The sequence below is a fragment of the Streptomyces sp. NPDC048481 genome (assembly GCF_043200075.1).
In the GTDB taxonomy this organism is placed as follows: domain Bacteria; phylum Actinomycetota; class Actinomycetes; order Streptomycetales; family Streptomycetaceae; genus Streptomyces.
In genome coordinates, this window is sequence record NZ_JBICXC010000012.1 from 113,727 (window position 1) to 170,215 (window position 56,489).

Annotated in this window: 51 protein-coding genes, 3 pseudogenes and 1 riboswitch (1 of these 55 only partly in view); of the genes and pseudogenes, 24 read left to right on the forward strand and 30 right to left on the reverse strand. The window is 70.5% G+C overall.

Annotated features, from left to right (window positions below):
* Positions 1–54, reverse strand: the beginning of a protein-coding gene (locus ACGFSH_RS29330) for an N-6 DNA methylase (RefSeq protein WP_393353723.1). 1,932 nt of this gene lie to the left of the window's left edge; only the first 54 of its 1,986 coding nucleotides appear in the window; it begins with the start codon at positions 52–54; the stop codon falls past the left edge of the window.
* Between the two features lie 301 nt (positions 55–355).
* Between ACGFSH_RS29330 and ACGFSH_RS29335 the strand changes: the two genes are divergently transcribed.
* From ACGFSH_RS29335 to ACGFSH_RS29345, 3 genes are all read left to right on the forward strand, one after another.
* A complete protein-coding gene (locus ACGFSH_RS29335) occupies positions 356–2,650 on the forward strand; it encodes a CCA tRNA nucleotidyltransferase (RefSeq protein ID WP_393353724.1) in 2,295 nt (764 codons plus the stop codon).
* An 83-nt stretch (positions 2,651–2,733) separates the two neighbouring features.
* A complete protein-coding gene (locus ACGFSH_RS29340) occupies positions 2,734–2,973 on the forward strand; it encodes a hypothetical protein (RefSeq protein ID WP_393353725.1) in 240 nt (79 codons plus the stop codon).
* A gap of 61 nt (positions 2,974–3,034) precedes the next feature.
* Positions 3,035–3,382: a deoxyxylulose-5-phosphate synthase gene (locus tag ACGFSH_RS29345; RefSeq protein WP_393353726.1), complete on the forward strand. Its 348-nt coding sequence runs from the start codon at positions 3,035–3,037 to the stop codon at positions 3,380–3,382.
* Between the two features lie 10 nt (positions 3,383–3,392).
* Here the strand turns inward: ACGFSH_RS29345 and ACGFSH_RS29350 are convergent.
* From ACGFSH_RS29350 to ACGFSH_RS29365, 4 genes and pseudogenes are all read right to left on the reverse strand, one after another.
* Positions 3,393–3,636 (reverse strand): annotated as a pseudogene (locus ACGFSH_RS29350) (MerR family DNA-binding transcriptional regulator); the annotation flags it as partial.
* A gap of 135 nt (positions 3,637–3,771) precedes the next feature.
* Positions 3,772–5,010, reverse strand: coding sequence for a glycoside hydrolase family 5 protein (locus ACGFSH_RS29355; protein ID WP_393353728.1), 1,239 nt, complete (start codon positions 5,008–5,010; stop codon positions 3,772–3,774).
* Positions 5,011–5,111: 101 nt separating this feature from the next.
* The gene (locus ACGFSH_RS29360; RefSeq protein ID WP_393353730.1) at positions 5,112–5,996 is read right to left on the reverse strand and encodes an alpha/beta hydrolase family protein; all 885 of its coding nucleotides are present in this window, start codon (positions 5,994–5,996) and stop codon (positions 5,112–5,114) included.
* Positions 5,997–6,476: 480 nt separating this feature from the next.
* Entirely contained in the window at positions 6,477–7,325 is an 849-nt protein-coding gene (locus ACGFSH_RS29365) for an alpha/beta fold hydrolase (RefSeq protein ID WP_393353731.1), read from the reverse strand.
* Positions 7,326–7,516: 191 nt separating this feature from the next.
* On the opposite strand from ACGFSH_RS29365, the gene ACGFSH_RS29370 reads away from it, so the two are divergent.
* Positions 7,517–7,960: a MarR family transcriptional regulator gene (locus tag ACGFSH_RS29370; protein ID WP_393353903.1), complete on the forward strand. Its 444-nt coding sequence runs from the start codon at positions 7,517–7,519 to the stop codon at positions 7,958–7,960.
* 4 nt (positions 7,961–7,964) lie between these two features.
* Here the strand turns inward: ACGFSH_RS29370 and ACGFSH_RS29375 are convergent, their stop codons facing one another.
* Positions 7,965–8,897 carry a helix-turn-helix transcriptional regulator gene (locus ACGFSH_RS29375; RefSeq protein WP_393353733.1) on the reverse strand — a complete coding sequence of 311 codons (933 nt, stop codon included), beginning with the start codon at positions 8,895–8,897 and terminating at the stop codon, positions 7,965–7,967.
* A 102-nt stretch (positions 8,898–8,999) separates the two neighbouring features.
* Between ACGFSH_RS29375 and ACGFSH_RS29380 the strand changes: the two genes are divergently transcribed.
* Entirely contained in the window at positions 9,000–9,695 is a 696-nt protein-coding gene (locus ACGFSH_RS29380; protein ID WP_393353735.1) for an SDR family NAD(P)-dependent oxidoreductase, read from the forward strand.
* Positions 9,696–9,784: 89 nt separating this feature from the next.
* Here ACGFSH_RS29380 and ACGFSH_RS29385 read toward each other — a convergent pair.
* From ACGFSH_RS29385 to araB, 9 genes and pseudogenes are all read right to left on the reverse strand, one after another.
* A pseudogene (locus ACGFSH_RS29385) lies at positions 9,785–10,557 on the reverse strand (amidohydrolase family protein); the annotation flags it as partial.
* Positions 10,554–10,778 carry an L-rhamnose mutarotase gene (locus ACGFSH_RS29390; protein WP_393353737.1) on the reverse strand — a complete coding sequence of 75 codons (225 nt, stop codon included), beginning with the start codon at positions 10,776–10,778 and terminating at the stop codon, positions 10,554–10,556. The gene ACGFSH_RS29390 and the pseudogene ACGFSH_RS29385, both read right to left, overlap by 4 nt.
* Positions 10,775–11,785 (reverse strand): aldo/keto reductase, encoded by a 1,011-nt coding sequence (locus ACGFSH_RS29395; RefSeq protein ID WP_393353739.1) that lies wholly within the window; start codon positions 11,783–11,785, stop codon positions 10,775–10,777. The genes ACGFSH_RS29390 and ACGFSH_RS29395 overlap by 4 nt, the downstream gene beginning before the upstream one ends.
* The gene (locus ACGFSH_RS29400) at positions 11,782–12,540 is read right to left on the reverse strand and encodes an SDR family NAD(P)-dependent oxidoreductase (RefSeq protein ID WP_393353741.1); all 759 of its coding nucleotides are present in this window, start codon (positions 12,538–12,540) and stop codon (positions 11,782–11,784) included. The genes ACGFSH_RS29395 and ACGFSH_RS29400 overlap by 4 nt, the downstream gene beginning before the upstream one ends.
* Positions 12,537–13,874, reverse strand: a complete 1,338-nt coding sequence (locus ACGFSH_RS29405) for an enolase C-terminal domain-like protein (protein ID WP_393353743.1) — start codon at positions 13,872–13,874, stop codon at positions 12,537–12,539. The genes ACGFSH_RS29400 and ACGFSH_RS29405 overlap by 4 nt, the downstream gene beginning before the upstream one ends.
* Before the next feature lie 11 nt (positions 13,875–13,885).
* Positions 13,886–14,038: a hypothetical protein gene (locus tag ACGFSH_RS29410; RefSeq protein WP_393353745.1), complete on the reverse strand. Its 153-nt coding sequence runs from the start codon at positions 14,036–14,038 to the stop codon at positions 13,886–13,888.
* Between the two features lie 460 nt (positions 14,039–14,498).
* Positions 14,499–15,221 (reverse strand): L-ribulose-5-phosphate 4-epimerase AraD, encoded by a 723-nt coding sequence (gene araD / locus ACGFSH_RS29415; protein ID WP_393353747.1) that lies wholly within the window; start codon positions 15,219–15,221, stop codon positions 14,499–14,501.
* 23 nt (positions 15,222–15,244) lie between these two features.
* Positions 15,245–16,762, reverse strand: a complete 1,518-nt coding sequence (gene araA, locus ACGFSH_RS29420) for an L-arabinose isomerase (RefSeq protein WP_393353749.1) — start codon at positions 16,760–16,762, stop codon at positions 15,245–15,247.
* Between the two features lie 43 nt (positions 16,763–16,805).
* Positions 16,806–18,491, reverse strand: coding sequence for a ribulokinase (gene araB / locus ACGFSH_RS29425; protein WP_393353750.1), 1,686 nt, complete (start codon positions 18,489–18,491; stop codon positions 16,806–16,808).
* 499 nt (positions 18,492–18,990) lie between these two features.
* On the opposite strand from araB, the gene ACGFSH_RS29430 reads away from it, so the two are divergent.
* Positions 18,991–21,255 (forward strand): alpha-galactosidase, encoded by a 2,265-nt coding sequence (locus tag ACGFSH_RS29430; protein ID WP_393353752.1) that lies wholly within the window; start codon positions 18,991–18,993, stop codon positions 21,253–21,255.
* Positions 21,256–21,339: 84 nt separating this feature from the next.
* On the opposite strand, the gene ACGFSH_RS29435 is transcribed toward ACGFSH_RS29430, so the two are convergent.
* Positions 21,340–22,083 carry an SDR family oxidoreductase gene (locus ACGFSH_RS29435; RefSeq protein ID WP_393353753.1) on the reverse strand — a complete coding sequence of 248 codons (744 nt, stop codon included), beginning with the start codon at positions 22,081–22,083 and terminating at the stop codon, positions 21,340–21,342.
* Between the two features lie 104 nt (positions 22,084–22,187).
* On the opposite strand from ACGFSH_RS29435, the gene ACGFSH_RS29440 reads away from it, so the two are divergent.
* Entirely contained in the window at positions 22,188–23,036 is an 849-nt protein-coding gene (locus ACGFSH_RS29440) for a LysR family transcriptional regulator (protein WP_393353754.1), read from the forward strand.
* Between the two features lie 91 nt (positions 23,037–23,127).
* On the opposite strand, the gene ACGFSH_RS29445 is transcribed toward ACGFSH_RS29440, so the two are convergent.
* The gene (locus tag ACGFSH_RS29445) at positions 23,128–23,544 is read right to left on the reverse strand and encodes an FKBP-type peptidyl-prolyl cis-trans isomerase (protein ID WP_393353755.1); all 417 of its coding nucleotides are present in this window, start codon (positions 23,542–23,544) and stop codon (positions 23,128–23,130) included.
* A gap of 254 nt (positions 23,545–23,798) precedes the next feature.
* On the opposite strand from ACGFSH_RS29445, the gene ACGFSH_RS29450 reads away from it, so the two are divergent.
* The 5 genes from ACGFSH_RS29450 (at position 23,799) to ACGFSH_RS29470 (ending at position 28,076) form a co-directional block, all read left to right on the forward strand.
* Positions 23,799–24,440, forward strand: a complete 642-nt coding sequence (locus ACGFSH_RS29450; RefSeq protein WP_393353756.1) for a superoxide dismutase — start codon at positions 23,799–23,801, stop codon at positions 24,438–24,440.
* Between the two features lie 154 nt (positions 24,441–24,594).
* Positions 24,595–24,771: riboswitch (cobalamin riboswitch) on the forward strand.
* A 53-nt stretch (positions 24,772–24,824) separates the two neighbouring features.
* Positions 24,825–25,874 carry an ABC transporter substrate-binding protein gene (locus tag ACGFSH_RS29455; RefSeq protein WP_393353905.1) on the forward strand — a complete coding sequence of 350 codons (1,050 nt, stop codon included), beginning with the start codon at positions 24,825–24,827 and terminating at the stop codon, positions 25,872–25,874.
* On the forward strand, positions 25,871–26,884 hold the full coding sequence (locus ACGFSH_RS29460) for a FecCD family ABC transporter permease (RefSeq protein ID WP_393353757.1): 1,014 nt from the start codon (positions 25,871–25,873) through the stop codon (positions 26,882–26,884). Before ACGFSH_RS29455 ends, ACGFSH_RS29460 begins: the two co-directional genes overlap by 4 nt.
* On the forward strand, positions 26,881–27,687 hold the full coding sequence (locus tag ACGFSH_RS29465; RefSeq protein WP_393353759.1) for an ABC transporter ATP-binding protein: 807 nt from the start codon (positions 26,881–26,883) through the stop codon (positions 27,685–27,687). Before ACGFSH_RS29460 ends, ACGFSH_RS29465 begins: the two co-directional genes overlap by 4 nt.
* On the forward strand, positions 27,684–28,076 hold the full coding sequence (locus ACGFSH_RS29470) for a (2Fe-2S) ferredoxin domain-containing protein (RefSeq protein ID WP_393353760.1): 393 nt from the start codon (positions 27,684–27,686) through the stop codon (positions 28,074–28,076). The genes ACGFSH_RS29465 and ACGFSH_RS29470 overlap by 4 nt, the downstream gene beginning before the upstream one ends.
* 401 nt (positions 28,077–28,477) lie before the next feature.
* On the opposite strand, the gene ACGFSH_RS29475 is transcribed toward ACGFSH_RS29470, so the two are convergent.
* Both ACGFSH_RS29475 and ACGFSH_RS29480 read right to left on the reverse strand, forming a co-directional pair.
* Positions 28,478–28,702: a hypothetical protein gene (locus tag ACGFSH_RS29475; RefSeq protein ID WP_393353761.1), complete on the reverse strand. Its 225-nt coding sequence runs from the start codon at positions 28,700–28,702 to the stop codon at positions 28,478–28,480.
* A gap of 12 nt (positions 28,703–28,714) precedes the next feature.
* Entirely contained in the window at positions 28,715–29,275 is a 561-nt protein-coding gene (locus tag ACGFSH_RS29480; RefSeq protein WP_393353762.1) for a DUF5994 family protein, read from the reverse strand.
* A gap of 274 nt (positions 29,276–29,549) precedes the next feature.
* On the opposite strand from ACGFSH_RS29480, the gene ACGFSH_RS29485 reads away from it, so the two are divergent.
* Together ACGFSH_RS29485 and ACGFSH_RS29490 are read left to right on the forward strand one after the other, a co-directional pair.
* Complete coding sequence (locus ACGFSH_RS29485; RefSeq protein WP_393353764.1) at positions 29,550–30,080, forward strand: DUF5994 family protein; 531 nt, start codon at positions 29,550–29,552, stop codon at positions 30,078–30,080.
* 137 nt (positions 30,081–30,217) lie between these two features.
* On the forward strand, positions 30,218–31,192 hold the full coding sequence (locus ACGFSH_RS29490; RefSeq protein WP_393353765.1) for a magnesium transporter CorA family protein: 975 nt from the start codon (positions 30,218–30,220) through the stop codon (positions 31,190–31,192).
* A gap of 140 nt (positions 31,193–31,332) precedes the next feature.
* On the opposite strand, the gene ACGFSH_RS29495 is transcribed toward ACGFSH_RS29490, so the two are convergent.
* Positions 31,333–31,920, reverse strand: a complete 588-nt coding sequence (locus ACGFSH_RS29495) for a DUF5994 family protein (protein WP_393353766.1) — start codon at positions 31,918–31,920, stop codon at positions 31,333–31,335.
* A 457-nt stretch (positions 31,921–32,377) separates the two neighbouring features.
* Between ACGFSH_RS29495 and ACGFSH_RS29500 the strand changes: the two genes are divergently transcribed.
* From ACGFSH_RS29500 to ACGFSH_RS29510, 3 genes are all read left to right on the forward strand, one after another.
* Positions 32,378–32,674: a hypothetical protein gene (locus tag ACGFSH_RS29500; protein WP_393353767.1), complete on the forward strand. Its 297-nt coding sequence runs from the start codon at positions 32,378–32,380 to the stop codon at positions 32,672–32,674.
* A gap of 844 nt (positions 32,675–33,518) precedes the next feature.
* Entirely contained in the window at positions 33,519–33,956 is a 438-nt protein-coding gene (locus ACGFSH_RS29505; protein WP_393353768.1) for a DUF5994 family protein, read from the forward strand.
* A gap of 685 nt (positions 33,957–34,641) precedes the next feature.
* Positions 34,642–35,622, forward strand: coding sequence for a slipin family protein (locus ACGFSH_RS29510; RefSeq protein ID WP_393353769.1), 981 nt, complete (start codon positions 34,642–34,644; stop codon positions 35,620–35,622).
* Positions 35,623–35,697: 75 nt separating this feature from the next.
* On the opposite strand, the gene mgtA is transcribed toward ACGFSH_RS29510, so the two are convergent.
* The 6 genes and pseudogenes from mgtA to ACGFSH_RS29540 form a co-directional block, all read right to left on the reverse strand.
* Positions 35,698–37,698: a magnesium-translocating P-type ATPase gene (mgtA, locus tag ACGFSH_RS29515; RefSeq protein ID WP_393353770.1), complete on the reverse strand. Its 2,001-nt coding sequence runs from the start codon at positions 37,696–37,698 to the stop codon at positions 35,698–35,700.
* A gap of 14 nt (positions 37,699–37,712) precedes the next feature.
* A complete protein-coding gene (locus tag ACGFSH_RS29520) occupies positions 37,713–38,198 on the reverse strand; it encodes a hypothetical protein (RefSeq protein ID WP_393353772.1) in 486 nt (161 codons plus the stop codon).
* Between the two features lie 108 nt (positions 38,199–38,306).
* On the reverse strand, positions 38,307–40,715 hold the full coding sequence (locus ACGFSH_RS29525; protein WP_393353774.1) for a phosphoketolase: 2,409 nt from the start codon (positions 40,713–40,715) through the stop codon (positions 38,307–38,309).
* A 25-nt stretch (positions 40,716–40,740) separates the two neighbouring features.
* Positions 40,741–41,472, reverse strand: a complete 732-nt coding sequence (locus ACGFSH_RS29530) for a GAF and ANTAR domain-containing protein (RefSeq protein WP_393353776.1) — start codon at positions 41,470–41,472, stop codon at positions 40,741–40,743.
* A 99-nt stretch (positions 41,473–41,571) separates the two neighbouring features.
* Positions 41,572–42,315: a GAF and ANTAR domain-containing protein gene (locus ACGFSH_RS29535; protein ID WP_393353778.1), complete on the reverse strand. Its 744-nt coding sequence runs from the start codon at positions 42,313–42,315 to the stop codon at positions 41,572–41,574.
* A 1,226-nt stretch (positions 42,316–43,541) separates the two neighbouring features.
* Positions 43,542–43,803, reverse strand: a pseudogene (locus tag ACGFSH_RS29540) (transposase); the annotation flags it as partial.
* Positions 43,804–44,136: 333 nt separating this feature from the next.
* Here ACGFSH_RS29540 and ACGFSH_RS29545 point away from each other — a divergent pair.
* Positions 44,137–45,375 (forward strand): PP2C family protein-serine/threonine phosphatase, encoded by a 1,239-nt coding sequence (locus ACGFSH_RS29545; protein WP_393353780.1) that lies wholly within the window; start codon positions 44,137–44,139, stop codon positions 45,373–45,375.
* Between the two features lie 259 nt (positions 45,376–45,634).
* On the opposite strand, the gene ACGFSH_RS29550 is transcribed toward ACGFSH_RS29545, so the two are convergent.
* Both ACGFSH_RS29550 and ACGFSH_RS29555 read right to left on the reverse strand, forming a co-directional pair.
* On the reverse strand, positions 45,635–47,182 hold the full coding sequence (locus ACGFSH_RS29550; RefSeq protein ID WP_393353781.1) for a glycosyltransferase: 1,548 nt from the start codon (positions 47,180–47,182) through the stop codon (positions 45,635–45,637).
* Between the two features lie 269 nt (positions 47,183–47,451).
* Positions 47,452–48,870, reverse strand: coding sequence for a glycosyl hydrolase family 28-related protein (locus ACGFSH_RS29555; RefSeq protein WP_393353782.1), 1,419 nt, complete (start codon positions 48,868–48,870; stop codon positions 47,452–47,454).
* Between the two features lie 1,259 nt (positions 48,871–50,129).
* On the opposite strand from ACGFSH_RS29555, the gene ACGFSH_RS29560 reads away from it, so the two are divergent.
* Together ACGFSH_RS29560 and ACGFSH_RS29565 are read left to right on the forward strand one after the other, a co-directional pair.
* On the forward strand, positions 50,130–50,309 hold the full coding sequence (locus ACGFSH_RS29560; protein WP_393353784.1) for a hypothetical protein: 180 nt from the start codon (positions 50,130–50,132) through the stop codon (positions 50,307–50,309).
* Positions 50,310–50,493: 184 nt separating this feature from the next.
* Complete coding sequence (locus ACGFSH_RS29565; protein ID WP_393353785.1) at positions 50,494–50,964, forward strand: ATP-binding protein; 471 nt, start codon at positions 50,494–50,496, stop codon at positions 50,962–50,964.
* 200 nt (positions 50,965–51,164) lie between these two features.
* Here ACGFSH_RS29565 and ACGFSH_RS29570 read toward each other — a convergent pair whose 3' ends face one another.
* Together ACGFSH_RS29570 and ACGFSH_RS29575 are read right to left on the reverse strand one after the other, a co-directional pair.
* Positions 51,165–52,745: a SpoIIE family protein phosphatase gene (locus ACGFSH_RS29570; protein WP_393353786.1), complete on the reverse strand. Its 1,581-nt coding sequence runs from the start codon at positions 52,743–52,745 to the stop codon at positions 51,165–51,167.
* Positions 52,742–53,296: a methanogen output domain 1-containing protein gene (locus tag ACGFSH_RS29575; protein ID WP_393353788.1), complete on the reverse strand. Its 555-nt coding sequence runs from the start codon at positions 53,294–53,296 to the stop codon at positions 52,742–52,744. The genes ACGFSH_RS29570 and ACGFSH_RS29575 overlap by 4 nt, the downstream gene beginning before the upstream one ends.
* Before the next feature lie 257 nt (positions 53,297–53,553).
* Here ACGFSH_RS29575 and ACGFSH_RS29580 point away from each other — a divergent pair, with 257 nt between their 5' ends.
* From ACGFSH_RS29580 to ACGFSH_RS29595, 4 genes are all read left to right on the forward strand, one after another.
* Positions 53,554–53,916, forward strand: a complete 363-nt coding sequence (locus ACGFSH_RS29580; RefSeq protein WP_393353790.1) for an STAS domain-containing protein — start codon at positions 53,554–53,556, stop codon at positions 53,914–53,916.
* Complete coding sequence (locus tag ACGFSH_RS29585; protein ID WP_393353792.1) at positions 53,913–54,842, forward strand: anti-sigma factor RsbA family regulatory protein; 930 nt, start codon at positions 53,913–53,915, stop codon at positions 54,840–54,842. The genes ACGFSH_RS29580 and ACGFSH_RS29585 overlap by 4 nt, the downstream gene beginning before the upstream one ends.
* A gap of 590 nt (positions 54,843–55,432) precedes the next feature.
* Positions 55,433–55,852, forward strand: a complete 420-nt coding sequence (gene panD / locus ACGFSH_RS29590) for an aspartate 1-decarboxylase (protein ID WP_393353794.1) — start codon at positions 55,433–55,435, stop codon at positions 55,850–55,852.
* Between the two features lie 56 nt (positions 55,853–55,908).
* Positions 55,909–56,256, forward strand: coding sequence for a GNAT family N-acetyltransferase (locus tag ACGFSH_RS29595; RefSeq protein WP_393353796.1), 348 nt, complete (start codon positions 55,909–55,911; stop codon positions 56,254–56,256).
* Positions 56,257–56,489: the final 233 nt, after the last annotated feature.

Below are 56,489 nucleotides of genomic sequence, written 5' to 3' on the forward strand. Positions count from 1 at the left end.
GGCGATCCGGGCGATCTCGGCCAGGCTGACGGGGACGGCTTCGTGGGCACTCATGGTTCAGGCTCCGAGGTCCTGGGCGGCCGGGCCGGTCGGCGTTCCCAGCGGCCGTTCATGCGGGAAGGCTACTACCCCTATTGACTCTGTTCACAGCGTGGAGGTTCCGACACTCCTGACTGAGCGCCACCGCAGGACCGGGACGCCCGCATTCACGCATCCCCTCTGCGGAACTCTTGTGAACTAAGTGCATGGAGCAGATACTGATGGCGTCCGGGATCCGGAGCCGGGAGCGGCATCGGTCCGACGAGGGCGAGGGGCGACGGACGCACTTTCGCGGGAGACGTGAGGGTGCGTGACGATGGCCTCGGCCGTGACCGAAGAGGACAACCGCAAGGTACAGACCGCCGTCCTGGGCGGATCCCAAGGCCATCGGCCCGTCTTCCTCCCCTACGAGAAGGAAGCCGCGCAACACCTGCGCAACCTGCGCGGCGCAGACGCGTTCAGCTGCGGCGTCCTCCTCGGAGGCTGCGGACAGGTGCTGACCCTGCGCGCCTGCGGCGACAGGAAATCCCACTTCGCCCACCGCCCGCCCGTGCGGTGCCGCCGCACAGCCGTCGGGGAGAGCAGCGCGGACCACCTGTACATCGGCGAGGCCCTCCTCGACTGGCTGCGCGGGCAGGGCCGTCCGAACGTCACGGTCGCCTACGTCCAGCAGACCCACGCCCGCAGCGACTCGCTCGAGATCCGCTTCGGCGCGAAAGGACGGCGCCGCCTCCTGCACGTACAGATGGTCCGCCGTTCGTTCTCCCAGTGGAAGGACGACGGAAGGAGGCTCGAAGCAGCGCCCGGCAAGAGCCGGATGATCCGCGCCTACGGGCCGGAGAGCGAACTCGCCCCCTACGAGGTGCAGGCCACCGGCCACGCGCTGCGCTTCCGCTGCGAGACGCGCGACGGCACACGAGTGGTGTCGATCGGTACGCAGTCGCCCGATCACGACGTTCGGTGGACGACCCTCGACCGGTGCCGCCTCAGCGACCTCGGACTGGTGACGCCGTTCCTCGAACCGGCCCCGGCCGGCGACGCCCTGCGTCTCAAGAGCACGCCGGGAGCCGCGGCGCCGGCGCCGCGGCCTCCCCGGCAGGCGACCGCACGGAACGCGGGACGAGGCCGGCGGCAGCAGCCGGCCGATGCGCCCTCGCCGACAGGACCGCCCGGGTCCGCGCAGGAAGGTCCCGTCGATCCCCGGGCGACGGCCGCACGGGCGGCGCTCCCGCCGCTCGTCGACGACCTCCTGCACCGCTTCACCTCCGCCGGGCTCACGCTCAGCCTGGTCGGGGAGTCCGTGCGCCAGGCCCTGGTGGGCGCCGTCGGAAGGGAACTCGACTTCGTCACGGACTCCGACGCGGGGCGGATACGGCAGATCGTCGACGGCTGGGCACACGAACTCCCCGCCAGCGAAGACGACGCACACCGCCTTGTCACCTTGCGCAAGCAGTCGGACGGCGCCGACCACACCCTGCGGATCCACCCGCGCCCGGAGCGCTCGCACGACCGGTCCTGGACCGCACGGCGCGCCGAGCACCGCAAGGCGCTGGAGAAGTACCTGCGCCGCAGCGACTTCACCGTGGACGCCATGGCGCTCGGACTGTCGCACGTGACCCTGACGGACCCCTTCGGCGGCCTCGAGGACCTGGAGCGCCGCGTCCTGCGCACACCACGGGAGCCCAGGGCGGCGACCGTCAACGACCCGGCGCTGATGCTCCGCGTGGTCCGTCGCGCCGCCCGGCTCGGCTTCGAACCGGTCCCGGAACTGAAGGACGCGATGCGCGCGGCGGCGAGCCGGGTCACCGAGGTCCCCGCCGAACAGGTGCGGGACGACCTCACCGCCACCCTGCTCGCACCCCGTCCCGGCACCGGACTGCGCCTGCTGGTCGACACCGGACTCGCCGGGCACGTCCTGCCGGAGCTGCCCGCACTGCGGTTCGAGAGCGCGGGGCATCACCGCCACAAGGACATCTACGAACACACGCTGACCGTCCTGGACCAGGCCGTCGCCCTCGAAACGGAAGGGCCCGACCTGACGCTGCGCTGGGCCGCGCTGCTCCACGACATCGGCACGCCACGCACCCGCCGGACCGGACGCAACGGCCGGGTCACCTTCCACCACCACGAGGCGGTGGGCGCCAAGATGGCACGCAGGCGACTGCGGATCCTGCGCTGCCCGGACCAGCTCATCGCGGACGTCGCCCGCCTGGTGGAACTGCACGTCCGGTTCCACGGCTATCTCGACGACGAGTGGACCGACCCCGCGGTGCGCCGCTACGTCCGCGACGCCGGCCCGCTCCTCGACCGGCTGCACAGACTCACCCGCGCCGACTGCACCACCCGTGACCATCGCAAGGCCCGTGCGCTCGCCCGTGCCTACGACTCCCTGGAGGAACGCATCGAGCGCCTTGCCGCCGAGGACGCACGGCAGGCCGCCCGACCGGACCTCAACGGCCACCAGATCATGGATATCCTCGGCATGCGTCCCGGGCCCGAACTCGGACGCGCCTGTGCCTATCTGCGGGACCTCCGCATCGAGAAGGGCCCGATGGACTTCGAGACGGCCAGGGACGCGCTGCTGGAATGGCGAGCCCGAGGCGACAGCTGACGCTAGCCGCCCGGCCGGCCGGCACACCCCCCTCCGCCCGGCCCCGCCGATCGCTGACCTCCGACCGCTCACGGAGTTGCTTCGTGCCCCGACCCCGCCGTGCCGCGGGCGCCGCCCTGCTCGCCGCCGCCGTGCTCGCCGTCGGCGGCTGCGGCAGCGACACCGAACCTTCAAAGGACGCCGAGCCGTGGGCGTCCGCCGTCTACTACTCGGAAGGAGCGACCGAGGACGGAGCCGTGGGCGACTACACGGGAAAGGTCAGACAGATCTCGCTCTCCACCGGCGCCGACGACCCCGGCGCGTCAGGCCAACTGACCTGCTGACACCGACCCGTCGGACCGAAATCCCGTCGAGTTCCGCCGGTACGGCGCCTACCCTGCTGACATGTCCCACGGGAAGACCTCGTACGTCTGCCTGCCCTGCCGGGCCAGGTACAAGCAGCCCCACGACAGCGCCAGAGAGCGGACCTGCCCCCGCTGCGCGCGGCCGCTGATCCACGTGGGCTCCGCCTTCGCCGCACCCCGCCGCCGGGACACCGCGGCCTGGCGAACGCTCTCCGTGCTCCTGCACGCCGGCATCCGCTTCCACAAGAGCTGCTGCGGCGGCCCCGGTCACCGCCCCCGCACACCGAGGGAGGTCCGCGAACGGATGACCTACGCCCGGCGCAGCGGCGAACCCTTCGCCAGGTCACTGGTCCGGTACGAGGTACCGCCCGCGCCACCCCTGAGGTGACGGCGCGCGCCGTGCACCAGGTCCGTGTCGGCGCCGGACCAGGCGGCCAGCACGAGCCGGATGTCGGCCAGCGGCATGCTCGCCCGGCGCAGCCGGGCCGGCAACCGGGCCTCCTTCAACTGGCCCGGTTCGTACCAGCGGTAGCCGCTGACCGGGTCCACCCAGGCGGGGACCAGCACACCGGCCCGGTCGTAGAACCGCAACGCGCTCACGCTCAGTCCGCCGTCCCGGGCCAGCTCCCCGATGCTGTGCATGTCGTTCTCCACACCCGGAACTCTGAGCCCTCGACAAGGTAGAGGGTCAAGCCGGGCCGGTCCGGGCGGTGATCCGGCCCGCTTCCTGACCCGCGCCCACCGTAGGCCGCTCCCGTCGCCGGGGCTCCGGTGCCGCTATGCGCCCGGGGTGAGGGCCGGGGCCGCGGTACGGCCGGAGACGCCGCTCATGATGGCGTCGATGACGCCCTGCTGCGTCACCTTCAGGGAGCGCCGGTCGAACAGCCCGAACCCGTAGCGGTCCGTCGCGCCGTTGTCCCAGTAGACGGGGGCCGCGCCGTATTTCCTGGCCGTGGCCGTGACGGCCCGTGCGAAGTCCGCACGATACCTGTTGTTCGAGGAATCGAAGGACGACTTGTCGATGGCGCCGAACTCACCGACGACCACCGGGTACCCCTTCGTGACGAACGCGTCGTGCATCGCCTTCAACTGCGCGTCCAGATAATCTTCCTGCCCCCAGGTCGATTTCTTCGACGGATCGGTGGCCGCCCGTCCCCATTGGGTGGTGTTGCCGCTTTCTTCCCCGGCGAAGTCCCAAGGGGCGTAATGGTGGACGGAGATCATGATGCGCCGCTCGCCGGCGGGGACGGTCGATGCGCGGTACCGGTCGGACGGGAGCGTGAAGCCGTAGTTTCCGGCCGTGTAGTCGATGTTCGTGTTCCAGCCGGCGACGAGCAGCCACCTCGACGCGTTGTTGCCGCCCGTTTTCCGCACGGTGTCCACGAAGATCTGGTTGTAGCCGTTGATGTTGGAGTAACACGGTTGGGTGGGGTTGCCGTACTGTCCGTCGAACTCCTCGTTCATGGACTCCAGGATCAGCCGGTCGTCGTAGTTCCTGAACTTGTTCGCGATCTGCTGCCAAGCTTTCTGGTATTTGGCCTTGATCGTCGTCTGGGAGGAGGAATCACAGATCAGCCAGGAGCCGTTGACGCTTTTGTAGCCGTCGCCGTGCATATTGATCAGCACATGCAGGCCCCTGTTGTAGGCGTAGTCGACGACCTGCTGGACCCTGGTCAGCCAGGAGGGATTGATCGTGTAGTCCGGGCCGGCTCCGATGGATCCCAGGTACGAGACCGGGATTCTGATCGTCCTGAACCCTGCCGCCCTGACCTTGTCGATGAGGGCCTGCGTCACGGCCGGCTGCCCCCAAGCCGTCTCGTTGGGATAACCGTTGACGGTGGCTTCGAGTTGGTTCCCCAGATTCCATCCCGCACCCATGTCGGCCACGATCTGCGAGGCGCTCGACCGTGCCGTGGAATGGGCCGACGCCTGTTGTGCCGCGCCGTACGCCGACGCGGTCAGTGCCAACAGGACGGCAAGGAACGCGGATCTGGTCTTCCCCGCTGGTGAAACCATGTGCCTTCCTTTCGTTTTTCCAGCCCGGCCCCATCGGATCAGCCTGTGGCGGTCCGGGCGGTCCGGGCGGTCCGGGCGGTCCGGGCGGTCCGAAGAGTTCCTCAGCCGAGTGCGGCTTCCCAGGTGGTGGTGCTGGAGCTGGCGTCGGTGCGGAGGCGGTCGCGGGCGGTGGTGTCGCCGTACAGGCTGAAGCGCATCCAGTCCACGATGGTGGCGACCGTCCGGGAGTCGCCGAAGTAGTTGCTGTGGCCCGCGCCCTTGAAGGTGAGGAAGGCCTTGGGGGTGGGCAGTTCGCGGTAGGCCTGGCGGGCCGAGGAGAGGGGGCAGGTGGTGTCCCGGTCGCCGTGCGTGAAGAGGACCTTGGCGTGCACCGAAGGGCTCGGATCGCCCATGTCCACGCAGGACATGGGGACGGCGGCGGTGATCCGCGCGTCCGGCCAGGCGGTCAGCAGGCCGTGTGTGGTCATGCCGCCCATCGAGTGGCCGGAGACGCCGACGCCGACCGCCGTGTCGAGGTGGCCCGCGAGCGGGTCGGCGGCGGTGTTCAGGGCGAGGGTGCGGGTGACGACCTCGGAGACGTCCTTGGACTGGTTGCCGTTGTAGACGTCCTGGCCGCTGAGGTTGGCGAAGTAGGGGGCCGGCACGACGAACCCCGCCTCGGCCAGCGGACGGATGACGGCCAGGGACTTCTGCGGGCTGCTGCTGAAGCCGTGCATGAACTCGCAGACCGGGAAGACGCCTTGCGCGACGGGGGCGTTGGTGACCGGTGAGCCGCCGGGAGTGCCGGTGGCGGGGTAGTAGACGTAGGTGGTCCACCGGCGGCTGCCGCGTTTCCAGGTGTACGGGCGGACACCGACCGCGAACCGCCGCGTCGGAGCCGGGGCGCGCACGCCGGCGTGTGCCGGGCCTGCGCCGAGCAGGGACATGCCTGCACCCGCGGCGCCTGACGCGCTCAGGGCCAGGAAGCTGCGCCGTTGCATGGACATCGGGACTCCAGGTGTGGGGGTGGGGGAGCCGTGGAGGGATGGCCGAGTCGGCCTGTCGCACCGGGGGAGGGCGCTGCGACCCTGCCCGGTGGTGGCGACTGGCTGATGCTGTGGGCTGCTGCACTGCTGTGCATTGCACTGCGTTGAGTTGCACTGCGTTGCGCGAGCCGGGAGAAGGCGGGACGGCATGCCCGTCACCGTCGGCCGACCGTGAACTCCGCACGGAATACGCTCTTCACGTCCGTCCGACGGCCTGTCTGGGGGCCTCGCTGACGGAGTGCAGGGAAATTCCGCAGAAGCGTGGCAGAGGTGTGGTTGCCATTCCTTTCATTCAACCGGGCGCGGATGCCTAACCTCTGGGAGCGTTCCCACGCGACGTGCAACAGTCAGATTCCCGATCGAGTGCCGGTCTGTCAATCATTGGCGCTCAACTCGGTTGTCTTCGACACGTATTCGACGAATCACGTGCGGGCGAGGGCGTTATGGGGTCGCCGACGGGTCCTTCAGGAGTTCCCGGACGCGTGTCGCGTAGGCCCGCGGGTGGCTGGTGTTCCCGTTGTGGCCGCCGGGCAGTTCCTGAAGTTCGCGGCCGAGTCGTGCCGCGAGGGCGGTTGCGCAGTGGTAGTCGAAGACGGTGCGCGGTGTGGTGCGTCCGGCCGCCGGGATGATGTGCGTGCCGGTGCTTCGCAGGGCGGCGACGTCGAGCGTGTCGTGGACGACCGCCGTGAAGTCGTGCCGGATGAAGAAGTCGAAATTGGCCGTGCGCCGGGCGTTCATGGGCTGGGGTGTCAGGTCCGGCTCGGCGTCCCCGTTCCTCGGATCGATGCCCAGGGTCCGGGCGATCTCCGGGAGGGCGGCGCCGAGGCCCTTGCGGAGATAGAGAGCCCGCAGGGCGCCGAGTTCGTGCTCGTGGCGGGCGCGTTCGGCGTCGGGCAGCAGGCGCGGCGCGACGGGTTCGTGGGCGATGAGGACGCCGATCTGTCCGGGGTGCCGCGTGACCGCATGCAGGCCGATGACGGCGCCGAGGCTGCAGCCGAGCATCAGCGCCGGACTGTCCGTGAGCGAGGCCAGGAGGTGGTGGACGTCATCGGCGTGCTCGGTGAGCGTCACTCCCCGCTCGGGGTCGTCGAGTCGGCTGCGCGAGAGCCCGCGTCGGTCGTAGGTGACCACCGTGTAGGAGTCGGCGAGGCGGGCGACGAGGTCGGTGCTGCGGTCGGCGTCGCCTTCGCCGCTCTGCGAGATCAGCAGCAGGGGGCCGGTGCCCCGCACCTGGAAGTGAAGCTTCGCGCCGGGAACGGCGAGCGAGCCGGTGGTCGCGGTCGTGGACATGGTGATCCCCCTCGTGGGCGACGGTCCATCCGTCGGCTCCTGCGTCGAACGTAGTCCATCTATCCAGATGTATCAATACAGATGCATCAGGATAGATGGATCGAGGGAGATTGATTGAGGTCGATGGATCCGTTTCGATGTAGCTTGGGAGTGTGGACGGAGTCGAGCTGTTCCTGCTGGGACGCACCCTGATGAAGATCGGTGAAGAGGCCCTGCCCGAGCCTCCGGACGGGGCCGGGCGGTACGCGGGCAGCGCTCGCACGGTGCTCATCGTGGCCAGTGACATCGCCGTCGGACAGGACACCACCGTCGGCGAGATCGCCGCTCGCACCGGTCTGCCGCAGAGCCAGGTGTCCACGGCCGTGGCCCGGCTCAAGGAAGCGGGCTCCGTGCAGACGTCCCCCGACCCGGCCGACCGGCGCCGCATGCTGGTGCGCCCGAACCCCGAGGTCTCCCCGCGCGTGGCGCAGGTCCGCGCCGTCGACGCCGGCGATGCCGTAGCCGCGGCCCTGGGGTCGGACGATCCCGGGCGGCTGGCCGAGGTCATGGCGGCGCTGGACGTCCTGGTCCGCAACCTCTCACCTCGGCCGGGGGCCTCGCGGGAGCGGACGGCCCGGCGACGTCAGACGCCGTGAACCGTCACGGTGTGGAGAACAGGCCCGGCGCCGACGGTCCGGAGCCGTCGGCGGGGACGCCGTACGTGACCCGCAGGAACTCCAGCTTCTCGGCGTCGGGGGAACCCGCGGCCACCGTGTAGACGACGAGGCGGATGTCGCAGCCCGGCACCGTGAGGACGTCGCAGTCACAGGTGATCTCGCCGACCTGGGGATGCACGACGGTCTTGCGGGCCGATACGTGCGGGCCGACCGCGCCCTCGTCCCACAGTCGGGCGAACTGCTCGCTGGTCGAGCGCAGTTCCGCGATCAGGTCGGTCAGGGCGCGGTCGCGGGGGTGGTCGAGGAGCGCCGTGCGCAGGTCGGCGACGAGGGCGGGGCTCAGGGTGTCGCAGTCCTGGAGCACGGGCCAGGCCGAGAGCCCTTGAGGCTGGGAGCGTCCCGACGGCTCCGAGGGCTCCGACGGCTGCGCGGGCCCCCGGGGTCCCGAGGCGAAGACCGCCCGGACCAGGTTCCGCTCGGCGTGCGGCCGTGCGCCGGGATCGCCCAGCAGGACGGCCCAGGCGGGGGTCCAGGACAGCAGGGTCCAGTCGGCGCTGAACACGCCCACGGGGAAGTCCCCGAGGCGGGCCAGCATGCGCTGGACCCCGGCCGGCACGTGCGTGGAGACGGTCCCTTCCTGGGGAGGGAGGAGGCCGGCCAGCCGGTAGGCGTAGTCGCGTTCCGCGGGCTGCAACTGGAGCGCGCGGGCCAGGCTCGCGACGACCTGCGCCGACGGGCTCGTGGCGCGTCCCTGCTCCAGTCGCACCACGTAGTCGACCGACAGCCCGGCGAGTTCGGCCAGTTCCTCGCGGCGCAGACCCACCGCGCGTCGGCCGGGGCGCGCGGCCCGCCCCACGTCGAGGGGGGAAAGCCGGTCGCGCCAGCGACGCAGTGCCGTGCCCAGAGTCTCGTCCACCCGGCCATTGTGTCCGCAGGGCCGTCGTCGTGCCTGGTACCGGCAGTCCTACCGTCGCAGGGGGCACTGGTTGTCGTCCAGGCGCGGGCCGAGAGTGAACGCATGACGACAACATTCATCACAGGAGCGAACAAGTCCCTCGGCTACGAGACCGCCCGCCGGTTGATCGACGCCGGCCACACCGTCATCGTCGGGGCCCGCGATCCGGAGCGCGGACAGGCCGCCGCCGACGCACTCGGCGCCCGTTTCGTCCGGATCGACGTGACGGACGACGCGTCGGTGGCCGCGGCCGCGGAGGATGTCAGGGCGCACGAGGGCGGCATCGACGTCCTGGTCAACAACGCCGGCGTCCTCGGGACGCACAACCCCGCCGACGAGATCACGGCCGACGACGCGGCCGCGGTGTTCGACGTCAACGTGGTCGGGATCGTCCGGGTGACGCACGCGTTCCTGCCCCTGCTGCGCACCTCGTCGAACCCGGTCGTCGTCAACGTGTCCAGCGGTATGGGATCGTTCGCGGCGACGCACGACCCCGCGCGCGTCGAGAGCCGGTTCGCCGCACCGCTCTACACGGCGTCGAAGGCCGCGGTGACGATGCTGACGACGCAGTACGCGAAGTCCTGGCCGGACGTGAAGGTGAACGCGGCCGACCCGGGCTACACCGCGACCGACTTCAACGGGCACAGCGGCACGCAGACCGTGACGGAGGGGACCGACGCGATCGTCGAACTCGCCACCCTCGGGGCGGACGGCCCGACCGGCGTCTTCCGCGACCGCCACGGCGAGTTGGCCTGGTGACCCTCCTCCGGACCCGCCGCACCGGAGTGCGCGGGACGCCGACGGCTATGGGCGCGGGGGTGCATGAGGGGTCCGGGGTCGGTGCGGGTCAGGCCGTAGGTCCGCGTCGCGGTGGCGGTGAAGACCCGGTGGCGTTCCGCGGGGGTGAGCGGGGCCGTCAACTCGCTTGCTACGCCGAGCACTCGGCCGTAGGGGGCGGCGAGGCGGCAGACGGGCCAGTCGGAGCCGAACATCAGCCGGCCGGGGCCGAAGGCCTCCAGGACGGTGTCGGCGTACGGTCCGAGATCCGCCGGACGTCCTCGGCCCAGGGGTGGAGGACGCGGGACGCGACGGGCGGTTTGCCGAGGTGGTCGAGGGTGAACGTGAGTTCGGGCAGGCGTGCGGCGGCTTCGGCGGCGGCGTCGAGCTGATGGGGTTTCACCACGAGGTCGTGGACGAGACCCGGCGCGGCGACCGCGGTCAGGCCGCGCAGCACGTCGGGGCAGACCAGCCGGCGGGGGTCCGGTTCGCCCTGTACCTGGTGGCGGATGCCCGCGAGGTACTCGCCTCCCGGGCTCGCGCGCAGCCGCGCGAGGCGGTCGGCGACGTCGGGCGCGGTCAGGTCGACCCCGCCCGCGACCAGCTCGCTGCCCGCGGCGAGCTCCAGGAGTTCCGGGGTCTCCCCCGGCACGGTGATCGTCTGCACCAGCACGGTGGCGGCGACCCCGGCCGCGAGGGCCTCCGGCTCCAGGTCGGCGAGGGTGGAGTCGCGGCGCAGCGGGGCCAGTTCCGGGCCGCTGATCCAGTCCTGGTCGTGGACGGACAGGTCCCACACGTGATGGTGCGCGTCGACGACGCCGGCTTCGTTCTCCTCGGCGCTCACAACCGCCACACCACCGGCGGCGAGGCGTCCGAGGCCTGGGCGGAGCAGTCGTGGACGACGTCGAGCAGCTCGGCCATCCGGACCTGCCAGGCGATGTCGACCGGCAGCCTGTCGAGTTCGGCGATCATGGCGGCGGTCAGCTCCTCGGGCACCTCGCGGTGTGCCGCCTCGTACGCGGCGACGCGGTCGGCGCGGATCCTGGTGTGCGGGGCGATCCTCATGACGGTTCATTCGACGGCGTGTCGACGGGGACGGGGGCGCCCGGGTCCAGCAGCCCCTCGGCGCGCAGGTCGTCCCACAGCGCGGCCGGGACGGGGCGGCGCAGTTGCTCGACGGTGTCGCGTACCTCGCCGGGGGAGCGGGCGCCCGTCAGGACGCTCGCGACCGCGCGATGGCCGAACGGGAAGTGCAGGGCGGCGGCGCGCAGCGGCACGCCGTGCCGTTCGGTCACCTCCCGCAGGCGCAGCGCTCGGTCGAGCACGGGCCGGGGCGCGGGCGCGTAGTCGTAGGTGGCGCCGGGCCGCGGGGCGGTGAGCAGCCCGGAGTTGAAGACCCCGCCGATGATCACGCTGCGGCCGCGTGCGGCGGCCTGCGGCAGCACCTCGGCGAGGCCGTCCTGGTCCAGGAGGGTGTAGCGGCCGGCGAGCAGCACGACGTCGATGTCGGTCTCGCGCAGGAAGCGGGCGGGCAGCGCGCACTCGTTCATGCCGACGCCGACGGCCCCGACCACGCCCTCGGCGCGCAGTCGCTCCAGTGCCGGGTAGGCCTCGCGCAGGGCCTGCTCGGCGTGCCGGTCCGGGTCGTGCAGCAGGACGGAGTCGACCCGGTCCAGGCCGAGGCGGTCCAGGCTCTCCTCCAGCGAGCGCCGCACCCCGTCGGCGGTGAAGTCCCAGACGCGGCGGTGGGTGGCGGGGACGGCGAAGCCGTCGGCGAGGTCGTCACCGGGGTCCGCCGTCGTGTCGGGCACGAGCAGCCGGCCCACTTTGGTGGAGACGGTGCAGGCGTCCCGGGGGCGGCCGCGCAGTGCCTCGCCGAGCCGTCGTTCCGACAGGCCGAGCCCGTAGTGGGGTGCGGTGTCGAAGGTGCGCACTCCGGCGTCCCAGGCGGCGTCCACGGTGGCGAGGGCGGCCTCGTCGGTGACGGCCCGGTAGAGGTTGCCGATGCCCGCGCAGCCGAGCGCGAGCGGTGTGACGCGGACCGCGCTGCCGCCCAGCGCGGTGGTCGTCATGACCGCTCCGCCGGGCGCGGCCGCAGCCCCTGCATGCCGCCGTCCACCGCGAGCGCGGTGCCGGTGACGGAGGCCGCGGCGGGACTCGCGAGGTAGACGATGGCGGCCGCCACCTCGTCGGCGGTGACCAGCCGGCCCATGGGCTGGCGGGCGGCGAGCGCGGCCCGCTCCGCCTCCGGGTCGTCGGCGGCGTCCAGCAGCCGGCCCACCCAGGGAGTGTCGGCGGTGCCGGGGTTGACGCAGTTGACGCGGATGCCCTCACGGACGTGGTCGGCGGCCATGGCGAGGGTCAGCGACAGGACCGCTCCCTTGCTGGCGCTGTACAGGGCGCGCTGCGGGAGGCCCGCCGTGGCGGCGATCGAGCAGGTGTTGACGACCGCCGCGTGTGCCGAACGCCGCAGATGGGGCAGGGCGGCGCGGGTGGTGCGGACCATGCCGAGGACGTTGACGTCCAGGACGCGGAGCCACTGCTCGTCGGGATTGTCCTCGACGGTGCCGACGGCGCCGATGCCCGCGTTGTTTACGAGGATGTCGATGCCGCCCAGCCCGGTGGCGGCGGCCTCGACGGCGGCGCGTACCGAGGCGTCGTCGCTCACGTCGGCCGTGAGGCCGAGCAAGGGCCGCGGCAGGCCGGCGGCTTCGAGATCGAGTACCGCGACCGCGGCGCCCTGCGCGGCCAGCGCGCGCGCCGTGGCGAGCCCGATGCCGGACGCTCCGCCGGTGACGACCGCGGTCAGACCCGACAGACCGGTCATGCCCCGTCCCCCCGTCCCGCGCGGTCGGCCACCCAGAACGCGCCGTCCGGGAAACGGTACTCGGCGATCGACTCCGGCCGCATGGTGGCGGAGAAGCCGGGGGTGAGCGGCGCGGTGTAGTGGCCGTCGCGGATCACGACGGGCGCGGTGAAGTGCTCGTGGAGGTGGTCGACGAACTCGATGACGCGGTTCTCGGTCGTGCCGGTCAGCGCAAGCCAGTCGAACATCGACAGGTGCTGCACCAGCTCGCACAGGCCGACGCCGCCGGCGTGCGGGCACACCGGCACCCCGAACGCGGCCGCCAGCAGCAGGATCGCCAGGTTCTCGTTGACGCCGCCGACCCGGGCCGCGTCGATCTGAAGGACGTCGACGGCTCCGGCCTGGAGCAGCTGTTTGAAGACGATGCGGTTCTGCACGTGCTCGCCGGTCGCCACCTTCACCGGTCCGACGGCCTTGCGCACGGCGGCGTGTCCGAGCACGTCGTCGGGGCTGGTCGGCTCCTCGATCCAGTACGGGTCGAAGGCGGCGAGCGCGTTGGTCCACTCGATCGCCTCGCCGACGTTCCAGCGCTGGTTGGCGTCGACGGCGATGCGGATGCCGTCGCCGACCGCCGCGCGGGCGGTGCGCAGCCGCCGGACGTCGTCCTCCAGGTCGGCGCCGACCTTCAGCTTGATCTGGGTGAACCCGTCGGCGACCGCCTGCTCGGCCAGCCGGGTGAGCTTGTCGTCGGAGTAGCCGAGCCAGCCGGGGGAGGTGGTGTACCCGGGATAGCCGTGCCGCAGCAGGGCCGCCTCGCGCTCGGCGAGCCCGGTCCGGCCCTCGCGCAGCAGCCGCAGGGCGTCCTCGGGGGTGAGGGCGTCGGCGATGTAGCGGAAGTCGATCTGGGAGACCAGCCACTCGGGGTCGGCGTGGGCGAGCAGGCGCCACAGCGGTTGTCCGGCCCGCTTGGCGGCCAGGTCCCACACGGCGTTGAGCACCGCGCCGATCGCCATGTGCATCACGCCCTTCTCCGGGCCCAGCCAGCGCAGCTGGCTGTCGCCGATCAGGTCGCGGCTGAGGGCCCCGGGGTCGGCGCACAGTTCGTCGACGTCGCGGCCCACGACATGGAACCGCAGGGCGTCGATGGCGGCCACCTGGACGTCGTTGCCGCGGCCGATGGTGAAGGTGAAGCCGTGGCCCTCGTGCCCGTCGGCCGCGTCGGTGCGCAGGACGACGTAGGCGGCGGAGTAGTCGGGGTCCGGGTTCATCGCGTCCGAGCCGTCCAGCTCCCGCGAGGTGGGGAAACGGACGTCGTACGTGTCGACGGCCGTGATCCGGCCGGAGGTCGCAGTCACGGGAGTGCCTTTCACGCCTGGCCGAAGGTCTGACGTCGCCCGTCGAGCCCGTCCGGTTCTGCCAGCGCGCCCGCGACGACCGAGGCACGGGCCCGCTCGACACCGCCGCCGGCGAGGAAGGCGCCGCCGATGTCGGAGGCCATGGGGGACAGGTCCAGTGTCACTGGGCAACTCCCTTGTCGTCGGTGGTTCGTCGTCGGTGGTTCGTGAGGGGGCGAGGTGGCCGTGCGGGCCCCGCCGTCGTCGTGTCAGCGGGACCCGCGGACGATCCGACGTTCTCCTCTGCGCAGTCATCGGAGGAATGGCGGCAAGGTGACTGTAAACGGAGAGGGAGCCGCAGGCCAAGGAAACCTCGGATGTATTTCAGGGTCATGCGCGGCCGCGCCCATGCTGCTTGCTCTCTTCGGCCTCCGCGGGACGATGTCCGCAGATGTGCTGCCGCGCGCTCTTGTCAACGTCGGCAATGCCGTCGTTACGTCCTTGACGTCCCGCAATACATCGGCAGAATGGACCGCACGTTCCGACGTCTGACCGCCTCCGCCGCCACGGGGACGACCGCAACACTTCGGCCCGGCGCCCCGATCGAGGGGTGCCGGGCCGGGGTCGTGCTCACGGAGCGCCGGCTCAACCGGCCGTCGTCGCCCCAGGGTTGCCGTAGTAGGCGTCGGGGCCGTGTTTGCGGGTGTAGTGGCGGTCCAGCAGGTGCTGCGGCGGAGGACCGGCCGGATTCAGAGCGAGGGTGCGCAGGGCGATCTCGGCGACGGCCTCGCAGATGATGGCGTGTTCGAGGGACGCCCGGGCGTTCGCACCCCAGGTGAAGGGGCCGTGCCCGGCGACGAGGGCGCCCGGGACCTCAACGGCCCGCCGGTCGTCCCGCTCCAGCAGATCCACGATGACCTGGCCGGTGTTGTACTCGTAGTCCTTCGCGCACTGCTCGGGGGTGAGGTCCGGCGTGCAGGGGACGGGGCCGTTGAACGTGTCGGCGTGGGTGGTGCCGAGGACGGGGATGTCGCGGTGGGCCTGGGCGAAGGCGACGGCGTGGGTGGAGTGGGTGTGGGTGACGCCGCCTATGGAGGGGAACGCCAGGTAGAGGCAGCGGTGGGTCTCGGTGTCGGTGGAGGGGCGCAGGTCGCCCCCGACGACGGCGCCGTCGTCGAGCCGGACGGTGACCAGGTGGTCGACCGTCAGGTCCGCATAGGGCACGCCGGAGGGCTTGATGACGAAGACCCCGGCCTCCCGGTCCACTCCGCTGACGTTGCCCCAGGTCAGGGTCGCGAGTCCGACCTCGGGGATGGTGAGGTTGGCGTCCAGGACCTCTTGCCGCAGGCCGTCACGGACCTTGGTCATGTTCGTGTCCTTCCCGTGGCGTCTCAGAGGGACTGGGCGAGTCGGTGGTAGGCGGCGTTCCAGCGGATCTCCTTGGCGAACTGGCCGGACGTGGTGTTCTCGTCGATGGTCAGCAGCTCGACACCGGTCATGGCGGCGAAGTCGGCCAGCGTCTCGGCGTCGACGGCCGAGGTGAGCACGGTGTGATGGGGGGCGCCGGCCAGCAGCCAGCTCTCCGCCGACTCCGCCAGCGACGGACGCGGCTGCCAGACGGCACGGGCCACGGGCAGGCGGGGGAGGGGCTGGCTGGGGGGTATGACGTCGACGGCGTTGGCGGTCAGCCGGAACCGGTCGCCCAGATCGGCCAGGCCGACGACCATGGCCGGGCCGGGGGCGGCGTCGAAGACGAGACGGACGGGGTCCTCGCGGCCGCCGATGGACAGGGGGTGGATCTCGCAGCTGGGGCGGCCGGCCGCGATCGACGGGCAGACCTCCAGCATGTGGGCGCCGAGGATGCGGGGGGTGCCCGGGCCGAGGTGGTAGGTGTAGTCCTCCATGAAGGACGTGCCTCCCGGAGCCCCCTGCCCCATGACCTTCACCGTGCGCAGCAGGGCGGACGTCTTCCAGTCGCCCTCCCCGCCGAAGCCGTAGCCGTCGGCCATGAGCCGCTGGACGGCCAGGCCGGGCAGCTGACGCAGTCCGCCCAGGTCCTCGAAGTTGGTGGTGAAGGCGGTGAATCCGCCCGCGCTGAGGAAGGTGCGCAGGCCGATCTCCTGGCGCGCGGCGTAGACCAGTGAGTCGTGGCGGATGCCGTCCGGACGCAGCGAGGGCACCATGTCGTACAGGTCGCAGTACTCCTCGGCGAGTTCGGCGGCCGCCTTGTCCTCGACGGCGTCCACCACGGCGACCAGGTCGTTCACACCGTAGGTGTTGACGGAGTATCCGAAGCGCATCTGTGCTTCGACCTTGTCGCCCTCGGTGACGGCGACATCGCGCATGTTGTCGCCGAAACGGGCCAGGCGCAGGGTGCGGGCGGCGTGCCGGCCGGCGGCGGCCCGCGCCCAGGTGGCGATGCGTCCGACGACCCGCGCATCCGTCGCGTGCCCGGCGACGATCTTGCGGCTGACGCCGATGCGGGACTCGATGTGCGCGAACTCGCGGTCGCCGTGGGCGGCCTGGTTGAGGTTCATGAAGTCCATGTCGATGCTCGGCCAGGGCAGCGACAGGTTGTACTGGGTGTGCAGATGCAGCACCGGGCGGTCCAGCGCGCTGAGTCCCGCGATCCACATCTTCGCCGGGGAGAAGGTGTGCATCCACACGACCACCCCCACGCAGGCGTCCGACGCCGTGGCCTCCAGGCACAGACGGCGGATCGACTCCGCGTCGGTGAGCACCGGCTTCCACACCAGGGAGATCGGGATGTCGGAGGCGGCGTCCAGGCGCTCGGCGATCTGCCGGGACTGGAAGGCGACCTGCTGGAGAGTCTCTTCGCCGTACAGGCTCTGGCTTCCGGTGAGGAACCAGATCTCCTGGCCGTCGAAGGGCGATTCGGAAGTCGTCATGACAGGGGTGTCCTTTCACATCGCGTCATCGGGAGGAAGGGGGTCAGGAGGCGGCCTGTGCGCGCAGCCGGCGCAGGCGGTGCATGACCTCGTTGGCGCCGCGGCCGAAGTAGTCGTGCAGCAGCCGGTACTCGGCGTACAGAGCGTCGTAGGCCGCGGCCCGCTCCGGGTCGGGCTGGTAGACGCCGCGCTGGACCTTGCCCATGGCGTGGGCGGCGTCCCGGATGTCGTCGTACGCCCCGGCGGCGACGGCGGCATGCATGGCCGAACCGAGGGCGGGGCCCTGGGCGGACCCGATGACGCCGAGCGGACGGCGGGTGACATCGGCGTAGATCTGCATCAGCAGGGCGTTCTTCGTCAGCCCGCCCGCGATGATCAGCTCCTCCACCGGCACGGCGGCGGCCTCGAAGGCGTCGACGATGGTGCGGGTGCCGAAGGCGGTGGCCTCCAGCAGGGCCCGGTAGACGTCTTCGGGGCGCGTGGACAGCGTCTGCCCCACGAGGACGCCGCTGAGGTCGTGGTCGACCAGGACGGAGCGGTTGCCGCTGTGCCAGTCCAGTGCGATCAGCCCGTGCTCGCCGACCTTCTGCCCGGCCGCCAGCGAGGTCAGGTACTCGTGCGCGCCCATGCCGAGGGCCGCGGCCTTCTCGGCGTACTCGGCCGGCAGGTGGGTGCGGATGTACCAGGCGAAGATGTCGCCGACTCCGCTCTGCCCGGCCTCGTAACCCCACAGCCCGGGCAGGATGCCGCCGTCGACGACCCCGCACATGCCGGGCACCACGCCCTGCTGGTCGGAGCTCATCACATGGCAGGTGGAGGTGCCCATGATGGCGACCATCCGGCCCGGTTCCACCGCCACCGCGGCCGGGGCGGTGACATGGGCGTCGACGTTGCCGACGCAGACCGCGATGCCCTCGGGCAGCCCCGTCCAGGCCGCCGCCTCGGCGGTCAGCCCTCCGGCCCGGTCGCCGAGTCGGCCGATCGGATGGTCCAGCTTGTCGGCCACGAAGCCGGCGAAGTCCGGGTTCAGGGCGGCGAGGTAGTCGCGGCTCGGATAGGCGCCGTCCTGGTACTGGCCCTTGTAGCCGGCGGTGCAGGCGTTGCGCACATAGGAGCCGCTCAGCCGCCACACGATCCAGTCCGCCGCCTCCACCCACCGCTCGGTGCGGCCGTAGACCTCCGGGTCCTCCTCCAGAAGCTGCAGAGCCTTGGCGAACTCCCACTCGGAGGAGATCTTCCCGCCGTACCGCGCCAGCCACGGCTCCTTCCGCTCCTCGGCCAGCGCGTTGATGCGGTCCGCCTGGCCCTGGGCCGCGTGGTGGCGCCACAGCTTGACGTACGCGTGCGGACGGGAGACGTAGTCGGGGAGCTCGCACAGCGGTGTGCCGTCCGCCAGCACCGGCAGCATCGTGCACGCGGTGAAGTCCGTCCCGACGCCGATCACCTGCTCCGGGCGTACGCCCGAGCGGGTCAGCGCCTCGGGCACGGCGTGCCGCAGCACGTCGATGTAGTCGGCGGGCACCTGAAGCGCCCAGTCCGGCGGCAGACGCGTTCCGTCCGGCAGCTCGCGGTCCAGTACCGCGTGCGGGTAGGCGAACTCGGCCGTCCCCAACTCCGCGCCGTCACGGACCCGGACCACCACGGCCCGCCCCGACAGGGTTCCGAAGTCGATCCCCACCACGCAGGCCTCGTCCTGTCCTGCCGGTGCCTCGATCTCTGCGCCCGCCATTGGCTGTCCTCTCAGTGGCCGCTCTGCCGACGGCCACGCTGTGTGTTCGATATATCGAATGACGTTCGAAATTGTGGACCTGTGACGGCCCTGGACGGTCGGGGACATTTGATCGCTCAGGGGTGCTGCAACGCTAGATCGTTGTTCTGTGATCTAGGGGACAGCTGTGTGAGAAAAGGTTTTTTCACAGAGCGAAAGACCATTCTGGCGTGTGGATGCCCATGGGGTAAACCCCTCGATCGCATGTTTCCGTGAACGGGATGCCCGACGCCGTCCCGCAGCTTGTGCGACCGATTTCGGCGTGGGAGGGTTGTGAACGGTCACATCGGTGCTCCGGCGCCTGGGCCGTCGGCTGCCGCGCAGGTGAGAGCTCCGGACACCTCATGCCAGTCGCCCAGGCCGGGGCGGCGGCGACCCACGAGGGGCCCCGAGGCGATCAGTCACCCGTCGAGCGTCCGCCGGAGCCGAGGCGATCACCGCCCGCCGAAGGGAAAGCGCGTTGGCAGCCGCCGCCGAAACCGCCCAGGAGTCCTCACCGTGGAGCGATGAAGCCCTCGGGCTGCGTGCCCTGGTGGATCCCGCCGGGTCGGTGAGACTCACCGGCGCGGGCCGGATCCGGGACCGCCTGGTCCCCCTCGTCGAGGCCGTCGTCACGGGCCACGGGCGCATGTGGTCGGGGGAACGGTTCATCGACACCGCCGTCGGCAGCCGTCTGGTGCTCCGCGGCCATGAGACCGAGACGGACGGAGCGTGGCGGCGCACCACGATCCGGCTGGCCGACCCCGGGACCGGCCTCGCCGCCCACGTCACCCTGAGCACCGTGCCGGGCTCGCGATTCCTGCGCTCACAGGTGCGACTGGTCAACGAGGGCCAGGCGCCACTGCACCTGGAGAGCGTGTCCAGCCTCACCCTCGGCGGCGTCACCGACGGGGCGGGCGGCCTGGACGGCCTGACCCTGCACTGGGCGGACAACGACTGGCTCGCCGAGTGCCGTTGGAGCCGTGCCGCGTTCCGGGACCTGGTCGTCCCGCTGAACAGGGCCGCGCACGGCCACGAGGGCCGCGGCTGCTTCGAACGCTACTCGCAGGGCTCCTGGTCGACCGGCCGGCACCTGCCGGTCGCCGCCGTCACGGACGGCCGCGGCGGCGCCTGGCTGTGGCAGATCGAGTCCAGCGCGGGCTGGCGCTACGAGATAGGCGAGCGCGAGGGCGCCGCCTACCTCGCGCTGTTCGGACCCGACGACGCGCACCACCAGTGGCGGCAGACACTCGCCCCCGGCGAGGAGTTCACCACGGTGCCCGCCGCCCTCGTCAGGGTCGGGGCCGGGTCGGAGGCCGGAGGCGGGGCCGGGATCGGGCCGGAGGCCGGTGCCGGGGTCATGGTCGGGGCCGATGCTCAGGCCGGGGCCGGGGCCGGAATCGGGGCCGGAGTTGGTGGCCTGGACGCGGCGTTCGGCGAACTCACCGCCTACCGCCGACTCATCCGCCGCGACCACTCCGACCACCGGAACCTGCCGGTGATCTACAACGACTACATGAACACCCTCATGGGCGACCCGACCACCGACAAGCTCCTGCCGCTCGTCGAGGCGGCCGGCGCCGTCGGCGCGGAGGTCTTCGTCATCGACGCCGGCTGGTACGACGACGCCGCCGAGGGCTGGTGGGACGCCGTGGGCGCCTGGGAACCCGCCGCACGCCGCTTCCCCGGCGGCATCCAGGAAGTGCTGGACGCCATCGGACGGCACGGCATGACCCCCGGTCTGTGGCTGGAGCCCGAAGTCGTCGGCGTACGCAGCCCGCTGGCCGGCGCCCTGCCGCCCGAGGCCTTCTTCCGCCGGGGCGGCGTACGGCTGACCGAGCACGGCCGGCACCACCTGGACCTGCGCCATCCGGCGGCCCGCGCCCATCTCGACCGTGTCGTCGACCGGATCGTGGGCGAGTGGGGAGTGGGCTATCTCAAGCTCGACTACAACGTCAACATCGGCCCCGGGACCGAGAACGGCGCCGAGAGCGCCGGGGCGGGCCTGCTCGGACACCACCGTGCCCATCTGGACTGGCTCGCCTCCCTCCTCGACCGCCACCCCGGCCTGGTCCTGGAGAACTGCGGATCGGGCGGGCTGCGCATGGACTACGCGCAACTGGCGGTGGCCCAGGTGCAGTCCACCAGCGACCAGCAGGACCCCCGGCGCTGTCCGCCCATCGCCGTCGCGGCGGCCACGGCGGTCGCGCCGGAACAGGCCGCCGTGTGGGCCTGCCCGCAGCCGGACTTCGGCCCCGACGAGATCGCGTTCACGATGACCACCGCCCTGCTGGGCCGCGTTCACCTCTCCGGCTTCCTCGACCGCATGAACGAGGAGCAGTCGGCACGCGTCCGCTCCGCCATCGACGTCTACAAGCGCATCCGGCCCGAGATCCGCGACGCCCTTCCGGTCTGGCCGCTCGGCCTTCCCGCGTGGGAGGACACCTGGCCGGCCCACGGGCTGCGCGGGGCGTCCGCGACGTACCTCGCCCTGTGGCGGCGGAATCCGGCCGCGACCGGCCGGGCCGAAACCAGCGACCGGCGCGCCCCGGTGGACGCCGGCGACGACAGCCGCACACTCCGCTTGCCCCACCTGCTCGGCGCCCGCCCGCACATCGAGTCGCTGTACCCGGCCGATTCCGACGCCACAGCCGACTGGAACGCGGCCGACGCGACCCTGACCGTGTCCCTGCCCCGCGCTGACACGGCCCTCCTGCTGCGGCTCGGGACCACACCGCGGGAGTGACCTCCGAGCGACCGGAGTGATCGGTCACGAGGACGTGCGGCCGTCATCCCCCCGGAGCGGCGCGCACGGCGAACCGCGAGCGCGTCACCAGGGCACCTCCCCCTCGTCGTCGAAGAAGCGGCCCGTCGGTCCGTCGGCCGGTACGGTGGCCAGCCGGATCGCGGCGGCCGCGCCCTGCTGCGGGGTGCGCACGCCCCGGAACCCATTGAGGTCGGTCGCCGTGAAGCCGGGGCAGACGGCGTTGATCAGGACGGGGGTCTCGGCCAGTTCCTTGGCGTACTGCACGGTGACGGCGTTGAGGAACGTCTTCGACGGAGCGTAGGCGACGGAGATGGGACCCGTCCCGGCGCCGGGGGTGGTCTGGCGTGTCAGGGAGCCGACGCTGCTGGACACGTTCACGATCCGCGGCGACGGCGAGCGGCGCAGCAGAGGCAGCATGGCGTTGGTGACGCGGATGACGCCGATCACGTTGGTCTCCACGGCCGCCCGAACCCGGTTCACGTCGACCGTGGTGGGCTCCTGAGGTCCGCCGCCGGTGATGCCCGCGTTGTTGACGAGCGCGTCGAGCCGCCCGGTCCGCTCCTCGATCAGCCGAGCCGCCGCTGTCACGCCGGCGTCGTCGGTCACGTCCAGCGGCACGCCGAACGCGTCGACGCCGGCCGCGCGCAGCTTGTCCACGGCGGCCTCGCGCCGCTCCGCGTTCCGCGCGCCGATGCCGACGGACCAGCCGAGGGCGCCGAGCCCGGCGGCGATCTCGTACCCGATGCCCTTGTTGGCCCCGGTCACCAGCGCGACCTTGTGATGGTTCACGGTGTTCGTCTCACTCATGACGTCGATACTTCACCGCCGTCGGGCAGGGCGTCCAAGACCGACCGGGTGGCCGGCGATACCGCCCGGGTATCGCTGCCGGCCGGGCCGGTTAGGCTGGCGGGGTGGAGACACGTGAGCTGCGGTACTTCGTCGCGGTCGCCGAAGAGCTGCACTTCGGGCGGGCCGCGCAGCGGCTCGGGATCGCCCAGCCCCCGCTGTCGCGGGCGATCGGCGGGCTCGAACGGCGGCTGGGGACCCTCCTGCTGGAGCGCGGCAGCCGGGGTGTCGCCCTGACGGAGCCGGGGGCGGTGCTGCTGCGGGAGGCGCGCGCGGCGCTGGACGCCGTCGAGGCGGCCGAACGGCGCACCCGCCGGGCCGCCCTCGCGGCGACCGGCCGCCCCGCCGTGGTCCTGGCCGCGAAGGCGGGCGCCTCCGGTGAACTGCTGGCGAAGCTCCTCGACGCCTGTGCCGCCGAGCCCGGCGCCCTCGCCGTGGACGTCGTGCTGTGCGGGCCGGGTGAGCAGACACGGTTGCTGCACGACGGCCGGGCCGACGTGGCGCTGCTGCACCGGCCGTTCGACGACACGGCCGGCTTCGACACCGAGGACCTGCACTCCGAGGGCCAGGTCGCGATCCTCCCGAAGGGCCACCCTCTCTGCGCCCGCCCTCACGTGCTGCTCGCCGAGGTCACCGGCCTTCCCGACCTGCCCCTGCCCCGCTGGCCCCGCGCGGACGGCACCTTTCCCGACGGCCCCGGACCGCAGGTGCGCGACCACACGCAACTCACCCAGCTCATCGCCCTCGGCCGCGCCTGCGCGGTCGTGCCGGAGTCGGGCCGCACCGGCCTGCGCGAAGACCTCACCGCCGTACCGGTCCGCGACGCCCCGCACGTCACCACGGTCATCGCCTGGCCCCCGCACAGCCGCTCCACGGCGGTCGCGGGCCTGGTCCGCGCCGCCACCGCCCTGTGACCGACGGCGTCCAACGCCAGGACGGCGTGCGGGACTTCGGGGACGCCGCCCGGTCAGCCGCCCTCGCTCACACGGCCCGCCCCAGGACGATTCAGCGCCCCCACTGGGGGTTGCTCCACCCGGTCACGCCGGAATACGCGTCCAGCAGGTCCACCACGAAGACCAGGGTCGAACCCGGCGGGATCAACGGCGAGGGCGACTGATCGCCGTATCCGAGACGCGGAGGAACGATGATCTCGCGCCGGCCGCCGACCTTCATCCCCCTCACTCCCCGGTCCCAGCCCTTGATGACCTTGCCACCGCCCAGGGCGAACTTGAACGGCAGGCCCCGGTCCCAGGAGGCGTCGAACTCCTTCCCGGACTCGAAGGTCACCCCCACGTAGTGGACCCTGACCACCATCCCCGGCTTCACCTCGACCCCGTCGCCCACGACCAGGTCCCGGACGGTCAGCTCGGAAGGGGCGTCCCCCTCCGGAACCCCGACCTCGGGTTTCGTCAGTTCACTCATCGCAGCCTCGCCACTCTCCGTCGACAGCCGTGGACCGGCGGCCGGGCACATGACCGCCCGGCGGTAGACGGTCACGCTACCGGGAGGGCGCGGGAGGCATGGGCCGCCGAGTTCGCGCCGGACGGGACACGTCCGGAGGCCCGGGTCCAACGCGTGATCGGCACGCGTGATCGACACGAATGATCGGCAACGTGTCGCTTCTGCTGTTAGCGTGCAACTGCATATTGTTCGCAATAACGTGGAGGACGTTGGACATGGCGGTTTACACGCTCCCGGAGCTTCCCTACGACTACGCGGCGCTTGCCCCGGTGATCAGTCCGGAGATCATCGAGCTGCACCACGACAAGCACCACGCGGCGTACGTCAAGGGCGCGAACGACACCCTGGAGCAGCTGGCGGAGGCGCGGGACAAGGAGTCCTGGGGCTCGATCAACGGGCTGGAGAAGAACCTGGCGTTCCACCTCTCCGGGCACATCCTGCACTCCATCTACTGGCACAACATGACCGGTGACGGCGGCGGCGAGCCGCTGGAGAAGGACGGCACCGGCGAACTCGCGGACGCCATCGCCGAATCCTTCGGCTCCTTCCGGAACTTCAAGGCCCAGCTGACCAAGGCGTCGGCGACCACCCAGGGTTCGGGCTGGGGCGTCCTCGCCTACGAGCCGCTGTCCGGTCGTCTCATCGTCGAGCAGGTCTACGACCACCAGGGCAACGTGGGCCAGGGCTCCACCCCGATCCTGGTCTTCGACGCCTGGGAGCACGCCTTCTACCTGCAGTACAGGAACCAGAAGGTCGACTTCATCGACGCCATGTGGGCGGTCGTCGACTGGCAGGACGTGGCCAGGCGTCACGCCGCCGCCAAAAAGCGCGGCGACAGCCTGCTCCTCGCGCCCTGAGCGCATGCGAACGTCCAGCCCGTGATCGTCTTCTCAACCTCGGCACGGGGGACGGGAATGCCCCCGCGAGCACCCGGCTTGCGGGGGCATTCCGTTGAACGCGCCGGTGGACGACACCCGTGGCCCACCACACGATTTGACCCGGCGATGGCCTTGATAGCCTCGACGGGCCAGTCGAGCCACACCTGAGGCCAGGGAATCCGGTGCGAATCCGGAGCTGACGCGCAGCGGTGAGGGGGACGGGCGGGGCACGACGCCACTGGGAGACCGGGAAGGCGTCCCGTCCGGACGAACCCGAGTCCGAAGACCTGCTGGCACCTCCGCGCCCCGGCGCGGGGGACGTCCGTAGGCCAGGCTCCGCGTACGAGCCCCGACCCCGAAGGCATACCCGTGCTCCGCACCCCCGCTCTTCTGCGCGCTCCGGCGCTTTTCCTCGCCTCCGCCCTGCTGCTCACGGCCTGCGCCTCCGCCGGCGGCGATGACGCGACATCGGCGCAGACCTCCGCCGCCGGCCGTCCGGTCACGATCGCCAACTGCGGCCACGAGGTCACCCTGAAGTCCGCCCCCGAACGGGCCGTCTCCCTCAACCAGGGCACCACGGAGATCCTGCTCTCCCTCGGCCTCGCCGACCGCATGGCCGGTACGGCGACCTGGACCGACCCGGTGATGAAGGGCGTGGAGAAGGCCAACGCGTCCGTGCCGCGCCTCGCCGACAACATGCCCTCCTTCGAGAAGGTCCTGGACGCCGAACCCGACTTCGTCACCGCCTCGTTCGTCTCCACCCTGGGCAAGGGCGGGGTCGCCACCCGCGAGCAGTTCGAGAAGCTCGGCGTGCCCACGTACGTCTCACCGTCCGACTGCTCGGGCAAGGACAACGACAGCGGCGGCGACGGATCGCGCGGAAAGCCGCTCACCCTCGACGCCGTGTACGGCGAAATCCGCGACCTGGCCCGCTCGTTCGGCGTCGAGGAGCGCGGAGAGAAGCTCGTCACACAGCTGAGGCAGCGGGTGCGCACCGCCACCGCCGCGCTGGACGCCCCCGACGTCTCCCTCATGTACTGGTTCGCCAACTCCCAGTCGCCCTACCTGGCCGGCTGCTGCGGCGCGCCCGGCGTCATCACCCGCGCCGTCGGAGCGAGGAACGCCTTCTCCGACACCCACGACGAATGGCCCCAGATCAACTGGGAGACCGTCGCCGACCGTGACCCGGACGTCATCGTGATCGGCGACCTGACCCGCAAGCAGCAGACCGCCGAGACCGCCGCCGCCAAGATCCGCTTCCTCGAGACCAACCCCGCCACGCGCAAACTGAGCGCCGTGCGGAAGAAGCGGTACGTCCTCCTGAGCGGCCAGGCGATGAACCCGTCCATCCGCACGATCGAGGGGATCGAGAAGGTCGCGGCCGGTCTGCGCGACTTCGGACTCACCAAGTGAGAGTCCGCACAGTCGTGTTGTCGGGTGGCGGACTGACCGCGCTGCTGGCCTCCATAGCCGTGGCTGTGACGATCGGACCGGCCGACATCTCGACGGGGGACGTCTGGACGGCCGTCGCGGCCCATCTCGGCCTCGGGGAGAGCACGTTGGCCCCGCTGCGCGACGGCATCGTGTGGAATCTGCGGATGCCGCGCACGCTGCTCGCCGCGGTGTGCGGGGCGGGGCTCGCCGTGTGCGGGACGGTCATGCAGTCACTGCTGCGCAATCCGCTGGCCGATCCGTTCGTGCTCGGCGTGTCGTCCGGTGCGTCCACGGGGGCGGTCGCGGTGGTCGTGCTCGGGGTGGGCGGGGGAGCGGTTTCCCTGTCGGCGGGCGCCTTCCTCGGGGCGCTGCTCTCCTTCGCCCTGGTGCTGCTGCTCAGCCACACCCTCGGGGGAAGCACCGACCGAGTCGTCCTGTCCGGGGTGGCCGCCATGCAGCTGTTCTCCGCTCTGACCTCCTTCATCGTCCTCACCTCGGCCGACGCCGAGACCACCCGGGGCGTGCTGTTCTGGCTCCTGGGCTCGCTCACCGGCGCCGACTGGGGACAGGTGCTGCTGTGCGCCGGCGTACTCGCCGTCGTCCTGGCCGTCTGCCTCGGGCACGCCCGCACCCTGGACGCCTTCGCCTTCGGCGACGAAGCCGCCGCCGGACTCGGCGTCCGCGTCGCCCGCACCCGCCTGGTCCTGCTCTGCGCCACCGCGCTGCTCACCGCGGCACTGGTGAGCTGCGCCGGTGCCATCGGCTTCGTCGGCCTGGTCCTCCCGCACGCCACCCGCGCTCTCACCGGCTCCGGCCATGCCCGCCTCCTGCCGGTCACGGCATTGACCGGAGCCGTCTTCCTGGTGTGGGTGGACACCCTCGCCCGTACCGTCCTCGACCCCCAGGAGGTCCCGGTGGGCGTGGTGACGTCCCTCATCGGCGTCCCGGCGTTCGTGGTCGTGCTCCACCGCGGACGGAGAAGGGCATGAGCAGCCTGCACGCGGACCGCGTCGTGAGGCGCCTCGCCGACAAGGTCGTCGTCGACGGCGTCACTTTCGTCCTGCGCCCCGGCGAGACCGTCGGCCTGCTCGGTCCCAACGGCTCGGGGAAGTCGACGCTGCTGAGACTCCTCGCGGGGATCCTCGAACCCACCGCCGGAGTCGTCACCCTGGACGGGCGCCCGCTGCCCGAGACCGGGCGCAGGGCCACCGCCCGGCGGATCGCCACCGTGGAGCAGCACGCCCACACCCAGACCGAACTGACCGTCCGCGACGTCGTCTCGCTCGGCCGCATTCCGCACCGCCGCGCCTGGACGCCCCCCACGGCGGCCGACACACGGGCCGTCGCGAAGGCCCTGACGCGCACCGGCCTGACCGACCGGGCCGAGCAGTCTTGGCACACCCTCTCCGGCGGCGAACGCCAGCGCACCCAGATCGCCCGCGCCCTCGCCCAGGAACCCCGCGAACTCCTCCTCGACGAACCCACCAACCACCTCGACATCCAGCACCAGCTCGACCTGCTGGACCTCGTCGCGAGCCTGCCGGTCACCACCGTGATCGCCCTGCACGACCTCAACCTCGCCGCGATGTACTGCGACCGCCTGCTCGTCCTGCGCAACGGCCGCGCCGTCGCGGAAGGCACCCCGGCCGAGGTCCTCACCACCACCCTCATCGAGCAGGTCTACGGCGTCCGCGCCGCGGTCACCCACGACCCCGGTCATCCGGTGATCCGCTTCCTGCGCCCGGCGGCCCACGACGATTCCCCCCACACTGAGAGGAGCTGGGACGAGTGACGTCTCGACAGAGAGCTGAAGAGGGGCGCACGGAGCACACCCCGGCCCCGCCGGCACCGTGCCGCATCGTCGTCTGCCGGGACTGCTGCTGCGGAACCCCCAAGGTGACCGGAGTCGATCACGACCGCCAGATCGCGCGCCTGGCCGAGAGCGCCCCCGTACGCATCTCGGCCTGCCTCGACGTGTGCGAACACGCCAATGTGATCGTCGTCCAGCCCTCCGCCGCCGCCCGCGCCGCCGGAGCCCGCCCGGTCTGGCTCGGCCTCGTCAACGACCCCGACGCCACCGACGACATCGCCGCCTGGGTCCAGGCCGGCGGCCCCGGCACAGCCCCCTGCCCCGACATCCTCGACCTCTACACCTTCACCCCGCCCCGAAGGGCGCGATGAGCACGCACGCCGGCGGCCGCTGTCCTGGCGGCCGCTGTTCGGCGCGGTCGCAACGGCCTGGTTCGTGCCGAAGTGCACGTGAAATGCGTTCTCTTCAGAACCAAGCGAAGTTCCTCACAATCACCGACTCCGACGCGTGCCGGCGGTACAGTGAAGACCGCCCTTGACCTGCACAAAGCAGGCAGGGAGCCGTCTTCCAGGAGTTCGACACGCTGCGCACCATGTTCAAGTCCAAGATCTAGCATCTGAGCATTCGCACAGGTCAGAGGCATGATCGCGCCGCTCGAGTCAGGAAAACGGTCAGCATCGGGTACGGAACCGTCCAGGCTTGCTGACCTGGTGACCGCCGCGCCGGGGGCCCCGGCGCAGATGCCTGGCTCCCGCTCGGAAGGCTCGATACATCAGCGACTCCCCTCTCGATGCTCACTGTGTGTGGCGTCGGTAGGAGGGCCCTTCGGCACGGCGGCACCTGGACCCTTACGGGTCCGCCGACCGATTCCCGGTAGGGCGTCGCTGTAGCGGAACGCCCCGATCCTTTCGTCATGCTGTGCGTTGAGCCGGTGGATCAAAATCATTCCCGCGATGATCACGAGAATGATCACGACGACGGTGAAGGCGGTCTCCACGTCCTCACCTCCTCACTTCCTCGGGGCGGAACTCGAGATCCCGATCGCGGCTCCGTCAGCCGAAGCGGCTCCGCCGTCGGTCTCCCAGTCCTCTTCCCGGCTATGAGCCTCCGCCGCGTCCTGGCTGATGGCCTGGTCGGCCATCAGACCGCCGGCGGTGCGGATGCCTCCCGGAGAGGTTGCAGCTGTCATGAGCCGGGCTACGGCGGCGGGGTCCGCCTCCGGAGGGATCACCAACAGGTCCAGGCGGCCCACCGTGTAGGAGAGGAGGATCACTTTGTTCGGGTCCTGCTCGGCGGCGAACCAGCCGACATGCACCGTGTGACCCGTGACGGGGACCTTACGTGGGATGACGGGCCAGTGGGTCGGGTTCACGGTGACGTGGGTGATCCGGCCCCAGCACGCGTCCAGTGCGTCTGTCAGAGTGGGGATCTCGCGGAGGAGATCACGGGAGCGGGGCCACCAGGCGCCGTCCAGGAGACCCGGAGCCGAACCGGCCGGGGTCAGGGACAGCCGGGCCGACGCCGAAGGCGGGAGTTCTTCGATGATCGTGGGTTCGATGGTCGCGGTCATGACGCGGACCTGTCCCCGGGCCTCCTCTCGGAGGCCGGTGTTGTTGCTCGCCGGGAACGGCACCGACATGGCGGCCGGTGTGCGAAGTACTCCCGGTCCTTTCACTCTACGCCGCTGCGCAGGTCCCGGGACGTGTGCGTGAGCAGGCAGTCCACCGATAGGCAACGAGGGCCGGCCGTCGGCGCAGCTGCTGCGGCGGGGCACGGCTTACGGTGAGAGGACGAGGTCCCGCGTTCGGCGGCGGCACCGCTTCCCGCAGACAGGCGGACACACCATGACCGAATCCGACATCCCTCGCGCTCCCCGTCTTCTGCCGGACGCGATCCATCGGGCCGCGAAACCCGGGACGGTCCTTCTGCGGCTGGAGACGACACGGTCCCGGGAAGGCAACTTCGACGGTGCGTGGTGGCCGCGTTCCCGCGACATCGGTGCTGAGCTGCCCGACCTCGTCCACGCGCTGACCGGGCACCTCGGCTCCATCACCCGCGTCGGTCTGGACGCCACCTCTTGGGATGAACTTCCCCCGCGCCTGGTGATCGACGACCAGGTCGTCCGTATCGACTCCTTTCCGGTGGGTGACGACACCGTCCTGATCACTCGCGGCGACCAGGACCACTTCTCCCTTCTCGTGGTCCCGCCGCACGCGACAGTCGAGGCCGCCCGTGCCGCGATGGCCAGGGCTGTCCGGGCCGACAACGTCACCGATGCCGCACAGATCCTCATCGACACCGGCACCCGCCAGGCATACGCGGCCCCCGTGGAGGGCCTTCGGAGTGGCGAGGAACGCCACGAGCCCGAGGAATGACTTCCGGAGCTTTCGGAGCCCGTAGGGCTGCATGCGCTGGGCAGTGTCTTCCAGGAGGTCGAGGCGGTGCCCCGTCGGAGTGGATGCCCGGTCGTGGTGTGCGCCGAAGCTCCGCCGGTGCCGTTAGGGTGCGCGACGTGGCCCGTACCCGGCTGTACCGCGACGGCTCCCTGGCCGAGGAGGACTTCCCGGTCCGGGACATCTCCCGGCATCTGGAGGACCCGTCCACCACCGTGTGGTTGGACTTGTACCGCCCGGACCGCGCCGAGTTCACGGCCGTCGGCGAGGAACTCGGTCTGCACGAACTGGCTCTCGAGGGCGCGCTGCACGAGGGGCAGCGGGCGAAACTCGACAGCTACCGCACCCATCACTTCCTCAGTGTCTACGCGGTCGCCGTCGACCCGGAGGGCGCGGGACTGACGATGAGCGAGCTCGCGGTCATCCTCACGCCGCAGGCGCTGATCACGGTCCGCAAGGACGCCGCGTTCGCCCTCGACGAGCTGGTCGCCCGCTGGGACCGCACCCCGGCTCTGGCAGTGCACGGGGTCGCCTTTCTCCTCCACGGTCTGCTCGACCATGTCGTCGACGGGCACTTCGCCGCGGTACGGCAGCTCGACGAACGTATCGAGGAACTGGACGCTCTGCTCTTCGCCGAAGGCGGCCGGCAGATCCAGACCGTACAGCGCCAGTGCTACGCCCTGCGGAAATCACTGGTCCGGCTCCGCCGCGTGGTCCTGCCCATGCGGGAGGTCGTCAACGCCCTCATGCGCCCCGACCTCGACGTCGTCGACGGGCCCTTGCTGCCGTACTACCGAGACGTGTACGACCACGTTCTGCGTGCCGGCGAGTGGACGGAGTCGCTGCGCGACCTGGTGGCCTCGGTGATGGAGACGAACCTGTCGGTGCAGGCGAACCGGATGAACCTCATCATGAAGAAGGTGACGAGCTGGGCCGCGATCATCGCCGTGCCCACGGCGATCACCGGCTTCTACGGACAGAACCTTCCCTACCCCGGCTTCGCACACCAGTCGGGGTTCATCGTTTCCAGCGCCGTCATCGTCGTTGCCTCTCTGACGCTGTACCTCGCTTTCAAGCACGGGGACTGGCTCTGATCGTGTCGACGTGCAAGGCGCCACCATGCCGGCCCAGCTTCTCGGAGCGCCCAACGGGCAGCGGCTACGGCCCCGTCGCTCTCTTCGTCGTTCACGCGCAGTGGCCGACCGTCGTGAAGTAGGCGTTCATGGCGGCCGTCTCACCCGCCGATGATCAGGCGGCTGACGTCACCGGCCTTTGCCGATACCGCTGGCGGCGTCACGCAGGTACCGCCCTCGTACTCCCAAGCCTCGGCCGGATCGAGTGGCCGGTCGTCCGTGGAGGCTGCGCGCCCGGCTCGGTCCGCGGCGATGAGCGCGCTTGCGGTCAGCGGCGGGCCGTCGTAGTCGGATGCGGCCGCCAGCAGGCGGGCCGCCGACCGCGCCCCGGTCTCGGGTGGGATGACGAGCAGATCCCAGCGCCCGGTGCCGTAGGAGAGCAGCAGCAGCTTGTGCGGGTCGATCTCCGACGTGAACCAGCCGACCTTCACGACATGGCCGTTGACGGGCACCTTGCGCGGGATGACCGGCCAGTGCTCGGGGTTGACGGCGATACGGGTGATACGGCCCCAGACGGGATCCAGCGCGTCGGTCAGTGGGGGCAGTTCGCGCAGCAGGTCGCGCGAGCGAGGCCACCAGGCGCCGTCGAGGAGTCCACGGGAGGGGCCGTCCGTCTTCAGTACGAGGCGGGCGGCAGGGGCTGCGACGGGTGCGGGCCGCGGCAGGGCTGCTTCGAAGGTCGCGGTCATGATGCGGACCCGTCTCCGGGCCGCCCCTGGGGTTACGGCCCGGGTTTCATCTCTCGCCGAGAACGACCCGGCGTGGAAGCCGGTGTGCGAAATGCCCTCGGTCTCTCAAGCCTACTCCTTCCGCCTCCCACCTCTGTCCGTCTCCCACCACTGTCGTCGCAGCCGGCCGGCCAGCGGGGCTCCCGGGCTGCCACCCGACAGACGGCCAACGGTGTGCCCGGCGTCGGAGTCCCGTCGTCGTCCCGGAGCTGTTCTTGATCGACCGACCCGGCATCACGTCATCGGGCGCCGGCCGGTGGCTTCGGCGGTCACCGCACCACGTCAGAAGTGCCGGCGGCTGTCCCTGGCAGGAGTAGGCTGAAAGGGCGAGGGCACGTCGTACGCCGGTGTCCGAACCGGTCTCGCTCTCGTCGCAAGAGATATGCGGACCGCTCAGGTCCGGGCCAGGTTCCGCCCTATGACATCCGAAGCCCCGCACCGCCCACCGCGTCCCGAGGCCGAATACGAGCCGAGCGGACAGGGTCGGGTGGAAGTCCGCCTGGCCTCTGCGGATCCCGAAGCGGCCCGACGCGTCGCGGACGCGCTCCGCATCCTGTTCGCCGGCGATGAACAACGCAGCTATCCCGGCGCCTCGGGAACGGGGACGCGGCTGCACCTCACGGTGGACGCCTCGCGTGCCGCCGATCCGCTCGCCTCCTGGCTCGACTCAAGCAGATCGGCCGCCGATCGCACCCACCAGGGCGAGACCGCCTGACGGGTCCGCCGCCCACCGCCACGTCCCCACCAGCCCAACTGGCTCCCGTGGCCACCGTCCGTGCGACTCGCATTCGCTCTCGGCGATGCCGTTGCACGCCCATGTCGAAGAGGCGCAGCCCAAGACCCCGGCCGCACTGTCGTCACCGAGGTCGAGGACCGCGCATGTCTCTCCACATCCACCAGTTCCCGCCAGCCGTCCCGCCGTCCCCCACTCTCCAATCGCTACGGCACGTCTGTGTGCGGCCAGTTGCGGGGACTGGTGGATTCTCACGTCGGCTGGTTGTTCCGCAACGGCCCCAGGTCGGCGGCCCCCCCCACGCTCGGCTTCGCTCGCGCGCGGGGACTCCCATCGTTCCCGACCTGCTGGCCGACCGTGGCATCCGGGCCGTGTGCAAGGGCTTCCCGGCCCTTTGTGCTCGCCCTCGCCCTCTCCTTCGCCGTTGGGCGCCTGATCGGCGGCAGCTCGGTGTCCGCCCTGACCGTCCTGCTGTGGGCGGGACTTGTCCGCATCGTCTTGCTCCATCACGTCACGTGGAGCGTGAACTCCCTCTGCCATGTGATCGGGCAGCGCCCGTTCCGCACCTGTCGCCACCACCGCGCCACCGACCTGTGGCCTCTGGCCCCGCTCTCGTCCGGCGAGAGATGGCCCAACCTCTACCGCGCCGATCCCACCTGCGCCCGGCACGGCGTCGACAGCGGCCGGCTCGACCCGTCCGCCGCCGTGATCCGCCTGTCCGGACGCCTAGGCCGGGTCAGGGACGTGTGCCGGCCCACCCCGGACCGTATCGCTCGCTGCCCGCCGCTTGTGAACCCGAGCGACCGTATCCCCTGCAGGAGTTCCCATGACACTCGCCCCACCGCCCCCGCTCTCCTCGACGTCCGTCCTCCGCCTTCGCCTGGTGTCCCGGCCGGCGCTGGGCCACATGGCCGTGCGTATCGACGGTGCCTGGTGGCCCCACTCGCCCGATCTGGCGTCAGAACTGCCCAGGTTGCTGGGCGGCCTGCCGCACGCCTGGGGACAGGTCACCAGCGTCCTCGTGGATGAGGCAGTGTGGTCCCCGTTCCCGGGCCGGCTGCTCGTCGCCAACCAGGTCGTACGCCTACGCCGGACGACCGCCCAGCGCTCCCCGACCACCGTGTGCCTGCTGGCGCCCGGCCGCGGCCGGTGGGACCTGCTGGTGGTGCCGCCCGCCGCCACGGACGCGGAGGCCGGGCGGCTCATCCGGAGTATGGCCACGGTTGTGAAGGACATCGTGGGCTCGGGAGTCGCAGTCCGTTGACGGTGGCCTCGGACCAGAACCCCAGGGGCCGCACGCCTGGTGCGGGCCCAGGGGTGTTGTCACCGGACCGGCTGGGGAGGCTCCACGTTGCCCGGTCCTGGACCGGCCGCGCTAGCCGACGGGGAGTCCGCTCGGGTCGTCAACGGAGTACTCTGGTGTTACCGAGGGTACTTCGTGCATCGGCTTCCAGTCGTTGTCACTTTCGGCGATTTGAGCACGCCGGGCCGGTTCCGGTCGGCCCGGAGCAGGGTTCGCGTCATGACTGCGACCGTTCGCCCCACGCCGACCCCCGGACGTACTACCTCCTCCACGTCACTCCGGATCCCTTCCGCTCTCCTCGGTTTTTCGTCAGCGGACGTGCCCGACCCGCTGGCGGGGCTGATCAGCCGGGGCCTGCTGAACCGCGCGTACTGGCCGACCGCACCGAGTGCTGGGCCCTGCCGCTCCGCCGACGGCGAAGTGAGGATCGTGCGCACTCCAGCGGCCACCGGAGCCACAGTCGGCGGTGCGCGGACCGGTGTACCGCAGAGTTCTCCTGGCTGAGCCGGACCGCCCCACCAGAGCCTCATCAGCAGCCCGAGACCCCGGCCGCCCCTCAGACAACAGGCCGGGGCCCTCTCTGTGCCATGTGCTTCCCGGACCGCTCGGGCCCGGGACCGTCATCGACGTAAGGAAAGTGAGAACCATGGGTGTTCTGATCACCGTGCTGGCGGTGTGCGCCGTGGCCGGGCTGGTCCTGCTCGCCCTGAGCGTGCGCAACGTCCAGCAGTACGAGAAGGGCGTGGTGTTCCGCTTCGGACGGCTGCTGCCGGACATACGCGGGCCTGGCCTGCGCGTCATCCGGCCGATCGGGGACCGGATGCGGAAGGTGTCCGTCCAGACCGAGGTCCTCGGCATCCCGCCACAGGGGTCCATCACCGCCGACAATGTGACGCTCACCGTCGACGCGGTCGTCTACTTCAAGGTCATCGACCCCGTCAAGGCCCTGGTGAACGTGCGCAACTATCCTGCAGCCGTCTCCCAGATCGCGCAGACGTCGCTCCGCTCGGTCATCGGAAGGGCCGACCTGGACACGCTGCTCTCCGACCGTGACCACATCAACGCGGAACTCAAGAAGGTGATGGACGCCCCGACCGAGGAGCCCTGGGGGCTACGCATCGAACGCGTCGAGATCAAGGACATCGCCCTTCCGGAGTCCATGATGCGCTCCATGTCCAAGCAGGCCGAAGCCGAGCGGGAACGCCGCGCGCGGGTCATCGCGGCCGACGGTGAGTTCCAGGCGTCCCAGCGGCTGACCGACGCCGCCGCGACGATGGCCGACACCCCCGGAGCACTTCAACTGCGGCTGCTGCAGACCGTGGTGGACGTCTCCGCCGAGAAGAACAGCACACTCGTGATGCCGTTCCCCGTGGAGATGCTCCGCTTCTTCGAGCACCAGAGCAGGGAGACCGGCGACGAGTCCGCCGGCCGGCGCGTGCACCGGACCGCCAGGCGCCCCGCGCTGTCCACCAGCGCCGTGATCCCCGAGCCCGCCACCCCCGCTCCCGCCCTCACACCGTCGGGCTCCCCGCCCGGGGAGCGGCCCGGCAGCCGTGCTGAGCTGGCCCGGGAGCGGCGGGACAACTGGCCGACGCGGCGGGACGCCGAGGAAGCCTTGAGCGGTTGACCGTTCCACGCCGTTCGAGGCGACGCGATCGTCTCGGTGCGGCGTGGCGCCGCTGACGGTCCCGGTGACAGCGTGTCACCGGCGCCGCAGCGGTCCGGGGTGGCTGAAGCGGCCGGCCCGCTGTTGGATGCGGTGCCGGCGGGTGCGGTGGCGTACCGGCGGATGTGCGGCTCGCGCGTCGGCGCGGGCGTAGAAGACGTGTTTCGCGCCCTCGATCAGCACCAGGTAGAGCACGGCCATCAGGGCCAGAGTGAGGAGGAGTCCGAGCGGCGGGGACTGGAAACCGAGCGGCTCCGCGAGCGGGGACATCGGCAGCGCGACGGCGACGGTGACGACACCGATGGCGCTGAACAGCAGGGGGCGGCTGGGCCGGCTGCGGTAGAACGGCACCCGGCGGGTGCGGATGGCGAAGACGACCAGCGCCTGCGTGGCGAGGGACTCCACGAACCAGCCGGAACGGAACAGTTCGGCGCCGGTGTGGAAGATCTGGATCATGATCGCGAAGGTGAGGAGGTCGAAGAGGGAGCTGACGGGCCCGAAGAAGAGCATGAAGCGACGGATGAAGGCGATGTCCCAGTGCGAGGGGGCGCGCAGTTGCTCCGGGTCGACGTGGTCGGTGGGGATGGTCAACTGCCCGCCGTCGTAAAGGAGGTTGTTGAGCAGGATCTGCGAGGGCAGCATGGGCAGGAACGGCAGCACCAGGGAGGCTCCGGCCGCGCTGAACATGTTGCCGAAGTTGCTGGAGGTGCCCATCAGGACGTACTTGATGGTGTTGGCGAAGATCCGGCGGCCCTCGGCGACCCCGTCGGCGAGAACCCCGAGGTCCTTCTCCAGGAGGAGGACGTCGGCCGCGTCCTTGGCCACGTCGGTCGCGGTGTCCACGGACAGCCCCACGTCGGCGGCGTGCAGGGCCAGCGCGTCGTTCACGCCGTCGCCCAGGAACCCGATGTCGCGGCCCCGGCGCCGCAGCACCCGTACGACCCGTGCCTTGCCCTGGGGCGAGACGCGGGCGAAGACGGTGGTGGTGTCGGCCGCCCTGGTCAGCTGGTCGTCGTTCAGTTCCCCGATGTCCTTGCCGGTCAGGGCCCTGCCGGGCGGCAGACCGAGGTCGGCGCAGACCTTCTGGGCGACGAGCGCGTTGTCGCCCGTACAGATCTTGACGGTGATGCCGAGACCGGCGAGGCGGCGCAGCGAGGCGGCGGCACCGGCCTTGGGCGGGTCGAGGAAGACGAGGAAGCCGGCGAGGCACAGCCGGTATTCGTCGGCGGCCGTGAGGGACACCTGCCCGTCCGCGTCACGGGTGGCCACGGCGACCACCCGGCTGCCCGCCGCGAAGTGCTCCTGGAGCACCGCTGCCGCCTTGCCCGGTACGTCACCACAGCGGGCCAGGACCGCCTCGGGCGCGCCCTTGGTGACGAGCAGGCGGCTGCCGTCCGGGCGTTCGACGAGCGCCGAGCCCAGCTGCCGGTCGTGGTCGAAGGGCAGCAGCGCGAGCCGGTGGTGTCCGGCCGGGGGCGTGTCCGTGGCCTGCCACATCGCGACGTCCAGCGCGTTCCCGCCCACCTGGTCCAGGTCACCCTCGGTGGCCAGCAGGCCCAGCTTCAGCACCGTGTCGGAGGGTGTGCCGGCCGGGTCGAGGGCCGCCTCGAAACGGATGCGGCCCTCGGTGAGCGTGCCGGTCTTGTCGGTGACCAGGACGTCCATGTCGCCCAGGTCCTCGATGCATACAAGCCGCTTGACGAGGACCTTGCGCCGCGCCAGCTGCCGTGAGCCGGTGGCCAGGCTCGTGCTCACCACGGCGGGCAGCAGCTGCGGGGTGATGCCCACCGCGATGGCCAGCGAGAAGAGCAGCGCGTCGAGCAGCGGGCGGTGGAGCAGGAGGTTGATGACGAAGATCCCGGTCGTGAGGACAGCGGCGACTTCGAGGAGCAGCACGGAGAAGCGGCGCAGCCCCGCCTGGAAGTCGGTCTCCGGCTGCCGTTCGCCCAGCCCCAGCGCGATCCGCCCGAACTCGGCACGGCCCCCCGTGGCGACGACCACTCCGGTCGCGCTGCCCTCGAGCACCACCGTCCCCATCAGCGCGCAGGAGGTCAGCTCGGCCGGCGCCGCTCCCGCGGCGACCGGCTCCGCGTCCTTGCCGGCCGGGCGGACTCCCCGGTGAGGACGCTCTCGTCGCAGGCGAACGTCGTGCACTCCAGCAGGCGCAGGTCCGCGGGCACCAGTTGCCCCAGCGTCAGACGTACGACATCGCCCGGCACCAGCTCGGTCACATCGACCTCGGCAGCCGCGCCGTCCCGGACCACGACGGCCGTGTGCCGCACCCGCGAGTGCAGGGCCTGAGCCGCCTTCTCCGCCCGGTACTCGTTGACGAAACCCAGAGCTACGCTCAGGACCAGGATCCCCGCGATGATGACCGCGCCGGTCCGCTCGCCGAAAAAGTACGAGATCCCGGCCGTCACCGCCAGCAGGATCAGCAGGGCGCTGCGCAACTGCCGTCCGAGGACCGCCAGGAGGCGTACGTGGTGCGTGCGTACGGCGTTCGGCCCCGACGGCCGCGAGCCGCTCGGCCGCCTCACCTGTCGCACCCCCCGACAGGCCGTCGAGGCTGCTCGCGAGCGCGTCCAGCACGGCCTGCGCTTCTTCCGCGGCGGCCTCCCCCACCCGCAGCTTCTCCACGCGGGTGGTCACTGACTCCAGGTCCATTCGGCTACCTCGGGCAGGTCAGCCCCATGGGCGCGGATCCAGTCGTGATGGCGGTAACGGACATCGACCATCCGCTGCCGCAGCGCCGCCGCGCGGACGGCGAGACCGGGCACCCGGTCGATGACGTCCATGACCAGCCGGTACCGATCGAGGTCGTTGCGGACGACCATGTCGAACGGTGTCGTGGTGGTGCCCTCCTCCTTGTAGCCGCGCACGTGCAGGTGCGGGTGGTTGACGCGGCGGTAGGCGAGCCGGTGGATCAGCCACGGATAGCCGTGGTAGGCGAAGACGACGGGCTTGTCAGGGGTGAACAGCGCGTCGTACTCGCTGTCGGGCATGCCGTGCGGGTGTTCCTCCGCGGGCAACAGCCGCGCGATGTCGACGACGTTGACCACCCGTACCGCGAGTTCGGGCAGGTGGTGGCGGAGCAGCGAGGCCGCCGCCAGCACTTCGAGCGTGGGTACGTCGCCCGCGCAGGCGAGCACCACGTCGGGCTCGCCGGGCTCGGACTCGGTGCCGGCCCAGTCCCAGATTCCGGCGCCGCGGGCGCAGTGCGCGCGGGCGGTGCCGAGGTCGAGCCAGTCGAAGCACGGCTGCTTGCCCGCGACGACGACGTTGACGTAGTCGCGGCTGCGCAGCACGTGATCCGCCACGCAGAGCAGGGTGTTGGCGTCCGGCGGATAGTAGACCCGCACGACTTCCGGCGACTTGTTGAGCACGTGGTCGACGAAACCGGGATCCTGGTGGGAGAAGCCGTTGTTGTCCTGGCGCCACACGTGTGAGGTGAGCAGGTAGTTGAGGGAGGCGACGGGGCGGCGCCAGGGGAGCCGGCGGGCGACGCGCAGCCACTTGATGTGCTGGTTCGCCATGGAGTCGACGATGTGGACGAATGCCTCGTAGCAGGAGAACAGGCCATGCCGGCCGGTGAGGAGGTAGCCCTCCAGCCAGCCCTGGCAGGTGTGTTCGGAGAGGATCTCCATCACCCGGCCGCCGCGCTCCAGGTGCTCGTCGGTGTCCAGCACTTGGGCCTCCCACGCCTTGCCGCTCGCCTCGTAGACGGCTTGGAGCCGGTTGGAGGCCGTCTCGTCCGGGCCGACCAGCCGGAAGTCGCGCCGTGTTCCGGTGTCGGCCATCACCTGTGCCAGCAGGTCGCCGAGGACGCGGGTCGGTTCGTGCGCCGTCGCACCGGGCTTGTCGACCGGGATGGCGAACCGCTCCAGGGACGGCACGGGCAGGTCGCGCAGCAGCAGGCCGCCGTTGGCGTGCGGGCTGGCGCCCAGGCGTTGCGCTCCGTCGGGAACGCAGGCCAGGACCTGTTCGCGGGGGCGTCCATGCTCGTCGAAGAGTTCCTCGGGCCGGTAGGAGCGTAGCCATCGCTCCAACTGCCGCAGATGGTGCGGGTTTTCGCGTACGCCCGGCAGTGGCACCTGATGTGCTCGCCAAGTGCCCTCCACCGGGACGCCGTCGACCTCGGCGGGGCCGGTCCAGCCCTTGGGCGTGCGCAGCACGATCACCGGCCAGCGCGGACGCTCGGCGGTGCCCTCCGTGCGGGCGGCGTGCTGGAAGGCGGCGATACGGTTCAGGGCCTCGTCCATGGCGTAAGCCATCGCCTGGTGGACGGCGCGGGGGTCGTCCCCCGTGACATGGAGGGGCTCGTGGCCGTATCCCCTGAGCAGGGCGTCGAGCTCGGGCTCCGGTATCCGCGCCAGGACCGTCGGATTGGCGATCTTGTAGCCGTTGAGGTGCAGGATCGGCAGGACGGCGCCGTCCCGTACCGGGTCGAGGAACTTGTTCGAGTGCCAGGAGGCGGCCAGCGGACCCGTCTCGGCCTCACCGTCCCCGATCACGCAGGCCACCAGGAGCCCCGGATTGTCGAACGCGGCCCCGTAGGCGTGTGCGAGCGAGTAGCCCAGCTCGCCGCCCTCGTGGATCGATCCGGGGGTCTCGGGTGCGACGTGACTGGGGATGCCGCCCGGGAAGGAGAACTGCCGGAAGAGTCGGGCCATCCCGGCCGCGTCCCGCGTGATGTCCGGGTACGTCTCGGTGTAGCTGCCCTCCAGCCAGGAGTTCGCCACCACGGCCGGCCCGCCGTGACCGGGCCCCCAGACGCAGATCGCGTCCAGGTTCCTTGCCTTGACGACCCTGTTTAGGTGGGTGTGGACCAGGTTCAGGCCCGGTGAGGTGCCCCAGTGCCCCAGCAGTCGCGGCTTGACGTGCTCAGGTGCCAACGGCTCGGTCAGCAGAGGGTTGGCCATGAGGTAGATCTGCCCGACGGCCAGGTAGTTCGCCGCTCGCCAATGGGCGTCCAGGGCGCTCAGCTCCTCCTCGTCGCTGTCGGCGATACCGGCCGGGGTGCCGAGGGAGGTCTCGGTAGTGGGACCGAGTGGCATGATGAACCCTTCTCGAGGCGCTGGATCAGGAATTTCCGCGACTGAGACTGAGACCGGGGAGGTGTTCGGTCTCGTCGATGAAGGCGCGCGCGACGTCCGCCAGGCGGCGGTTGTGGGCGCGGGCGTAGGCACGCAGCGTCGTGAAGGCCCGCTCCATGTCCGTGTTGCGGCGTTCGGCGAGCTTTCCCTTGGCCTGTTCGATCAGGACGCGGCTGTTGAGAGCGGTCTGCAGCTGCTCGTTGAGCAGCGTGCTGCGCTCGCTGGTGCGCTGTTGCAGCAGGCTGATGGTGGCGACGTCGGCGAGGGCCTGTGCGAAGGGGGTGGCGGCGGGGCTGAGGGGCGTTGGGGTGTTGTGGAAGAGGTTGAGGGCGCCGACCACCTCGTCGCGCAGGCGCATGGGCAGCGCCTGGACGGAGGTGAAGCCGATGCGCTGGGCCTGGGCGGTGAACAGGGGCCAACGCGCGGCTTCGTCGCGCAGGTCGGGAACGGAGACGGTGATCCCGGTGTGGAAGCAGTCCAGGCAGGGGCCTTCGTGGTTCTGGAGCTGGAAGAGTTCGAGGAGACGCACGCGTTCGTCGGAGGCGGCCATGACACGCAGCACGCCGTCGCGGTCGGCGAGCAGGACGCCCGCCGCACTCGCGTCGAGCAGGTCGACGCAGCGGTCGGTGAGCAGGCGCAGGAAGTCCATGAGGTCGAAGTCGGCGACGAGACTGTCCGCCAGCTCGACGAACGTCCGGGCCATCAACTGTTCCTTCATCGTGCACACCTCTGTGTGTGGGGCGTGAGCATCAGGTCTCCTCGTCGGGTGGTCGCGCGTCCGACGGTTGTGTGTCGGAGGGACGCGCGTCCGGCGGTCTCAGGTCGGACGGTGTGTCGTTTCCTTGGGGAGGCGGAGCCGGTGGGCGACCACGTCGGCGGCGACCATCGAGATCCGTGTCCCCCGGGCGTACGCGTGGGCGCGCAGCCGGATGAATGCTTCCTCGACGCCGATGCCGAGCTGGACCGCGAGGATGCCGGTGGCCTGGTCGATCTGGGCCCGGTAACCGCCCAGGTCATCGAAGGACGCGGCGTCCGGCGGGTCCGTGTCGGCCCCGTCGGTACCGGATGGGGCGGTGTCAGGCGGGACACCCGTCTCGCTGATCCCGGCGTCGAGCAGAAGCAACGTGGCAACGTCGGCGAAGGCCATCGCGTCGGCCACCTCGTCCGCGTCCAGCACGACAGAACTCCTGGAGTACAGGTCGAGTACGCCGGGACTGATGGCCCCGATCTGCAGGGGGAAGGCGAAGACCGCCCTGGCTCCGGCTTCCAGGGCCGCGTCGGCGAACACTGTCCAATGCCGCTGGAGTTCAGCGGCCAACAAGTCGGTGCAGAGGACCGAGGAGCCGAGGACAAAGGCATCCACGCACGGCCCCTCACCCAGGGTGAGCTGGAGTTCTTCCAGCTGCTGACTGACGGAGTCGGTGCTGCACAGCGGATGACTCGCCCGGCCGCGGAACATCGCGGACACCCCGGCCCCACCGACCGGCAGCGCCGTCACCGCCGCCGTACACACGTCCAGAAGGCCGACCCGGGCATCGCGCAGTGCCGCCTGCTCGGCCACGAGAGCCTGGATCCGCGCCGACCGGCTGCCGGGGATCACGGTGACGACCGGATCAAGGGGGGAGCCGGCGCCGGGAACACGACACCGCCGGCACGCCTGCGGATGTTTCCGACGCCTTTCCTGCGCCAGGAGCGGAGAGAGGCCACGATCGGCTCGTCGCTCCGGTCCGCCAAGGCGACACCGACTGACGCCTGACGCCCGGAGGAGAAGAGTTCCTGCGACCGTCGGCCCACATCCCGGTGCCGCTCGTCCGGGTGAACCAGGAGCCTGGAGAAGACGAAGCCGACGCAGGTGATCCGGCCGACGGCGGGCGGGAGCGCTCCGTCGAATCCCGGCCACCCGAAGTCGTCATCGCCTACGACACGGGGCGCTGGGGCCGCGTAGGGGAGCCGTCCGTGCCGCCACCCCGGGGAAGCTCCGAACCCGCAGCCCTTCAGGGCGGCAGTCGCCCCGATCACCATGGCGAATCCGGGCTGCCGTACGGCGACCGCGAGACGTCCTGGACGGACTTCCGGGCTCGGCTCGCGCGCATCTTCGCCGGATGCCGCTGCGCGGGACTCACCGACGGACCCGTGAGATCCCTGCGAGAACAGACGGCCTGTCGGCGGGTCGGGCCGGCCCGGGCACATCGCTTCGAGGGCGGGCTGCTCGCAACGGCCTCCGCTCCACGGCTGACCGCGGGCCGGAGGGGTGATCACGGCGCGCCCGCCCGCTGGAGGGGACGGGTGCGGCGCGAGCGGGCGCGAGCCCTCCGGCGGACGGACAGCCGCAGAGTAAGGCATGGCACCTCGGTTTCAGCCGTTCAGGTGTCCTCGGGACCGCCACCGGGCACCGAACGCGAGGCGCCGGGCTTCGTGCGCGGCGGGGTGCGACCGAGGTCGGGGCGTGCGAGGACGTGAGTGGGTCACCAGGTCGGGATTTCGCGCTCAGAGCTCGGCGCCCGACAGGGATCTCCTCGAAGATGCGACGGGTCCGGACGAGAATCCGCTCCCGTGGCATCGTGGTCAGCAGGCCGTGCGTCCACCGGGGTCCTGGGCGTCCGCTCACCAGCATAGTCCCCGGCCCTCCGCCGCGGTGGGTCCGAACGGGCCGGAATCCGCCACCGGCCGCTGCGGAAAAGCGTGGGAGAAATCCGAGGCGAGCCGAAAGTGAGTGAGCGGGTGGACCAGCAGCGGGAAGTCGACGAGCAGGGCGATGGCCAGGTCGGCGAAGAACAGGTGTCGAGCAGGCAGGAGGCGGGTGACGACGTCGTTGCGGTTTCCGCCGGTCAGCGACACCGCGAGCGGGATGCCCTGGCCGTCGCTGAGGACGTGGTGCTTGCTGCCCGGACATGCGCGGTCGACCGGACTGGGACCGCGTCGGGCCGTGCCGAGCCGCCCGCACGCGGGAGGAGTCGATCACCACACGCTGCCAGTCGAGCTTCTTCGCCGCCCGCCGTTTCCTCAGCAGCACCAGGTGCCGGGTGTCCCACACCCCGGCCCGGTTCCACACGATATCGGTCGTGAGCATCGGTCGTGAGCGCGATGACCGCTCATGTCAGGGGAGACGCCGAGTATGGGGTGAGCCGTTCGTAGGCGCGCGCGTGTCCGCGGGCTGACGATCTTGAGGATGCGGTCGAAGAACAGGACGCCCTTCGCCGCGTCGCGGTCGGTCACGCCGGCCGGGGTGACCATGACGAACAGCGGAGGCTTTGGCCTTTTTGAGTTCACCGATTCAGCTCCGCGACACCTGGCGTCTTGATCTGCCGTGACCGCTCACCGATTGACGCTCACCGTGGAGGTTCCCAAGCTGGAGGAGGGGCTTGTGGAAGGGGCCACGGCCGTGAGTAGTGGACAGATCGATCTTCCCTGGCTGCTGACGGCCGCGGAGACGGCGGCACCGGTGGGCGCCGTCGATGTGGTCGCCGAGCACCTGCGGCGGCGTTTCGAGGCCACGAAGGTCTCTTTTCTCATCGTCGACCTGACGGGAAGGACGGTAGTGCGGCTGTCCACCGCCGGGGCGGTCGAGGGCGGGCGGGAAGCGGAGCGGATTCCCATGTTCGGCAGCGCCTATGAGCAGGTGGTCTGTACCCAGCGGCTTTACCAGGAGGCGAGCAGCCAGGGACAGCGGGTGATCGTGCCGGTCACCAACCGGGGGGACGCGATCGGGCTGCTGGAGGTGCTTCTGCCGGCCGCCGCCGGTGAGGACGTTCTCGAAAGGGTCAAGGAAGCAGCCCACGCTCTGGCCTACATAGTGATCGCCAACGGACGCTTCACCGACCTGTACACCTGGGGCAAACGCTCCCGACCCCCCACCCTGGCAGCGGAAATCCAGTACCAGCTGCTGCCCCAGTCACTGTCGTGCGAGGCCGCGCAGTTCACCCTGTGCGGGAGCATGGAGCCCTCCGAAGACCTCAGCGGCGACACCTTCGACTACACCCTGGACCGCGACACCCTGCACGTGTCGGTGACCGACCCCATGGGCCACGACATCGACGCCGCGCTGGCTGCCACGGTCCTGGTGGCCGCCCTGCGCGGCGCCCGTCGCACGGGAGTCGGCCTGGCCGAACAGGCCCACCGGGCCGACCAGGCCCTGGCCGACCACGGCCAGGGGCACGCCACCGGGCAGCTGCTGCGCGTCAACCTCACCACCGGGCGGGCCCAGCTGGTCAACGCCGGCCATCCCTGGCCACTGCGCGTGCGTGAGGGGGCTGCGGAGGAGATCATCTGTCTGGTGGACCAACCCTTCGGGTTGTCCGAGTCCGCGCGCCACTCCTACCGTGTTCAGGACGTCGACCTGCGCCCCGGTGACCGTCTGCTCATGCTCACCGACGGCATGCTCGAACGTCATGGGGGGACGATCGACCTGCCTGCCCTGCTGGAGCACACCCGGGACCTGCACCCGCGGGAGACGGCGCTGACGTTGACGTCCGCCGTCCGTGAGGCTGCCGGCGGCCGGCTCGAAGACGATGCCACCGTGGTGTGCCTGGACTGGCATGGCCCTCAGGAGACCGAGCGTCACGTGAACTCCGGCGCGGACACCCGGCAGGCTTCGTCCGGCCGTACGAAGCCGTGGCCATGAGCCGTCGGTCAGGCGGCTCCGGTATGGGTGCTGCTCATGGCGCGCAGGAAATTCCCGGACCGTACGAGGCGGTTGTTTTCGCGGGCCGACGCGACCTGGGCTTGGCGACGCCGTCCTTGAAGCCGGGCGGGTTGGCTGGGCGCGGGTGGGGTGGGTCCCTTGCTGGAAGCCGTCGATGCGCCACTCGATCTGCGTGGCGTTACGCGATGTGGTCGCCCATCAGCCGGTAGTGCTGCGCGATTGTGCTTGGTGTGGCCGGTCAACCGTGGGTGCGGGAGGCGAGCCGTGCCGCGGTTGACGCCCCTGGTTGGTGCCAGGGTGGGATCTCGTCGTGGTTCGGTTCTCCGCTGGGCAGGGACAGCAGCAGTCCAAGGGGATAGAGGCGGCTGAGGCGTATGGCGGCTGCCGCGGCGCCGGAGAGTACGAAGACGGCAATCAGGTGCCAGGCGATTCCGAGCGCGATGCAGGCGAAGGCGAGGCCCACGACGCCGGCCAGCAGGAGGACCAGACCGCAGGTGGTGATCAGCAGCCTTCGGAGGCGTTTCTTACGGCCGTGGGTTTGTTCCCAGGTGGCGTCGGTGCGGGTCAGGACATCGATGAGGGCCTTGGCGTAGACCACGTTGAGGAACTGGTCGAAGAGCACTTCCGGCACGATCGCGGCGGCGAGCAGCAGCGCCTTCCATCCGCCGCGTTTGGCTGCCCAGACGCGTTCGAAGGCCGCGATGCCGGTGACCGAGGCCCAGAACCACGGCACTCCGGGGAAACCCTTGGTCACCGTGTAATACCCCAGGACGGTGAGGAAGAAGGGGACGAAGGCCACGCTCAGATAGGTGAGCGCCTGTCGGCACATGTAGGGCAGCGTGACGCGGGTGAGGCCGTAGGCCCTGAGGTTGTCCAGGGCTCCGCGTTGCCACCGTAGACGCTGGTAGTAGAGCCGGGACCAGGTTGGCATGAGTTCGGTGCCGACAATGCAGGCGCATGGGGAGACACAGCGGTATCCGAGGTGTTTGAGCGCGAGGGTCAGTTCGTTGTCCTCGGTCAGCGACTGCACGTCGTAGACGTCGTCTCCCCGGGGCAGGGTGTTGTCCGCGCGGGCCCGGTGGACGTGGCGCAGGCCCTGGGCCGGATATAGGGAGGCTGTCCCGGTCAGAACGTCAGCGCGACCCCGGCGGCGGTGCAGTTCGCGGGCGTAGCGCACGTACTCGTTGTCTTGGAGGTGGCAGACCAGACCGCGCAGGGGGTAGCCGAAGAAGATGGCGCCCACGCCTCCTATGGGTGCGAGGCCGGGTTCTTGTTCGTGCAGGCGGCGGGCCGCCCTGGCGATGAACTCGGGGGACAGCGAAGTGTCGGAGTCCATGATCATGACGGCGTCGTCGTCGGAGAGCCGCGGCAGCAGCTCGTCCAGAACCTGGTTGAGCGCACCTGCCTTGGCCTGTGTGTTCGCGACCGATTCGACGACCTTCGCGCCGTGAGCCGTGCTGATGTGAGCGGTGCGGTCGGTGCATCGGTCGGCGACGACGACGACCTCGTCCGCGGGTCTGGTCTGGGCCGCGAGCGACTGGAGGGTTTCGCCGATGAGGGCTTCTTCGTCGTGTGCGGGCACCAGTGCGACGATCCGTCCAGGACCGGAGAGGCGGAGGTCGGGTGTGTGCCCGGGCAGGGTCAGTCCCTCGTGGGTCAGGTCTCTGCTCTGGCGTACGAACGCGGGCCCCCAGGCTTCTTTTCTGGTCTCCCCCCGCGTTGGCCGGCCCACCAATGACACCTCAGCTTCCGTTGGCACCCATCGATCGGGACGGAATCCCGCCATACCACCCGGGGGAGAGTGATCGATTTCCTGCCCCTGACGGCGCCTGTGTGAGCGATGGTGAGAACGCGGACGAAAGTCCCGGCGTCGATGATGAGGCTGTCCTCGTCGCGCGCGCCGCAGCCGCTGCGGCTCCGGAGCTCCCGGGCCTCATTCCGCCCGGTGCCCGGCTCTGCTCGCCGGGAACGAGGGTGGTACTTACAGCTGATTCTCGCAGACCAGGGCCGCCGGGCAAGTGGATCACCGCGGTGAGGCCCTGCCCCGGCCGGTGGTCAGAATCCCTTGACGAAGTCGAGTACGTACCATTTGTTCGTGGTGGCGTTGTAGATCGCGGTAAGGAAGTCCCGTTTGTTGGCCGTGGTCGTGAGGGTGACGCTGGGGATGGTGGTGCCCCGGACGAAGGCCGAACTGAGGGTGAGCGTGCGGTTTCCGGTGGCGTCCTGGATGAGTTCCCAGGTGGCGCGTTGGCCGTTGGTGGGGTTGGTCGGTGTTCCCAGGGTCCTGTTGCCCTGCAGGGTGACGCGGAAGAGGTCGCCGAGGGCCGCGTTGGTGGCGATGGTGGGGGCGTCGGTGAGGGTGACGGGGGCGGGGTTGACCTTTGCGTCGACGTAGTCCTTGCGCGTCAGATGCTCGGCCGAGGCCGGCGCGGTGCCGGAGGAGACGCTGCCTTCGTAGTAGGCGGAGTTCGCGCCGTAGACGAATCCGGCGGCGACGGTGCCGCCGGCGGTGTCGTTGATGATGTTGGTGCTGCCCGCCAGCGACAGGGGTTCCACGTTGCTGCAGTCGCCGAGGGTGGCTGAGCAGCCGGAGTCGACTTTGATCGAGTTGACCGCGGTGCCGGTGGGTGTGTTCTCGGCGAATCCGAGGATGCTGACCGCTCGGGCGCCGCCGGTTACCCAGATGCTGACGTTGGGACTGTTGTAGGTGAACGGGTTGAACAGGCCCACGCCGATCGCCGCGTTGATCTTCCAGCTGTAGCCGTTGTATCCGGTGCCGCGGTTGACCGCGGATTCGGCTCCGCATCCGGTGAAACTGATGCCCTGGCTTCCGATGCCGGTCACCTCGTAGCCGATGCCGCAGTGGTCCGCGGCGCATCCGACGAAGGAGCAATAGGCCATCGTGTCAAGGCGGAAACCGGCGTTGGTGACGATGTCGGCGTAGCAGGAGATGAACGAGCAACTTGTGCCTGCCGCGCCTCCGGAGACACCGTGGATGTCCCAGCCGTGGTTGCCGTTGTTGGCCGATGTCACCCCGGTGAACGTGGACACGATCGGGTTGGACAGCTCGATGCCGGTGTTGCCGAAGAACTTCACCGTCATCCGCGAAAACGTCAGCGAGACGGTCGCGGGGTTCGCCGACCGCGTCAGCAGAATCCCCTTACCGCTGCCGCTGCCCGGCCCCTGGACGGTGAGATCCTGGATGGTGAGCCTCGTGATGTCCGAGCCGGTCAGGCCGTTGGCCGTCGTGCTGCTCTGCGCGATCACCGACGAGCCGTCGCTGACACCCTGGAGAACCACGTTGGAGCGGGCCACCAGAGCGGAGGAGATTTTGTAGGTGCCCGCCGGGAAAATGACTGTTCCACCGGAGGAGGGCACCGCGTTGATCGCGGACTGGATTGCGGTGGTGTCGTCGGTGACGCCGTTGGCTGTCGCGCCGTAGTCCAGGACGTTGAACCAGTAGCTGGTGGCCATGATGGTCTCCGTCGCTTGCCTCGTCGAAGCGGGATGCCGAGCCGGGAGCAGCGGAAGACCGGATGCGTGGGCCGGGCCTGAGAAGAGACGATCAGAACGATCGCGATCTAGGTTCAAGGAGGTCGGCCCGGGCGGAGCAGCTCGTTCTCGGGAAAACCGGCTCCGCGACCGGCCGCTCAGGGACGGGCGAGGGCGCGGTTGTCGACCCGCCGTCCGATTGCGCTACAGATGTAACCGATTACCCAATGTCAGCATAATGGCCCCGGGGCGACTCGTGAAGGACTCGCATGCCCGCATATACGTCCTTCGATCTGATGATCGACGACGCGGCGTCGCATTCGCCGCGTCCCTGCGGCCGGACCGAACATCCTGGCCCGCGACGCAGTCGGAGACGTCACGTCCTCGGCCCGACGTGCTGCTTGGCTTCGAGCCGTTCCGGAGCCAGGGTTGTTGCATGACGGCGACGGGACTGGCGACCGGACCGGGTGGCCCGCAGTGATCAGGGGCCGCCGTAGGCAGTACCTCAGTGGCAGTAACCCGCAGGTGCAGTACCGCAGTAACCAGCAGTGAAGTCAGCGAGCAGTGCCTCGGCGAAGGCGTCGGCTGCGGGCGCGCACCGGGAAGTTCGGCAGTGGGGTTCCAAGCCAGAGCAGAAGCAGGACGGGCGACGGGCTGGCTGCCGAAGGGTGGTGCTGTTCGAGGCCACCAGCAGTTCGCAGTTCCATCGGGTCTGGGGAAACAGAGGGCCGGTGCAGTATCCGCATCGGCAGATGGTGTAGCAGTTCCTTCGGGGCTCTGGCGGCAGTACGGCGCCAGAGCCCCGCCATGCGTTGCCTAGACCACACCTCAGGTGTGGGCGTTTTGGTGTGCTGTGCCGCAGGGACCAGGCGATCACCTCTGCCTTCCCCATGGAGTGGGAGGCGTTCATCGACTGGGAGGCGCGCGTTCAGCTCCTGGCCCACCGGATCCGGCAGCGGCCGGCCCAGCGCCCAGGTGATGACGGCCTCCGCGATCGTGTGCAGTTTGACATTGGTGTGCTGGGAGGGTGCAGCGGCGGCACTCGCCTCACCGGGACGCCACCGACGGATCGGAGTAGGACGGTCAGGCTTTCAGGGCCTGTTCGACGTCGGGGTGGCAGGGAATGAGCTCCTCGATACCGACCATGTGCAGCAGACCCATGACGGGCTCCTGGGGTGCCGGCGATGCGCAGCCACCCCTGAGCACCGCTCACTCGCTGGTGGGCGGCGACGAAGACGTTGGTGCCACTGGAGTCCATAAGTGACCCCGCCGAGATCCACCACGATGCGCGGCGGCGCCGTACCGTCCTGCGGCAGGAGTGCTTCGCGGAGGACATCCTTGACGTCGTGGTCCATCCCGCCGTTCGCGGTCACGACGAGGACACCGTCGACCATTCCCGCCTGGACCGAGAGCCGGTCTGACCGGCCTTTCCTGTGGATGTCGCTCACGTCTCCTCGACTGCGCCCGGTTTGCCCCTCAGGTGTGCCGGGACGCTTCTGCCCCACCCCCGCTGGCGGCACGCGCCCGGACAGCCGTGCCGGCCCTGGTGACATGCCTGACGCTGCCGCGGGTACTTGCCGCACCCAAAAGCTAAGCGCGAGACACATGGAATCCCATGGCGACGGCGACAGCCTTACGGGCACGGACGAGTACCTGTTGCGAGCCGGCTACGCCTTGGCAGGAGAGGACGTCTGCATCGCTGACGCCCGCCACCACGCTGTCGCCTTCCTCGACGAAGCCCGCACTGTCCGTCACTTGCACGTGTCTGAGCGCGCCATGGACCTCACCCAGCTGGTGGTCAGCGAGCTGGTCACCAACGCGCTCAAGTACGTCCCAGGCCCGGTTCTGATGGAACTGCGCATCACCGCTCACATGGTGGACGTCCTCGTGTGGGACAGCGACCCCACCGTTCCCGCGGCCCGACCGGCCGATCCCGACCGGGTCGGCCAGCATGGCCTGGAGATCGTCAAAGGCGTCACCCATGACCTTTCCACCGAGCAGGAGCCGGTCGGCAAGCGCATCACGGCCCGTATCGCCCTGTGCGACACGCTCAGCGGGGACACCGTCCGTCGCTGAGCTCAGGAGTCGTGCCCGGACAGCAGCTCGCCAGATCGCCCGCTTGGAGCCGACGAGTCTCTGGAGAGCGCCGGGGGGATTATTCCGGACTCAACCGGCCCCCTGGGGCAGGACTGATGTGGTGTGTGAACTGCTCGCGGGGCGCGCTCGCCCGGCCTCGTCCCTGGAGCTCGGGCCGGTCGGTTCACGCCACGTTCTGGTCAGCGGGCTGGTCGACTGGGCGAGCCGGGCCGGGCGAGGAGCAGGGCGCGGTCGTCGGGGTAGTCGGCGCCGGGCTGGTGGTCGAGGAACAGCTCGCACAGATCGTGGACGTTCATGCCTGCGCCCCGAAGGGCCGTTTCGGTGAGCCGGTCCAGGCCGGTGTCCAGGGGTTCCCTGCGGCGTTCGATGAGGCCGTCGGTGTAGAGCAGGACTGACTCGCCTTCGGCCAGGGTCGTCTGGCCTTGGTGGTAGCGGGCGCCGGGGACGGGTCCCACCGGCGGGCAGATCGGGCCGTCGAGGTAGCGGCTTGAGCCGTCGGGGCGTACGACGAGCGGCGGGGGGTGTCCGGCCTTGACGTAGGTCAGGGTGCGGGTGGGCCGGTCGTAGAGCAGGTAGACGGCGGTGGCCATCTGGCCGCGGTGGTACAGGTGCAGGTACTCGTTCAGTTCGGTGAGCACCGCTTGGGGGCGGGTGCCGCAGCGCAGAACGATACCGCGCAGGGCGGCGATTATCTGGGCCATGACGGCCGCCTGGGGCAGGCCGTGGCCGGCGACGTCACCGATCGACAGGCCGATGTGGTCCTCGTCGAGGTTGTACAGGTCGTACCAGTCGCCGCCGACCATGACCATGTCGCTGCCGGGCGCGTAGCAGGTCGCCACTTCCAGGCCGGCCACCTCGGGGAGTTGGGGCAGGAGGCTGAGCTGGAGGCGTTCGGCGACGCGGTGCTCGTGTTCGTACAGCCCGGCTCGGCGTACCGCCTGGGCGATCTGCTGGCCCACCGCAGTCAGGTGCTCGGCGTCGGGCACACCGCGGGCCCCGGGATGCACGGTCAGGGTGCCCAGGACCACATCGTCGGCTTCCAGCGCGATGCCTACCGCTCCTACAGGCGTCGTAGGCGCGCTTTCGTGGGGGCGGTCGAGGTCATGCCAGGCGGTTTCTTCCAGGCCATGCAAATCCTCTCCTGGTTCCAGGGTGGGTACCAGGCGCTGGGAATGCAGCTCCAGACTCACGTCATCGACGTCCAGCACCCGTGCGGCGGTGACAGCCACGGCCTCGGCGACCTGCGCGAGGGTGGCGGAGGAGGCCAGCGCCGCGGTCAGCTGATACAGGCGTTGCAGACGGGCGCGGGCGGCCTGCTCGGCGAGCAGCAGTTCCTCACGCTGGGCCTCCGCGGTGCGGCGGATGGCGATCTCCCGGTTCAGTGCGCCGACCTGCTGGCTGAGGACGGCGAACCGGTCGGCGTGATCCACACGGCGCAGGTTCAGCTGCACGACCGGCGCGGGGCCCTGCCACCAGGTGGCGCGCACACCCTGGCAGCGAAAGCGCACCAAGCTGCCGTCGCCGTCCTTGAGGACGAGCGCGCCCGGCAGCGGGCTGCCGCTGCGCAGCCAGTTGCCCAGATGCCTGCGCAGGACACTGGCGTCGTCGCGGTTGAGGGCATACAGGCTCGCGCCCGTGCACAGCTGAGGGATCGAGGCGCGGGCGGCCGGATTGGCCGCCAGGATCGTGCCGTCTCCCGCGCACAGGACGACGGGATCGGGCAGGGTTTTGACGACGGCCTCGAACAGGCCAAGGCTCACGCAGGTACCGTACCGGCGCCAGGGCCGCTGGTGGGCAGCTCCACGTCGGCGAAGTACTCACGGCCGTTCGTCGGACCGGTGCCGGGGACCAGGTGCACGACCACGCGGCAGCCGGCGTCACCGCGGGCAATGGTCTCCTGCAGCTCGACGCTGGCGTAACCGAGGTTGCGGGCAGCGATGGTCCCGAAGACGTTCGACGTCATCATGCACATCGACTCACGGCCCAGCACCTTCTCCGCGAACGGACAGGCCCGGTTGCCCAGCACGATCTTCGTGTCGTCCTGCTCGATGACGTAGAAGTCGCCCTTGATCCGTCGCTTGAGATCAACCAGGGCCTCCGCGACCTGCTCGGGGGACAGTCGGTCTACGCCGAGCGCCTTGAGGTACATCTCGTCGATCTGGGTGCCCACCGCCTGACCCACCAGACTGATGTAGCCGGATGCCTCCTCCAGGCCGATCACCGACTCCAGCGACGTGGCCAGCTCCCGCACCAACGTCCGCAAGAACACGTCGCGGTCCAGGCCGATCTCCACATCTACCGGGTGCCCCATAGCGCCTCGCCTCCTCGTACTTCCGTCTCTCGTGAACCGCGCGAGCGCCCGGCACACCACCAGGCCCAGGTTGTGCAAGCCGCAGGTCTTTGAACTCTCGCACCCTCCCACAGGCAGGTCCAGACGCGGCCGGACCCGGGTCCGTCACTGACACCGGAGCAGACCGCGGACGTCGTCTTCGCCATGCTGTCGACGCCTGCCTTTCGCCGGTAGGGGATACTGGGGAGCCGGACAGCGGGCAGCCCAGAGGTGACGGCGTGGACAGTGCAGGACAGGCGGAGGCGCCGTCGGCATCGCCGACCCCGCCCGCGGGCACTCTGCGCGTGCGTCCGCTGACGGGCCGGCCGGGCTGGCAGGCGGTCGGCGAGATCAGTCTGACCACCCGCCCGGCCTGGGAACAGACGCTGCACCACCTTGCCCTGAGCGACGAAGAGGCGTGCCACTTGGAACTTTCCGCGGTCACCTTCGTCGACGTCGCCGGCGTCTCGGCTCTGGCGGTGACCGCCCAGGGTCTTACACAGGGGCGGCGCATCGTGCTCGAGCAGCCGCCTGCCACCCTGCGGCGCGTGCTGGACATGTTCTGGCCGGACCTGCCCACCGTCGAGGTGATGGCGCGATGACGGCCCCGACCCTCGAACCGTTCGTCCACCCCGCCTTGTTCTACCAAGGCGAGAAGGAGTACCTGCGCGGCACGGTGCCCTTCATCCGCGACGGCCTGAAGGCCGGGGAGCCGGTGGCAGTTGCCGTGCCCGGGCCCAACCTCGCCCTCCTCAAGACGGCCCTGGGCGAGGACGCCGCACGCGTGAAGTTCCTCGACATGACCGACGCGGGGCGCAACCCCGGACGGATCATCCCCAAGGTGCTGCGCGCCTTCGCGGACGCCCACCGCCAGACACACGTGCGGATAATCGGAGAGCCGATCTGGGCCGGCCGCAGCAGCGTGGAGTACCCGGCATGCGCCCAACACGAGGCACTGATCAACCCGGCATTCCAAGGCAGGAACGTCACCATCCTGTGCCCCTACGACGCCGACCGCCTCGACGAACACGTCCTCACCGACGCGTACGCGACCCATCCCCTCGTCATCTCCGGCGGCAAAGAACGACTCAGCACCGCCTACGCCCCCGAACGCGTGGTCGCACGCTACAACCAGCCCCTGGAGCAGCCGGCCGCAGCCGACGAACTCTCCTTCCGCGCCGACCAACTGCCGAACGCCCGGCACTTCGCCGTCGGACACGCCGCACGGCTCGGCCTCTCCGGTATCCGCCTGGAAGACCTCACTCTGATCGTGGCCGAACTGACCACCAACAGCGTCGTACACGGCGGAGGCTCCGGCACCCTGCGGGTGTGGGCCGAGGACAGCCAGGTGGTCTGCGAGGTGCGCGACCAGGGGCAGCTGAACGATCCGCTCGCCGGCCGTCGTCCACCCGCGCGAGACCAGCTCGGCGGCCGCGGTCTGCTGCTCGTGCACTCCCTCGCCGACCTCGTACGCATCCACACCCGCCCTGACGGTACGGCCATCCGTTGCTACGTCACTCGTTACTGATCCTGCCTCAACAAGTCGGGGACTTCCCTGACAACTGAGCGGGGCGGGGACGTCGAGCATGTCGCGGACTTCTTGGCGATCGAGTGACGGCTATAGAGGGCCGAATTTGATCCAGGGCGGTGAGGTGCGGGTCAGGCTGCTTGCGTGACCTCGGGCCGCGAAGTCGACACCCGTGCGCCTCCAGAACGCGGGGCAGTGCCCGCCGGCGGGCGGGAAGTGGACGATCCGTGTCCCGGAGTCTCGTGCGGGCCGTGCTCAACGGCCGAGCCCGGGCGCGGGCGAAATCCGGCGACGGTCCTGTGCGCGGCGCTCGGGGAGTCGTCGTGCTCCTCATGTGCCTGACGTGTTGTGAGATATGTCAGCAATTGGTCAGCACCAATCCTGACGCACTCCGGGACGGCTGCCTGAACCCAGGCGCGTTGAGTGCCGTCACAACGGCTTGGTCCCCGCAGAAGTACAAGCAGGGAGCCTTTGTCTCAGAGGGAAACGATGTTCCTCGCAATCTTCGAGTCCAACGCGGGCCGGTGTACAGTGAAGACCGCCCTTGACCTGCACAAAGCAGGCAGGGAGCCGTCTTCCGGGAGTTCGACATGCTGCGCACCATGTTCAAGTCCAAGATCCATCGCGCCACCGTCACCCAGGCCGACCTGCACTATGTGGGATCCGTGACGATCGACGCCGAGCTGCTGGACGCCGCCGATCTGCTGCCCGGTGAGCTCGTGCACATCGTCGACATCACCAACGGGGCGCGGCTGGAGACCTACGTCATCGAGGGCGAGCGCGGGTCGGGTGTCGTCGGCATCAACGGCGCCGCCGCCCACCTCGTGCACCCCGGCGATCTGGTGATCATCATCAGTTACGCTCAGGTGACCGACGCCGAGGCGCGGGCGCTGGAGCCGCGGGTCGTGCACGTGGACCGCGACAACCGGATCGTGGCCCTGGGGGCCGACCCTTCGGCGCCTGTGCCGGGCTCCGACCAGGAACGCAGTCCGCACGCGGTGTCCGTCTGACCGACGGACCGACGCGGCCCCGCGTCGCCTCCGCACCCATCGCACCAGGAGTGCCCATGAGCGACATCGAGATCCGCGACGACCGTGCGGCCGGCCGCCTCGAAGCCCTCGGCGACGGTGGTGAAGTCGTGGGCCGCGTCGAGTACTTCGTCCTGGATTCGCCCGCGCCCGCGCTGGTTCCGGTGCACACCGTCGTCGACCCGGCGCACGAGGGCAAGGGCATCGCCGGGTCGCTGGCGCGCGAGCTGTACGCGCTCTCCGCGCGCGAGGGCGTGCCGGTCGCGCCGCTGTGCCCCTACGTCGTGAAGTGGGCCGAGCGTCACCCCGACGAGGCTCCGCCGGCCGACCCCGCCCTGCTGAGCGCCGCCAAGGACTGGCTGCGGGCGCACCCGGGGCGTTTCTGACGTCCCGCCTGCCGGTCCGGCCGTACGGGTGAGTGCGTGGGGCGGCCCCGGGTACGCGGGGGAGTAGATCAGAGTCATGCCCCGCAAGCGGCCGGAGGACACGATGACCGACCCGTACCCCGCCCCTGTCCCGCCCGGACCCACGCCCGGTCCGGACCCGGTACCGCCGGACCCGTTCCCCGTTCCGCCCACGCCCGAGCCGCAGCCGCCCGGCCCTCAGCCGCCCGGGCCGG

Coding starts and splice junctions, on each gene's coding strand:
- ACGFSH_RS29495 (WP_393353766.1), bottom strand. CDS start 31,920: ATGACCGCGACCTTCGAAGCAGCCCTGCCGCGGCCCGCACCCGTCGCA.
- ACGFSH_RS29345 (WP_393353726.1), top strand. CDS start 3,035: ATGTCCCACGGGAAGACCTCGTACGTCTGCCTGCCCTGCCGGGCCAGG.
- ACGFSH_RS29500 (WP_393353767.1), top strand. CDS start 32,378: ATGACATCCGAAGCCCCGCACCGCCCACCGCGTCCCGAGGCCGAATAC.
- ACGFSH_RS29370 (WP_393353903.1), top strand. CDS start 7,517: ATGAAGATCGGTGAAGAGGCCCTGCCCGAGCCTCCGGACGGGGCCGGG.
- ACGFSH_RS29465 (WP_393353759.1), top strand. CDS start 26,881: ATGAGCAGCCTGCACGCGGACCGCGTCGTGAGGCGCCTCGCCGACAAG.
- ACGFSH_RS29365 (WP_393353731.1), bottom strand. CDS start 7,325: ATGTCCACGACCGCGACCACCGGCTCGCTCGCCGTTCCCGGCGCGAAG.
- ACGFSH_RS29595 (WP_393353796.1), top strand. CDS start 55,909: ATGAGCGACATCGAGATCCGCGACGACCGTGCGGCCGGCCGCCTCGAA.
- ACGFSH_RS29445 (WP_393353755.1), bottom strand. CDS start 23,544: ATGAGTGAACTGACGAAACCCGAGGTCGGGGTTCCGGAGGGGGACGCC.
- ACGFSH_RS29480 (WP_393353762.1), bottom strand. CDS start 29,275: ATGACCGCGACCATCGAACCCACGATCATCGAAGAACTCCCGCCTTCG.
- ACGFSH_RS29575 (WP_393353788.1), bottom strand. CDS start 53,296: ATGGGGCACCCGGTAGATGTGGAGATCGGCCTGGACCGCGACGTGTTC.
- ACGFSH_RS29450 (WP_393353756.1), top strand. CDS start 23,799: ATGGCGGTTTACACGCTCCCGGAGCTTCCCTACGACTACGCGGCGCTT.
- panD (WP_393353794.1), top strand. CDS start 55,433: ATGCTGCGCACCATGTTCAAGTCCAAGATCCATCGCGCCACCGTCACC.
- ACGFSH_RS29400 (WP_393353741.1), bottom strand. CDS start 12,540: ATGACCGGTCTGTCGGGTCTGACCGCGGTCGTCACCGGCGGAGCGTCC.
- araA (WP_393353749.1), bottom strand. CDS start 16,762: ATGACGACTTCCGAATCGCCCTTCGACGGCCAGGAGATCTGGTTCCTC.
- ACGFSH_RS29360 (WP_393353730.1), bottom strand. CDS start 5,996: ATGTCCATGCAACGGCGCAGCTTCCTGGCCCTGAGCGCGTCAGGCGCC.
- mgtA (WP_393353770.1), bottom strand. CDS start 37,698: ATGGGGACGGTGGTGCTCGAGGGCAGCGCGACCGGAGTGGTCGTCGCC.
- ACGFSH_RS29485 (WP_393353764.1), top strand. CDS start 29,550: ATGACCGAATCCGACATCCCTCGCGCTCCCCGTCTTCTGCCGGACGCG.
- ACGFSH_RS29510 (WP_393353769.1), top strand. CDS start 34,642: ATGGGTGTTCTGATCACCGTGCTGGCGGTGTGCGCCGTGGCCGGGCTG.
- ACGFSH_RS29380 (WP_393353735.1), top strand. CDS start 9,000: ATGACGACAACATTCATCACAGGAGCGAACAAGTCCCTCGGCTACGAG.
- ACGFSH_RS29390 (WP_393353737.1), bottom strand. CDS start 10,778: ATGAGGATCGCCCCGCACACCAGGATCCGCGCCGACCGCGTCGCCGCG.
- ACGFSH_RS29550 (WP_393353781.1), bottom strand. CDS start 47,182: ATGGCGGGATTCCGTCCCGATCGATGGGTGCCAACGGAAGCTGAGGTG.
- ACGFSH_RS29395 (WP_393353739.1), bottom strand. CDS start 11,785: ATGACGACCACCGCGCTGGGCGGCAGCGCGGTCCGCGTCACACCGCTC.
- ACGFSH_RS29555 (WP_393353782.1), bottom strand. CDS start 48,870: ATGGCCACCAGCTACTGGTTCAACGTCCTGGACTACGGCGCGACAGCC.
- ACGFSH_RS29530 (WP_393353776.1), bottom strand. CDS start 41,472: ATGAAGGAACAGTTGATGGCCCGGACGTTCGTCGAGCTGGCGGACAGT.
- ACGFSH_RS29435 (WP_393353753.1), bottom strand. CDS start 22,083: ATGAGTGAGACGAACACCGTGAACCATCACAAGGTCGCGCTGGTGACC.
- ACGFSH_RS29355 (WP_393353728.1), bottom strand. CDS start 5,010: ATGGTTTCACCAGCGGGGAAGACCAGATCCGCGTTCCTTGCCGTCCTG.
- ACGFSH_RS29505 (WP_393353768.1), top strand. CDS start 33,519: ATGACACTCGCCCCACCGCCCCCGCTCTCCTCGACGTCCGTCCTCCGC.
- ACGFSH_RS29585 (WP_393353792.1), top strand. CDS start 53,913: ATGACGGCCCCGACCCTCGAACCGTTCGTCCACCCCGCCTTGTTCTAC.
- araB (WP_393353750.1), bottom strand. CDS start 18,491: ATGGCGGGCGCAGAGATCGAGGCACCGGCAGGACAGGACGAGGCCTGC.
- ACGFSH_RS29525 (WP_393353774.1), bottom strand. CDS start 40,715: ATGCCACTCGGTCCCACTACCGAGACCTCCCTCGGCACCCCGGCCGGT.
- araD (WP_393353747.1), bottom strand. CDS start 15,221: ATGACCAAGGTCCGTGACGGCCTGCGGCAAGAGGTCCTGGACGCCAAC.
- ACGFSH_RS29565 (WP_393353785.1), top strand. CDS start 50,494: ATGGAATCCCATGGCGACGGCGACAGCCTTACGGGCACGGACGAGTAC.
- ACGFSH_RS29335 (WP_393353724.1), top strand. CDS start 356: ATGGCCTCGGCCGTGACCGAAGAGGACAACCGCAAGGTACAGACCGCC.